Origin of the sequence: Neptunicella marina (assembly GCF_014270035.1) — a bacterium.
Classification (GTDB): Bacteria; Pseudomonadota; Gammaproteobacteria; order Enterobacterales; family Alteromonadaceae; genus Neptunicella; species Neptunicella marina.
This window is the reverse complement of the sequence record NZ_JACNEP010000004.1, coordinates 173,015-230,685: the sequence shown is the minus strand read 5'-3', so window position 1 is coordinate 230,685 and position 57,671 is coordinate 173,015. Positions and strand designations below refer to the sequence as shown.

General features: G+C 45.2%; 43 protein-coding genes (1 of these 43 cut by a window edge). 13 read left to right on the top strand and 30 right to left on the bottom strand.

Going from position 1 to position 57,671, the window contains the following annotated elements; genetic code table 11:
* Nucleotides 1-12: 12 nt before the first annotated feature.
* Nucleotides 13-471, top strand: a complete 459-nt coding sequence (locus H8B19_RS07050; RefSeq protein ID WP_338401507.1) for a GNAT family N-acetyltransferase — start codon at nucleotides 13-15, stop codon at nucleotides 469-471.
* Nucleotides 472-491: 20 nt separating this feature from the next.
* On the top strand, nucleotides 492-746 hold the full coding sequence (locus H8B19_RS07045; RefSeq protein WP_186506094.1) for a hypothetical protein: 255 nt from the start codon (nucleotides 492-494) through the stop codon (nucleotides 744-746).
* Nucleotides 747-771: 25 nt separating this feature from the next.
* Here H8B19_RS07045 and H8B19_RS07040 read toward each other — a convergent pair whose 3' ends face one another.
* A complete protein-coding gene (locus H8B19_RS07040; protein ID WP_186506093.1) occupies nucleotides 772-2,814 on the bottom strand; it encodes a methyl-accepting chemotaxis protein in 2,043 nt (680 codons plus the stop codon).
* Between the two features lie 212 nt (nucleotides 2,815-3,026).
* Here H8B19_RS07040 and H8B19_RS07035 point away from each other — a divergent pair, with 212 nt between their 5' ends.
* Nucleotides 3,027-3,800: a MipA/OmpV family protein gene (locus H8B19_RS07035; RefSeq protein WP_186506092.1), complete on the top strand. Its 774-nt coding sequence runs from the start codon at nucleotides 3,027-3,029 to the stop codon at nucleotides 3,798-3,800.
* A gap of 51 nt (nucleotides 3,801-3,851) precedes the next feature.
* On the opposite strand, the gene H8B19_RS07030 is transcribed toward H8B19_RS07035, so the two are convergent.
* The 7 genes from H8B19_RS07030 to H8B19_RS07000 form a co-directional block, all read right to left on the bottom strand.
* Nucleotides 3,852-4,925 carry a branched-chain amino acid aminotransferase gene (locus tag H8B19_RS07030; protein ID WP_186506091.1) on the bottom strand — a complete coding sequence of 358 codons (1,074 nt, stop codon included), beginning with the start codon at nucleotides 4,923-4,925 and terminating at the stop codon, nucleotides 3,852-3,854.
* 104 nt (nucleotides 4,926-5,029) lie between these two features.
* Nucleotides 5,030-6,166 (bottom strand): DUF819 family protein, encoded by a 1,137-nt coding sequence (locus H8B19_RS07025; protein WP_186506090.1) that lies wholly within the window; start codon nucleotides 6,164-6,166, stop codon nucleotides 5,030-5,032.
* A 23-nt stretch (nucleotides 6,167-6,189) separates the two neighbouring features.
* The gene (locus H8B19_RS07020; RefSeq protein WP_186506089.1) at nucleotides 6,190-7,299 is read right to left on the bottom strand and encodes a mandelate racemase/muconate lactonizing enzyme family protein; all 1,110 of its coding nucleotides are present in this window, start codon (nucleotides 7,297-7,299) and stop codon (nucleotides 6,190-6,192) included.
* A 112-nt stretch (nucleotides 7,300-7,411) separates the two neighbouring features.
* Entirely contained in the window at nucleotides 7,412-9,328 is a 1,917-nt protein-coding gene (locus H8B19_RS07015) for a serine hydrolase domain-containing protein (RefSeq protein ID WP_186506088.1), read from the bottom strand.
* Nucleotides 9,329-9,353: 25 nt separating this feature from the next.
* A complete protein-coding gene (locus tag H8B19_RS07010) occupies nucleotides 9,354-10,526 on the bottom strand; it encodes a dipeptidase (RefSeq protein WP_186506087.1) in 1,173 nt (390 codons plus the stop codon).
* A 241-nt stretch (nucleotides 10,527-10,767) separates the two neighbouring features.
* The gene (locus tag H8B19_RS07005) at nucleotides 10,768-12,687 is read right to left on the bottom strand and encodes a serine hydrolase (protein ID WP_186506086.1); all 1,920 of its coding nucleotides are present in this window, start codon (nucleotides 12,685-12,687) and stop codon (nucleotides 10,768-10,770) included.
* 65 nt (nucleotides 12,688-12,752) lie between these two features.
* A complete protein-coding gene (locus H8B19_RS07000) occupies nucleotides 12,753-14,306 on the bottom strand; it encodes an amidohydrolase family protein (RefSeq protein ID WP_186506162.1) in 1,554 nt (517 codons plus the stop codon).
* Nucleotides 14,307-14,522: 216 nt separating this feature from the next.
* Between H8B19_RS07000 and H8B19_RS06995 the strand changes: the two genes are divergently transcribed.
* Nucleotides 14,523-15,209: a GntR family transcriptional regulator gene (locus H8B19_RS06995; protein ID WP_186506085.1), complete on the top strand. Its 687-nt coding sequence runs from the start codon at nucleotides 14,523-14,525 to the stop codon at nucleotides 15,207-15,209.
* A gap of 71 nt (nucleotides 15,210-15,280) precedes the next feature.
* On the opposite strand, the gene H8B19_RS06990 is transcribed toward H8B19_RS06995, so the two are convergent.
* The 14 genes from H8B19_RS06990 to H8B19_RS06925 all read right to left on the bottom strand — a co-directional run bounded on the left by H8B19_RS06990 (nucleotide 15,281) and on the right by H8B19_RS06925 (nucleotide 35,533).
* Nucleotides 15,281-16,408 carry a YkvI family membrane protein gene (locus H8B19_RS06990; protein ID WP_186506084.1) on the bottom strand — a complete coding sequence of 376 codons (1,128 nt, stop codon included), beginning with the start codon at nucleotides 16,406-16,408 and terminating at the stop codon, nucleotides 15,281-15,283.
* Between the two features lie 83 nt (nucleotides 16,409-16,491).
* The gene (locus tag H8B19_RS06985) at nucleotides 16,492-17,463 is read right to left on the bottom strand and encodes a dipeptide epimerase (RefSeq protein WP_186506083.1); all 972 of its coding nucleotides are present in this window, start codon (nucleotides 17,461-17,463) and stop codon (nucleotides 16,492-16,494) included.
* Between the two features lie 32 nt (nucleotides 17,464-17,495).
* A complete protein-coding gene (locus H8B19_RS06980; RefSeq protein WP_186506082.1) occupies nucleotides 17,496-18,527 on the bottom strand; it encodes an N-acetyltransferase DgcN family protein in 1,032 nt (343 codons plus the stop codon).
* Between the two features lie 97 nt (nucleotides 18,528-18,624).
* A complete protein-coding gene (locus tag H8B19_RS06975) occupies nucleotides 18,625-20,877 on the bottom strand; it encodes a TonB-dependent receptor domain-containing protein (protein ID WP_186506081.1) in 2,253 nt (750 codons plus the stop codon).
* 313 nt (nucleotides 20,878-21,190) lie between these two features.
* Nucleotides 21,191-23,644: a family 20 glycosylhydrolase gene (locus H8B19_RS06970; protein ID WP_186506080.1), complete on the bottom strand. Its 2,454-nt coding sequence runs from the start codon at nucleotides 23,642-23,644 to the stop codon at nucleotides 21,191-21,193.
* Entirely contained in the window at nucleotides 23,644-25,161 is a 1,518-nt protein-coding gene (locus H8B19_RS06965) for a sodium:solute symporter family protein (protein WP_194362658.1), read from the bottom strand. The genes H8B19_RS06970 and H8B19_RS06965 overlap by 1 nt, the downstream gene beginning before the upstream one ends.
* 23 nt (nucleotides 25,162-25,184) lie before the next feature.
* The gene (locus tag H8B19_RS06960) at nucleotides 25,185-25,571 is read right to left on the bottom strand and encodes a RidA family protein (protein ID WP_186506079.1); all 387 of its coding nucleotides are present in this window, start codon (nucleotides 25,569-25,571) and stop codon (nucleotides 25,185-25,187) included.
* Entirely contained in the window at nucleotides 25,568-27,046 is a 1,479-nt protein-coding gene (locus H8B19_RS06955) for an N-acyl-D-amino-acid deacylase family protein (protein ID WP_186506078.1), read from the bottom strand. The genes H8B19_RS06960 and H8B19_RS06955 overlap by 4 nt, the downstream gene beginning before the upstream one ends.
* A 12-nt stretch (nucleotides 27,047-27,058) precedes the next feature.
* A complete protein-coding gene (locus H8B19_RS06950; RefSeq protein WP_186506077.1) occupies nucleotides 27,059-27,910 on the bottom strand; it encodes a MurR/RpiR family transcriptional regulator in 852 nt (283 codons plus the stop codon).
* 9 nt (nucleotides 27,911-27,919) lie between these two features.
* A complete protein-coding gene (locus H8B19_RS06945) occupies nucleotides 27,920-29,173 on the bottom strand; it encodes an amino acid deaminase (RefSeq protein ID WP_186506076.1) in 1,254 nt (417 codons plus the stop codon).
* A gap of 185 nt (nucleotides 29,174-29,358) precedes the next feature.
* Nucleotides 29,359-31,110 (bottom strand): glycoside hydrolase family 13 protein, encoded by a 1,752-nt coding sequence (locus H8B19_RS06940; protein ID WP_186506075.1) that lies wholly within the window; start codon nucleotides 31,108-31,110, stop codon nucleotides 29,359-29,361.
* A gap of 29 nt (nucleotides 31,111-31,139) precedes the next feature.
* A complete protein-coding gene (locus H8B19_RS06935) occupies nucleotides 31,140-33,071 on the bottom strand; it encodes an amylosucrase (RefSeq protein ID WP_422121149.1) in 1,932 nt (643 codons plus the stop codon).
* A gap of 19 nt (nucleotides 33,072-33,090) precedes the next feature.
* Nucleotides 33,091-34,311 carry an MFS transporter gene (locus tag H8B19_RS06930; protein ID WP_186506073.1) on the bottom strand — a complete coding sequence of 407 codons (1,221 nt, stop codon included), beginning with the start codon at nucleotides 34,309-34,311 and terminating at the stop codon, nucleotides 33,091-33,093.
* Between the two features lie 169 nt (nucleotides 34,312-34,480).
* Nucleotides 34,481-35,533 carry a LacI family DNA-binding transcriptional regulator gene (locus H8B19_RS06925; protein ID WP_241737513.1) on the bottom strand — a complete coding sequence of 351 codons (1,053 nt, stop codon included), beginning with the start codon at nucleotides 35,531-35,533 and terminating at the stop codon, nucleotides 34,481-34,483.
* Nucleotides 35,534-35,830: 297 nt separating this feature from the next.
* On the opposite strand from H8B19_RS06925, the gene H8B19_RS06920 reads away from it, so the two are divergent.
* The 3 genes from H8B19_RS06920 (at nucleotide 35,831) to H8B19_RS06910 (ending at nucleotide 41,790) form a co-directional block, all read left to right on the top strand.
* Nucleotides 35,831-38,662, top strand: coding sequence for a TonB-dependent receptor (locus H8B19_RS06920; protein WP_186506072.1), 2,832 nt, complete (start codon nucleotides 35,831-35,833; stop codon nucleotides 38,660-38,662).
* Between the two features lie 138 nt (nucleotides 38,663-38,800).
* Entirely contained in the window at nucleotides 38,801-40,291 is a 1,491-nt protein-coding gene (locus H8B19_RS06915; RefSeq protein ID WP_186506071.1) for a tryptophan halogenase family protein, read from the top strand.
* Nucleotides 40,291-41,790, top strand: a complete 1,500-nt coding sequence (locus H8B19_RS06910; RefSeq protein ID WP_186506070.1) for a tryptophan halogenase family protein — start codon at nucleotides 40,291-40,293, stop codon at nucleotides 41,788-41,790. The genes H8B19_RS06915 and H8B19_RS06910 overlap by 1 nt, the downstream gene beginning before the upstream one ends.
* A gap of 30 nt (nucleotides 41,791-41,820) precedes the next feature.
* Here the strand turns inward: H8B19_RS06910 and H8B19_RS06905 are convergent, their stop codons facing one another.
* Nucleotides 41,821-42,393 (bottom strand): YdeI/OmpD-associated family protein, encoded by a 573-nt coding sequence (locus H8B19_RS06905; RefSeq protein WP_186506069.1) that lies wholly within the window; start codon nucleotides 42,391-42,393, stop codon nucleotides 41,821-41,823.
* A 164-nt stretch (nucleotides 42,394-42,557) separates the two neighbouring features.
* Between H8B19_RS06905 and H8B19_RS06900 the strand changes: the two genes are divergently transcribed.
* Nucleotides 42,558-42,890 carry a DUF3392 domain-containing protein gene (locus tag H8B19_RS06900; RefSeq protein ID WP_186506068.1) on the top strand — a complete coding sequence of 111 codons (333 nt, stop codon included), beginning with the start codon at nucleotides 42,558-42,560 and terminating at the stop codon, nucleotides 42,888-42,890.
* 568 nt (nucleotides 42,891-43,458) lie between these two features.
* Here H8B19_RS06900 and H8B19_RS06895 read toward each other — a convergent pair.
* Nucleotides 43,459-44,424, bottom strand: coding sequence for a family 43 glycosylhydrolase (locus H8B19_RS06895; RefSeq protein ID WP_186506067.1), 966 nt, complete (start codon nucleotides 44,422-44,424; stop codon nucleotides 43,459-43,461).
* Nucleotides 44,425-44,638: 214 nt separating this feature from the next.
* Here H8B19_RS06895 and H8B19_RS06890 point away from each other — a divergent pair, with 214 nt between their 5' ends.
* The 3 genes from H8B19_RS06890 (at nucleotide 44,639) to H8B19_RS06880 (ending at nucleotide 47,340) form a co-directional block, all read left to right on the top strand.
* The gene (locus H8B19_RS06890) at nucleotides 44,639-45,787 is read left to right on the top strand and encodes a GGDEF domain-containing protein (RefSeq protein ID WP_186506066.1); all 1,149 of its coding nucleotides are present in this window, start codon (nucleotides 44,639-44,641) and stop codon (nucleotides 45,785-45,787) included.
* A gap of 53 nt (nucleotides 45,788-45,840) precedes the next feature.
* Nucleotides 45,841-46,047: a hypothetical protein gene (locus tag H8B19_RS06885; protein WP_194362657.1), complete on the top strand. Its 207-nt coding sequence runs from the start codon at nucleotides 45,841-45,843 to the stop codon at nucleotides 46,045-46,047.
* A gap of 825 nt (nucleotides 46,048-46,872) precedes the next feature.
* Nucleotides 46,873-47,340 (top strand): hypothetical protein, encoded by a 468-nt coding sequence (locus tag H8B19_RS06880; RefSeq protein ID WP_186506065.1) that lies wholly within the window; start codon nucleotides 46,873-46,875, stop codon nucleotides 47,338-47,340.
* Nucleotides 47,341-47,365: 25 nt separating this feature from the next.
* Here H8B19_RS06880 and H8B19_RS06875 read toward each other — a convergent pair whose 3' ends face one another.
* Nucleotides 47,366-48,511 carry a DNA alkylation repair protein gene (locus H8B19_RS06875; protein ID WP_186506064.1) on the bottom strand — a complete coding sequence of 382 codons (1,146 nt, stop codon included), beginning with the start codon at nucleotides 48,509-48,511 and terminating at the stop codon, nucleotides 47,366-47,368.
* Nucleotides 48,512-48,673: 162 nt separating this feature from the next.
* Between H8B19_RS06875 and H8B19_RS06870 the strand changes: the two genes are divergently transcribed.
* The gene (locus tag H8B19_RS06870; protein WP_186506063.1) at nucleotides 48,674-49,993 is read left to right on the top strand and encodes a glycoside hydrolase family 2 TIM barrel-domain containing protein; all 1,320 of its coding nucleotides are present in this window, start codon (nucleotides 48,674-48,676) and stop codon (nucleotides 49,991-49,993) included.
* A 74-nt stretch (nucleotides 49,994-50,067) separates the two neighbouring features.
* On the opposite strand, the gene dgt is transcribed toward H8B19_RS06870, so the two are convergent.
* The gene (dgt, locus tag H8B19_RS06865) at nucleotides 50,068-51,522 is read right to left on the bottom strand and encodes a dGTPase (protein WP_186506062.1); all 1,455 of its coding nucleotides are present in this window, start codon (nucleotides 51,520-51,522) and stop codon (nucleotides 50,068-50,070) included.
* Nucleotides 51,523-51,686: 164 nt separating this feature from the next.
* Here dgt and H8B19_RS06860 point away from each other — a divergent pair, with 164 nt between their 5' ends.
* Complete coding sequence (locus tag H8B19_RS06860; RefSeq protein ID WP_186506061.1) at nucleotides 51,687-54,251, top strand: alpha-L-rhamnosidase-related protein; 2,565 nt, start codon at nucleotides 51,687-51,689, stop codon at nucleotides 54,249-54,251.
* A gap of 73 nt (nucleotides 54,252-54,324) precedes the next feature.
* On the opposite strand, the gene yghU is transcribed toward H8B19_RS06860, so the two are convergent.
* The 4 genes from yghU to H8B19_RS06840 all read right to left on the bottom strand — a co-directional run.
* Nucleotides 54,325-55,176 (bottom strand): glutathione-dependent disulfide-bond oxidoreductase, encoded by an 852-nt coding sequence (yghU, locus tag H8B19_RS06855; protein WP_186506060.1) that lies wholly within the window; start codon nucleotides 55,174-55,176, stop codon nucleotides 54,325-54,327.
* 88 nt (nucleotides 55,177-55,264) lie between these two features.
* On the bottom strand, nucleotides 55,265-56,179 hold the full coding sequence (locus H8B19_RS06850; protein ID WP_186506059.1) for a LysR family transcriptional regulator: 915 nt from the start codon (nucleotides 56,177-56,179) through the stop codon (nucleotides 55,265-55,267).
* Between the two features lie 12 nt (nucleotides 56,180-56,191).
* The gene (locus H8B19_RS06845) at nucleotides 56,192-57,208 is read right to left on the bottom strand and encodes a zinc-binding alcohol dehydrogenase family protein (RefSeq protein ID WP_186506058.1); all 1,017 of its coding nucleotides are present in this window, start codon (nucleotides 57,206-57,208) and stop codon (nucleotides 56,192-56,194) included.
* Between the two features lie 207 nt (nucleotides 57,209-57,415).
* On the bottom strand, nucleotides 57,416-57,671 hold the final stretch of the coding sequence (locus tag H8B19_RS06840) for a PepSY-associated TM helix domain-containing protein (protein WP_186506057.1). 1,148 nt of this gene lie beyond the right edge of the window; the window shows 256 of its 1,404 coding nt (coding positions 1,149-1,404); the start codon falls outside the window, past its right edge — the gene reads right to left on this strand; its stop codon occupies nucleotides 57,416-57,418.

Sequence of the window (57,671 nt, the reverse complement as noted above, 5' to 3'; positions counted from 1 at the left end):
TGAGAATGCATTGTGTTAAGCCTCTCTGAAGATAATCTGCAGGACGGTCAGATAATATCACTATTAAACGCACATTTACGCGAGATGCATAAATACTCGCCTGCGGAGAGTGTACATGCGCTGGGTCATCAGAGTTTACGGGATCCTGCAATTACCTTCTGGGCTGCACGTATAAATAACCAACTGGCAGCATGTGGTGCAATCAAACAGCTATCATCAACAGCTGCTGAAATTAAGTCGATGAAAACCCACCCGGACTATCTGCGGCAAGGAATAGCAGAAAAAATATTAATAAAAATAATAGAAGAGGCACAACGTCGTGATTATTGCAGTTTATATCTGGAAACCGGTAGCCACGAGGCATTTATCCCGGCAATAAAGTTATACAAGAAATACGGTTTTACTGACTGTGAACCATTTGCAGATTACAAGCCAGATCCTTATAGTCTTTTTATGTGTAAGACCTTATAACCAGCAAATACAAATAAAGCATGACCGATATCCTGCAATATAAAAATGTAACTATCTCACTTAGAAATGAAGGTACAGGCTACGAAGCAACGTTGTACGATGATTCCGGGCAAGTTTATTTATGGGCAGCAGATATTTCACAGGCAACACAACTCGCTAAACGAGTCATAGACAATAAAACCGAACTCAAACTTGCGTTGTCAGCTGCCTGTTATCAAATAAACATTGCAAGCTGTATGTATGCCGATAGTCAGTCAGACTCACCGATAAATTAACAGCTAAATAACGCATACACCTCAGTTAAACCTTAAAGCTATCAACCTGCTGTTTCATCGATAAATACAAAGAAGCTATTCTGTTAGCCTGCTCTGTCACCTGCGCCGACATTTGTTGCATATTGTCAGACTGTTCTTTAAGTGAAACCAAATTACGATTAATTTCCTGTGCAACCCCGGATTGCTCATTAGTCGCCTGCGCAGTTTGTGCGGACATTTCCCGAACTTTACGGAAAGAGTCGCTCAATTGATGAAAAATGTTAATGACTTCATCAAAATCATTCAGGGTATTATCGGCGTTACTCTGACTGTTTTTGATCACCGTCGAAGATGCTTTTACATTGTCATTTAAGCGCTGGATCATGGCTTCAATTTCATTAGTACTATCCTGAGTGCGGGTTGCAAGCGTTCGCACTTCATCGGCTACCACGGCAAAACCACGCCCCTGTTCACCAGCTCTGGCTGCTTCTATTGCTGCATTAAGTGCCAGTAGATTAGTCTGATCAGCAATATTACGAATAACCTCCAATACCGAAGTAATATCAGAGGAACTGCTCTCCAGCTCTATCGCATGTTGCAGTGCTGACCCTATATCGGATGCCAGATTTTTTATTGCCAGATTGGATGAATCCACCGCCGCTACACCTTTTTGTGCCAGTGCGGTTGAGCTCTCCGCATCCTGCGCAGTGTCCTGCGCCAATGATGCCATTTGCTGATTAGACACATCCATTTCGCTGCCTGAACTGACAATCGAATTAGAGGCCATTGCCAGTTTATTGGTAATTTGTCCCGCTTGCTGAGCCACCTGATTTAATCCATCCGTTACGCCACCCAGTAAAGCAGACTGCTTCTGAATATTGGTGATGATAGTGCGAAGGTGGTCAAGAAAATCATTAAATTCACTGGCCAAATCCCCAAGCTCATCTTTGGATACCGCATTAATACGTTGAGTTAAATCGCCATCACCGGCTGCAATTTCTTTTATGCGCGCAGTGATATTTTCGACATCGTGAGTGATTTTTAACGGCACGTAATAACCGGTAAATAATGCCAGAGCAAATGCAATAACAATCACAACCACTGCGATATTTTCATAGCGGTCAACTTCATTAAGAAGATCCTCTTTGATGCTTCTTGCCTGCGTGCGGGCAGCCTCACCAGCCACATCCAGTACATTACGAATCGCTTCAAATTTTTTCTCTGCAATTGCCAGTTCCGAGGGAATGTCTGACAGCGTTTTAGCCCCGTTTGAATACACCAGTTGTTTACTGCGTTCATACCACTCGCTGTGCATTAGATCAAAATCTGTATAAGGCTCGGTCAATGCAGGTTCTGAAATTAAATAACTACGATAATTATGAAAACGTTGTAATACCTGGGCGGCATTTTCCTCGAAATAGCGACGGTTTTCCTCCAGATTGCCTGTACCGTTGGCAATTTTTTGTTTTGCTAAACGAGCCTGATATATATCACGGTCAGCATTCAATATCTCAGCAATACCTTCAACATATTTCTCCAGATCTGCAGCCCGGGTGGACGCATTTTTTTTATTACGTGAATGTTCCCTTAATTGTTCACCGGCCTGATCCATCATTTCCCGGATCTTCAAAAACTGTGGCTCAACCTCGTTAAAATCACGTAGCAGATTCTGTCCAATATTGTCTGCCTGCAGTAATTTTTCACTGGCATCAAACCATGCCTTATACAAAGGCTCAAAAGAAGAGAAGTTATCGTGTTTTTGCAGCAACTCAGGTTCATCAGCCAAATATGCGAGATATTGTTTAAATCGTTGATCAACCTGTTTGGCATTATCGTAAAAATCCTGCCGGTATTTTTCTTTATCTCCATTCCCGGCAATTATATTTTCCAAAGCAATGCGGGCCTGATAGATATCTCTGTCTGCATTTAACACCACTGCTACCGCTTCAAAATAGGTTTCAGATTGACGCTCCATCGCATCGTCCTGAACCTTGGTAATAACCAGCATAAAAATGAGTAAAGCCAAAAGAACAAGAGCTAAAAGAGCAATGGGCAGGATCATTTTTAAACGAATAGACTGCAGGCGCATCTGAATACTCACTTCATTTGATTATCATTCATTGAGTGTAGTAACCACCTGAATTTTAGCCAAATTTCGGAAACTACCAGCGTCCTTCCTGTCTGAGCTCAGACTTTGTAACAAAATGCAGCCACTTCTGTACATCTTGTTATGACTTTTGGCACATGTGAGCTCTAGACTAGCCCCATAAAATTGTTCCCAACTACTCACAAGGAAGCCTTATGTTTATCAGTAAACCAAAACTTATTCTCTCGTTAGCCTGTTTATTTTGCAGTCAGTTATCCGTTGCCGAAGAATGGCATATGCAGGTTGGCGGTGGTGTTTTAAATGCCACACGTCCCTATACTCAAATGGATGATATCACCTCATTTGTTCCTTATTTTTCAGCACAATACGGTAACTGGAATTTTGGTGCAGGTAATGGTGTTGTTTCTTACAATTTCAATCAAATGCCTTTTGATCTATCAGTAGGCATAGGTTACCGCGATGAAACTTATGATAGCGATGAAATCTATCAGACCGATTTGTCCGATGCCGCAGTGTTTACCGGTTATGAAGACGGTGAGGGTGATGTGGTCGCCAACATTACCCTTGGCTGGAACCATTTTTCATTTACCGCAGAACAAGATATTTCTGACCATTCCGGAGGTCTGACACTGGATGCCAGCTACATGCCAGTATTATATCGCGGTGATAAAGGTGCACAGTTTGCCATTGGCGCTGGAATAAAATGGCAAAACAGCAACTACACAGATTACCTGTACGGTATCCATGGCGATAATATTGCTGCGCAATATGGTCGCAATGAATACTCAGCAGGCTCAGCAACTAACCCTTATTTGGCGGCGCGCTTTATCTATCCGGTGAGCAAGCAATTAAATCTGATTGCGATGGCCAAGCTGGAATCACTGGATGACAGTATTGAAAACAGTCCATTAGTGGATGACAACAAATCCCGCAGTGTTGCGTTATTACTGAGTTATAACTGGTTTTAAGCAATATATAAAAAAGCCACCCAACGGGTGGCTTTTTTACTCAGGGACGGTTTATTTAACCGGCACTTCAATGATCCAGTCAAACGGATCAGCAACAGTGCCGTATTGAATACCGGTTAACTGATCGTATAAATGTTTGGAGACAGGGCCGGTTTGGTTATTGTTAACCACAAAATCTTCACCCATAAAACATAAAGAGCCAACAGGCGAAATAACTGCAGCGGTACCACAACCAAAACACTCAGTGATTTTACCGCTTTTGATATCAGCCACAATCTGATTCACGTCCAGACGCTGTTCACTCACTTCATAACCTAAGGTCGGAGCCAGTTTCAGGATCGAGTCCCGGGTGATACCAGGTAAAATACTGCCGCTTAAAGATGGGGTAACGATGGTTTTGCCTTCATAAACAAAACAAATGTTCATCGCGCCTACTTCTTCAATATAACGACCTTCTATTGCATCCAGCCACAGCACCTGTGAGTAGCCTTTTTTCGCAACTTCTTCAGAAGCATATAAACTGGCTGCGTAGTTACCGCCGGTTTTCGCTTCACCCACACCGCCAACTACTGCGCGGCGATATTTATCGGCGATAAATACCGAGATAGGGTTAAAGCCGCCCTGGAAATACGCACCCGCAGGACCCGTGATAATAAAATGCATATAACTGCTACTGGCACCCAAACCCAGTTTAGGGCTGGTCGCAATCATTGTTGGGCGAATATAAAGTGACGCACCGGGTTTATCAGGTACAAACGCATGGTCCAGTTTAATTAACTCTTTCAATGCTTCAAGATGGAAATTTTCATCAACCTGCGGCATGACCATACGCTCAGCACTGCGATTAAAACGACGGCAGTTTTGCAATGGACGGAATAAATTAATATTGCCGTTAGGATTACGATAAGCCTTCAGACCTTCAAAAATTTCCTGACTGTAATGTAATACAGCAGCAGAAGGATCCAGACTTAATGCATGATAAGGAGTAATTTCTGCCTGATGCCAGCCTTTGCCCACCTGATATTCCTGAGTAAACATATGATCAGAAAATGTTGCGCCAAAACTAAATTCGGCAGGACAGGCCCCCCGTTTGGCAACATCAAGCGGCTTTATCTCGATAGACATCTAATTGACTCCTAAAAAGTGTATGTTGGCGGGCATTTTCCGCCGGATAAAAGTTGTGTGTGCAATACGCAGATATTATGGGAAAACGCAGCATATGTAACTACCTAAGATAAAACTTGCGTAATACTTATGCCAATTAATGTAGCAATAGCGTACCCCAAAACCCCCACTAACATGCCGGGGGTAATTAAATTACGCCAGCCTTGTCCTGCCGCAAGGGCAGCAGCGGCAGCGGGGCCTAAAATACAGGCACTGGATGCAATCATCAGTTCGGCTAAATCAAGCTTAAACAGCGCACCAAATAGTACCAGTAATACCAGATGCACCAGCACCAGTACGATCAAAAACAATACAATCAGCATTGCCGGACCGATTAAATTGCTAACATTTGCTCCAGCGCCAATCGTAGCGAAAAAGCAGTACATAAAAATTGTGCCTAGCTCAAAGTCAAATTGCACTTTGTCTAACAGTTTTTTTGCAAAATTCGCTACTAACAGGGAAAGCAACGTTATACAGACAATAAAACTGCCGGATAGCGGAATCACCGAAGCAATCGCGCTACCCAAAACACAAATAATCACACTTAATGCCAGCCCGTTGACCACGCCCGGCATCGACGCAGTTTGCTGCGACATGGTTTGCAGCTCAGCATTAGAAATGGTGTGTTGTTTGCCAATATAAGCTGAAGGCACTTTTTTACGAATAAAGGCCACGGCAGGTAATGACATTAATAAAATTAAAAATACCGTCGCGCCCATGGCATCGGCAGCAAGAGTCGATAAATAGATACTTGAATCAGCAAGATCGACGGCTTCTGCAGTTGCGACAAAGTTGGAGCTTCCACCGATGTAACTGGAGGTTAATACGCCGACAATTTGCGCTTCCAGCTCGCCCATATCCACCAGATAAGCGCCTAAAAACGCGCCACATACGGTAAATAAAGTCGCTAACCCAAATGCAATCAGCATGCTGCCACTTTCCTGCCAGACCTTGATTAAATCCGCTCTTAACAGCAACAATGGGATCGCAATCGGCACCAGTAATGATTGGATCACATCGTACAAAAGCGCTGTTTGCGGGATCACATTGATATTTCCCAGCACCAGACCAAGCATTAAAATAATCAGCGGTGATGAGACTTTTTTGCCCCAGCTAAATTGTTCACACCAATAACCAAACGCCACCACCACCAACACCACACCGAGTAGCAGCATGCTGTTGTCAGCCTGAATTAACGACATAAAAATTCTCCGGCTCTGTTCTCTTAAGCACTGACAACAATAGTATTTTCAAGGACTGCGGCATCTAATTCAGCACCTAAACCCGGTACGTCCGGCAAATGCAACAAACCACCTATTTGTTTATCGTAAGTGACACCACCAATCACGGGATCAGCGGTAAAATGATAAGCAGAATCCAAATCAATAAAATGGATATTGGGTCGTGCCATGGCTAAATGCGCCGCAGCAGATAACCCCAGTCGGCTTTCACCAAAACAGCCAATCATGCATTTGATTTTGGCCGACTCGGCGATAGCATTAATTTTAAGGCCGACATTAATCCCGCCCGCTTTACCCAGTTTGATATTCAGGTAATCAACCGCATCCAGCTTAACCAGCTTAAGTGCATCATGGTGATTAAACACACTTTCATCGGCGCAAACCGGCATGCTGACTTTGTCGCGTAAACGCGCCAGCCCTTCATAATCCCACGCCGCTAATGGCTGCTCAGAATACTCCAGATTAAGGTTTTTCATCGCCTGTAAATTGGCAACCGCAGTTGGGTAATCCCAGCCCTGATTAGAATCGATTTTAATCGCAATATCGGGGCCAGCTAACATGCGCACCGCGGCAACATGTTCAACATCTTCCAGCCCCTGTCGGCCAACCTTCATTTTAATTGCATCAAAACCGGCATCCAGAATCTGTTGTGCCTGCGCAAGGGTCTGCTCAACCTCTTGTTGCATACCTATGGTTAAATCGGTACGTAATACACGTTTAGCGCCACCTAAATATTGATATAGAGGCACACCGGCGGCTTTGGCTGCGATGTCGTGCAAAGCCATATCAAAGGCTGACTTTACCGAAGGTTCACCCAGCGTGATGCGGTTTAGTTCCGCCATGCGTGTATCAATTTCCAGTGGGTTGGTTTGCAGCAACATGGCCGCCATTTTTTGCGCCACGATATAGTTGCTATCCTGACTATCGGTGGTAATAGGGCCAAATGGGCTGGATTCCCCCCAACCCACTAAACCGCTATCGGTCACTATTTTAATAACCACATTACGTGCTGCATCGATAACACCAATCGGTGTACGGGTCGCATGTGCCAGAGACACATTTAAGTGACTAATTTCTACCTGAGTAATTTTCATTTTTATCTCTCAATTTGACCGAAAGCCATCAGTCATCAAATTGTTAAGAGCGCGGAGTACCAGTTCCGAAGAAGAGCCGCTTCATTGTTAACTGGTACCCGCACAATTCGTTTTAACTGAAGTACTGAAAGCCCAATACATTCCAGTAGCTGTAGAACCACACCAGATACAGCGCCAGTGCACACACCAGACTGTAACGAACACGGGCCCAACTACTTTTAAGTAACTTAAGGCGCCATACATTTGAACAGGCGTACAACATCCACAAGCTGGCAAACACGGCTAAAATAGGGAATATCAGTGAGAATTTAAGCAAGGCAGGAATGCCGTATAACAGTTGCGTCATACCCACACTGGCTCCCAGCAGGAAGGTGATTAAAAACAAAAAGTTGCTCACGGCGACCGCCAGCGAGGCACGCCAGGCATTTTTCTCAGCCCCCGTACAAGCGCGATAGCTGCTGAACTGATAAATAAAACGCACCACCACTAACAAGAATGCCAATAAACACAGGGCCAATAACGGCGCATTAAATCCCAGCGTTTCATAAAAAGGTGCTTTATAGAATTGCATCACACCCAGGCCATCAATCATGTAGCCCGTGATATTGCCATCTTTATCCTGTTGAAAGGCAATACGGTCGTAATCATCCACTTTGCGGAATAAATTAGGCGCTTCTTCCACGTAACGGCTGTCACCAATCATCAGTGTATTATCCGGCATAACAGCAACTTTACTGCCGGCGAACATACCCAGTAGCGCTTCCAGCTGAGTAAAATTATTGCGCCAGGTGTGGTAGGTACCCGCATATTTTTGACCGCGTTCAGCAAAATCAGCAGGCGGGGTAATAGGTTTAACCGGGTGTGGGAAAAACTCATCATAAAAGGCTCGCACAAATTCATAATGCGGCCCGTGATAACCGGGGATGCCGCTAAAAGAGGTAAACAGCATCAGGTTTTCTTTTTTTGACATACCAAAGTGCGATGCAAAGGCGCTGGTGCCACCATCGTGTCCGAAATTATCAAAGCCGTCCGGACCAAAACGACGTAATAAAAAGCCCAGGCCCATGGCACGAGCACGTGGATCATGGCTGAAACCTTCATTCAACATTTTATCTAAGGTTGCTGCCTGCAAAATTCGCTGCCCCTGCCAGGCTCCACCGTTTAGAATCGCACGCGCAAACAACGACATATCAGACGCGGTTGTTGCCAAAGCGCCAGCGGGTCCAAAGTTAGACACAATTTCATACTTCATTGGCACATAGCTGTCCGCCTCGTAGCGATACACCTTAGCCATATTCTTATCTAAATCGGCAGGTAACGGCTCATCAAAGGTAGAGCTTTGCATACCCAGCACATCAAAAATATGTTGCTGAACATATTGATTAAAAGGTACGCCCGATACATTTTGCACCATTAAACCGGCCAGCGCTGTCGCCCAGTTTGAATAAGCAATATGCTCACCCGGCGGATTAACTCTGGCTGGTTGATATTTTTCCAGCGACTCCGCCAGTGGCATAATACGCGCGGGGTCGTCGGTAATCAGATAACCCAGACCACCGTCTTCAAAACCCGCGGTATGCGTCATAATATGGCGCAGGGTGACAGGTTGTCCTGGCCAGCTGTCTTTCACTTTAAACTGCGTCAGATACTGGTTTACATCGGTATCCAAATCCAGTTTGCCTTGCTCCACTTGCTGCATCACTGATACCCAGGTAAACAACTTGGAAATCGAACCGGGTCGGAACAAACTGGTGTAAGGATCAACCGCGATGCGTTTTTGCACATCAATAAAACCATAACCTTTGGCAAAGATGATCTGGTTATCTTTCATGATCATTACCACGCCAGACGGGCTGTGATGTTCTTTCATGCTGGGGATCACCACCCCATCAACAAAGGCTTCAACCACCTGCGGGTTGTTGATATCAGGAACAAATTCGGCGCGGGTCAGGCCACAAAACGCAAACAACAGCCATAGGAAATGGCGATGCCACTGGCTGAAACGACTAAAGACAGAAGATATTTTCATGCTGAAATTCCACTTGTTATTATTGTTATCCGGCCCAGATATCGGCCAGCACTCGTTTAAAATTGCCGCCCAGAATCAGGCGAATATCGTCATCGGAATAACCGGCCCCGACCAGACCCGCAGTTAAATCAAATACTTTTTTAGGATGGTCGAAACCATCGGTATCGATTTTTCCACGGAAGGCGTAACTGGCTTTATAGTTAGCTTTTAAGGCATCGTAGTAAGGCTGAGGAATATCATCGTACCCATCGAGATCCATATCAGATCCAATGCCTACGTGTTCAACCCCTATCATCTTGCTTACGTAATTAATGTGCTCTATCAGGCTTTTGATATTGGTGGGTTCTTTATCTGACACAAACTGACGCACGCCAGTAATGCCCATCACGCTATTAGCTTTACCTACCGCACGAATAGCATCATCAGATTTACAACGTACATGACCACCGGCCAGCGCTCGCACATTAGAATGTGTGATCACCACCGGCTTTTTAGAAATATCAAACGCATCCAGTGTGGTTTTGTCGCCACAATGGGAAACATCAACCACCATGCCTAACTGATTCATGCGTTCCACAATCTGGCAGCCAAAATCACTTAAACCACCATCCACACGATCGGTAGAACCGCTGCCAATCAGGTTTTGACTGTTATAGGTAAGTTGGCTGACACGTTGCCCAAGGTGATAGAACATATCCACATCATCAGGTGAGCGAAAATGATCCGCATTCTGAATACCAATAATCAGTCCTAGACGTTTGCCTTTTTGCAGGCGCTCAAAATCGGCCATGCTGTCGATGCGAATAATATGCTGTGCATACTGGGCGACCAGTGAGTTTAAACCGGCCACAAATGACAATGAGTCTTCGGCACTTAAACCCATTGCAGGGTGGAAGACATCAACACCACTGTTTAATAAGCTTTGCAGATAATCGGGACTGATGCGAAACGCATCCTGTTGTTTGGGATGTTTGTCACTGGCGGCAGCCATCATCTGACCAATAGGATTAACCAGAGACAACATATCGATAACCTGAGTGCTGTTGACCAGTTCGATTACGCGATTGGAATAACGGGTTTCACTATCGGCAAACACCTTAAAACTGCCCAGACTTAACATAGGCGCAGTTATAGCCGCCGCTAATCCTTGTTTAAGCCAGTGTCGGCGCTGAGGATTGTATTTATGTTTTATTGTCATCCTTCACCTTTTGTTACTCCGCATTCAGCAGAGCCAGTTAAACATCTTAATCTGGTTATACTTTAACCACATTAAAACAGCCTTGTACAGCTTTTTATTTATTTAAGGCTGCGTTAATTTAATTATTTAGCAGAATAAAGAAAATAAATAACAGTAAAAAATACTAATAAACCGGATAATATGGCCTGCAGGCACAAAAAAGCCGGATAATTATCCGGCTTTTAATAAACAAGAATTGAGCTTAGTAGTGATAACCAATCAGGTTGTAGTAATAAGCCAGAAGAATAAATAACAGAGTCAAAACAGTAAGTAAGCTATAACTTACCCGTCGTTTAACGCTCCAGAAACCATTTGCCCATGCAAGATAGGTTGAATAAACCAGAGACACCGTTGCAACCAGTCCCACTAACATTAGCGTCAGTGACAACGGTATCAACATAAAGGCGCCGGCAGATTTGGCAAATAACGTGGGATAATTTAACGCAAATGCCAGTGCAAACAGAATAATAAACAAGGTATTAATCACACCGACGACTAGCAACATACGAGGCAACAGTCGCTGCTGTGAGGGCAATCCTGCGTGCTGTTTACGTTGGCGATAAACGCTGACAAACAGGCTAATGTAACCAATCAGCAGCAGAGCAAGCAGCAACTGATGGGTAGATGAACTTTCCAAAAAGCCCAGTTTTTTAGCATGCATAAAGGGCAGCAGGTAGATTTCATCCGCCACACCATTTTCATCCAGCTGAAAAGTGACTTTACTGAAATCCGGCGATGCAAAATCAACGGTCTCAAACAAATTGTCATTTACCTGAGCAAACTTACCACCCAGAGGACTAATCAATAACGTGTTGTTATCTCCTGCCGTCACTTTCAGGGTGCCTCCCAGAATACCCGCAACCTTAGTAACATCGCTGGAAGAGTGGCGCATAAATTGATATTCACCGACATAGTTCGCTACGTCCTGTTTAAAACTTTCTGGTGAAACAGGTGGCACAACATTTTTATCGGTAAAGTACTCATCCAAAACAGATGTGATCACAATGTTGCGGGTGTCACCAGTATCAGCGGTATTAAACGACATGAAAATGCCAAAACCTTTTTCCGGCAACAAATACATATCCGAATGGAAGTAAATTAAATCACCACCATGACCCACCATGCGTAAGCCCTTGTAGCTGGTTTCATAAAAACCATAGGCCATTGCATTGCCACCATAACCTTTTGAATAAAGCTTGCTGTGCATTAAATTGGTGGTGTCTGGCGATAAAATTTGCGCGCCGTTGTAACTGCCGTCATTTAAATGCGCGAGCATAAATTTGGCCATGTCAGCCGCAGTAGATGATGATGAACCCGCTGGCGCTAACTTACTTACCATTTCAAATTTCTGTCCGATATAAGACTGCGATGCTTCGTCCCAGGCATAACCCACTGACATATCGTCAATTAAATTAGCCGGTAGCGGTTCACGGAAACTTGAGCTATTCATACCCAGTGGTTTAAAGATATGATTTTCAACATAGTCATAGAAAGATTCCCCGCTCACATTAGCCACAATTAAACCCGCAATCGCAACCGCATGATTTGAGTAAGAGGAATTTTTACCGGCAGGACGCACGCGGTCTGGCAAACTGTGTTTCAAAAAGTCAGCCATAGGCTCTAACTCTTTTTTATCAAACACAATCATATTGATGAATCTTTCTTCAAAGCCAGCCGTATGGGTAAGTAAATCGCGCACAGTCACCGGTTTTTCATAGGTGGCCGGGATCTGAAATTGGGTCAGATACTTATTCGCATCATCGTCTAAATTGATTTTACCCTGTTCTACCAATTGCATGACCGCAGTATAGGTAAATAATTTAGAGGTTGAGCCCGGACGAAATAAGGTATGTTCACCGCTTACGGGTTTACGTTTTTCAACGTCCGCTAAACCGTAACCTTTGGCCAATAACACTTTTCCGTCTTTAACAATTGATACGGTGCCACCTGCAATATGGCTGCTTTTAAGCTGCGCATTCATCAGACCATCCATAAAGGACTCAAGTCCGGGTAACGGCTCTGACTCAGCGGATTGCTGCTGTGCACTAACAGAAACTGAAACCAGTCCTATCAGGGCACACAGCGTGTGTGTAACATGTCGAAAAGTTAAAAAGCGCTTCATTGAGTGACTCCTTTATTATTATGTTGCTGCTGCGGGCTGACAAACCAAAACAAAGTCATACCGGCTTATTGTTGAGAAGGATGTTTAATCGGGTTACGAATTGGCTGACCCGGTTTTACATTTGTGTCGAGCTCGCCGCTTTTTACGAGCACCACACCATTTACCAGCACAAACTCAAACCCTACCGAAGTTTGTGCCGGGTGAGAAAAAGTAGCTTTATCTGTTACAGTGTCTGGGTTGAACACTATGATATCGGCGTCGGCTCCTACCTGAATGCGCCCCTTGTGGCGCATTTGCGGAATGCTCTTTTCCAGAATATGAGCCGGGCCGTAACTTAATTTGGCGATAGCCTCAGCAAGACTAACCTTGTGACGTTCACGCACATAAACACGCAAAAATCGTGCAAAGGATCCTGCACTACGAGGATGGCTAAACGCATCTTTTGGCAGTGGCCACACAGTCGGATCAACACGTTTACCATCACGCATCCACGGCATGCCATCAGAGGCAATCACACCGTTTTCAAATAACACCGCATCATCCAGATATTGCTGGTCTGTTGGATTGCTGGTATCAAGCAAATGGATCACCACTTCTGTGCCAGGCGAATCTTTCTGTAATTGACTTAATTGCTCTTCACTTAAACGTTTGCCGTTTAGCTCAAAATTATGTGCGGATATGCCCCCCACTTTTTCACGCCAGTGACGTCCGCGAAATAATGCAGAGCCAACACTGGTTGAGCCTGCGCCATAGGGGTAAGCTTCGGTGCTGATATCAATGCCGCTTTGTTGCGCCTTTTTAATCATCGGGCCAATTAATGAAATGTCGCGCAAACTGATCGAATTAAGATGCACTATATGCGCATGCACACCAGTGGAAGCGGCCACTCCAACAATCTCAGCCATGGCCTCAAAAGAGCTGTTTGGTTCCATCATGGATAAATAGCGCGCATGGGTGTAAGTCGGTACACCGGCATCAGCAGCTAGTTTGGACACCTGATAATATTCTTTATAACCGGTTCCGGGGGCATACCCCAGCAGAAAACCAATGCCCAGCCCACCTTCATCCAGGCCTTGTTGTACATCAGCTAATATTTTTGTCAGCTGGTCTTTATCAGCAGGCAGGCTTTGCCAGTTAATTTTATTCATACTGGCTTCAAACCACTCGTCACTGTCTTGTGGTAAATCTTTCACAAACGCAGAAATACGCGCGTTAGCCCAGTTAACCGATGCACCGTAATTTATCGCACGTCCAGTCACTAACGCTTTGTCATAAAAAGCCGAAACAGGCAAAGCGCCGGATTCCAGTTCCAGTGCAGTGGTAATACCGTCTAAGGCTTTTATACGACCCGATAATAATGACTGGCCATGGGCATGCATATCAATAAAACCTGGGCTCACCACCAAACCGGACGCATCAATAACCTGTTTGGCCGGCACGTTTTGCTCAGTAACTGCAACAATTTTGCCGTTAGCGATCACCACATTGCGAATCGCATCTAATTGCGTTTCGGGATCGATCACTCGCCCACCTTCAATCACCACATCGGCCTGCTGTGCAAAACAGGTTAAAGATATACAGCAGCTAATTACTGATGCGATCAGGGCTTGATAATGCATTTTCACGTCACACTTTCCACGCTCGTTAATAACAGTACATCGCTGTTATTTTGTTTAAGTGGTTATACTTTAATCACATTAAATAAACTTTGTACAGCCTTTTTGTTATTTAAGGCTGTATTAAATTTAAATTAATGGTGAATTGAATGCTTGTATGTTGTTCAGCCGTGGGTTAAAACATGCTTAGGAACAGAAATAAAACAATCAGGACAACAAATGGTTAAGCCAGTAATTAAAACCAATGATGTGGGTGATGCCTATGACATCGTTATGGACGCCATCGTTACCCAAAAGTTACGCCCCAGTCAGAAAGTGTCAGAAAACATTCTCAGCGATATGTTTGGTATTAGTCGCACCATATCGCGCAACTTAATCGAACGTTTACTTGCCCAGCAATTTTTAGTATCGCTGTCACCGCGAGTGACTCAGGTTGCCCCGCTGACGCTACTGGAAATCAAACAAAATTTCACGTTGCGTAAAGTGTTGTTACCGGAAATTATTTCACTTTCCGGTGCCAAAGTAGATTTTGAACAAATAGATAAACTCAATGAACAAATTCAGGATACGCTGCCATTTGATGATGACAATGCTGCACTGGAACTACTGAAAATAAACAAACAGTTAAATCTGGCCTTGTGCACACCGGCGGGATACCCGTTAGTGGATGACTGGGCACGCCAGCTGGAAGACACAGCGATGCGCATCTATTGGTTATACATCAAAACCAAAAAATCGTTTCCCTATTCCAGCAAACAACAAAGTCTGATTCTGGATGTAATCAAAAGTGATGAGCCAAAGAAGATCCATGCAGTGATTCAGGACATGATAATACAAACAGAAGAGCGGATTCTAAACGCGATATTTTCTCACGAGCAGTTCTATACTCAGGACTTAGTCGTTTAAACTCATCACAATGCCTCCTGGTGATTGGGCACAATGTGCCTCTGTTTTTAAATTTTAACAGAGGCACAATATTATTCTGCTTCATCACCCCTATAACGAATAATGCGCCACACGCCATAAGTCAGCAGTGGTAACAATACCACCACGATAAATCCGTAGGACAATAAACCGTAACCGCTGGCAATTAAATTAATAATGCCGACTTTGCCCGCCAAAAACACTGCCACCAATAAAATACACACAGCTAATAACAAGCGTCTATTGGGATTAAAAGCTTGCTGCTTTTCAGCCAGCACACTGGCGATACGTTCGTTAATCGAGTGAATGATGCCAGTGCCGGTTTCAATAAAGGTCCCAAATAAAACGATTTGAAAAATCAGCATAAACCACAACGCATTCAGGCTCTGTAACAAAGAAGTTACCGGCACGGGCATCTGTGTAATTTGCGGATATTGCGCCAACATCGCAATAAACACAAAGATGCCAGGTACGATGCCAATCACACCGGCCAGGAAACCGCTACCAATGGCTTGCTTACGTGTTTTTAATGCGGGTAGTACAAACAATACGGCTGCCAGTGCATTGAGGTTATAAGCGGCATAACGCACACCATCTAAAGTCCAGTTACCGGTTACTTCACCAGCGCCTAATTGATGGCCAATATCCTGTCCAAACGCAGATACTATCCAAATCAGAAAAAATGCATAAACGAGGTAAAGCAATACCGACCACATTGCCAGCACCCGCTCAATAGCTTTACTGCCAAAATAAACCAATGCGCTGACGGCTAACATAAGTGTCAACGCACCAACATCATTGGAGACGCCCAGCGCACTGCTGGCCATTTCACCGGCACCAGCACCTAAAACGGCCAGTACTAACAGAGCTATTAAGAGATAAATGACTTCAAACAGTGACCAGAAACGGCCAAGAAGTTGCTGGAAAAAATCACGGTAATTGTAGCTTTTTGTGATTCGGGCAAATTCGAAAGCCACACTCAGGACCAGTCCCCACACCAAACACGCCACCAGCATGCCCAGCAAACCACCCACAGGTCCATGACCCAGGAAAAATTCGGCAATTTCACGTCCTGTACCATAACCACCGCCAACAATAACAGACTGGAATACCAGCCCCGGCAGTAAAATGCGTGAAACGGCAGCAAAGCGGGTATCGCTACCTGCATTGACTTTCAACATAAATAACTATCCTTACTCAACCTTTATCAGAGCGTGTTGATCTTGGCTGTATATTTTTTTAAGTGGCTGTTAAGTCAGATATATTACCCCCACATTCGTTCCGCGGTGTGGCAAATTTCATAATCAAAACAAGCGATTGGAGTTTTTTTTTGTGTTTGAATTAAATTGGGTGCATCCAGATCGACGATATCGGCTAACTGGGCGACCACAGAAGCAGGCTTCATGGCCAAACTGGAGCCCATCATATTACCGACCATGATCTTTAGCCCCACATTGTGCGCAGCATCAGCCAGCGCCAAAGCTTCGGTTAACCCTCCGGTTTTATCCAGTTTGATATTAATCATCTGATAGCGTTTAGCCACTAACGATAAATCATTTCGATCCTGACAAGACTCATCCGCACATAAAACAACTGGGCATGCATAATCCTGCAGGGCAAAATCACTGTCACGCGCTAAGGGTTGCTCGATAACTTCTACCCCCAGCTCTTTCATCATGGGCGCATAGTATTTAAGTTGTGCCATCTGCCAATTCTGATTGGCGTCAACTATGATACTCACTTGTGGATTTAGCTGATGAAAACGTGTAAGCCAGGGCAAAGGATTATCATCATTACGCAACGTTAATCGAATACGTGTGGTATGCGAACAGATTTTTTGCGGCGAGTGATCAAGTGATAAGTGAGCCAGCGTCGGCAACCGTCCCAGAGGTATACCACTGTATTGCCACAATGACATACCCGCACGCTGTGATTCCAGATCCCATAACGCACAATCAATCGCGTTACGGGTACCACCAGCAGGCAACAATTGTTGAAGGTGCGCGCGGTCGGTGCACACATCATTTTCCAGAATCAGTTTAATGGCCCGGGCATGCGCCAGCATGCTTTCAGCGGTTTCTCCGAGATAATATACGCCAGTGGCTTCGCCAAAACCGGTAAGTTCGTTTTCGGTAATGGCAACATTCAGTACATCCACACCAAATAAGGTTCGATTCCCGGTAACCACCGGCTGTTTAAACGGCCAGTGCTGAATTGAAATATCAATTTTACGCATACAAACTCCCTACCGCTGAAATGGCAGCACAATTACACGCTATTTAACTGATTAAGTTGCTGTACCAGTAATTCACACTCTTCAACCAGAGGATCAACACAAGGTAATCCAATTTTGAGGCTGAGCTCATGTAAATAAGTGTCACGCTGGTCAGCGGGTAAACCCGACGTATTAACACTGACACCAATACAAATCACTGCAGGGTTGGTTAATCTGGCACAGCGCAAGTGCAAATCGATACACTCATCAATAGCGGGTAAGACATAATCCGCACAAGAGCTGACTATTTGTCGCGATGCGTCATGACACAACACAATCGCATCAGGTTGCGAACCATGCAGTAAACCAAGGCTGACACCGGCATAGGATGGATTAAACAAAGAGCCCTGCCCTTCAATCACATCCCAGTGCGCGGTGTCATTCCCGGGAGAAATCAACTCAGCGGCACCACTGATAAAATCTGATTTAACCGAATCTATTGGGATACCTTCGCCAGCAATCATCATACCGGTCTGACCGGTAGCACGGAATGTAGCCTGAACTCCAGCCTCATTCAGCGCTTTTGTTAATGCCAGTGCGGTGTATTTTTTGCCCACAGCGCAATCGGTACCGACCATTAGCACCCGTTTACCACTGCGTTTTTTGCCATTACCAACAGGCAGGTTTTCCGGCGCACGACGAACATTGATTAATCGGATACCACTATTGGCCGCCGTTTCCACCAAACCAGGAACATCTCCCAGTGGGGTATGTAAACCACTGACAATATCCAGACCACTGGCCGCCGCCTGATTGATAATTTCAGCCCACTGGCGATTAATCTCACCACCCACAAGGGCGACACCGATCACCAGACTTTTAGCCCCCGCCGCCACCGCTTGCTCAACGGTCATATCCGGCACCCCCAGATCAACGCTGTCTGCATGGGTGCGCAATTGTCCCGCGACTTTTTCCGGACACCATTGCACCAGTCCGGCGCCGGTTTTCGCACTCATTGCGTCAGTTACTTCCCCCAAAAAAATCAGGTAAGGCGCATTAAGCTTTATTGTTGTTATTTGATTCATATCCACATTCTCTGCGAGGCCTCAACAGCCTAAAATGACGGTTAAAAACGGATTATTAAGTGGGCGCTAGTTGGCCGCCCACTGCTGTTTTTGTGAATCAAAATTCATAGGTTAGGCTCAGCCCGACAGTGGTTGGCTGTAGTGGTACACCACTTACATCAACGTTAACACCATCGACCGAAATCGCCCGGACGTTGCTGTATGCTTCTTTATTAAACAGGTTGTTAACATAAGCGGTCAGACGCACTTTCTCCCACATAATACCGGCACTAATATCAGCAACCGCAAATGCATCGGTCCGCACATCAAATAACGGATTAGTGGGATCACCATTTACCAGCGCTCCTACAGTACTGTCGGTAAAACGAAGCCCGGCACTGACCCAGCCTTCAGTGTTATTACTCAGTTCAAATTCGTAACGCCCAATCGCTGATGCACGCCATTTAGGCACGCCAGGAATGGTGGCACCTTTTACGCCAAATAATTCAGGCTCATCTTCGTTTAATGTACTGCGGCTAAAGGCAAGTGACGTATTCAGGGTAAAACCATTGCCAGGATTAAATAGCAAACTCCCTTCGGCACCGTAAGCACTGATACCGTCTTTGGCATTACCATCGGTCCCCTGACCATAGAAATAAACCGCGGTCTGGAAGTTCTCCCAGTCGATGTACCACAAGCTGGTGTCATAGCTAAACAGCCCCCCTGCAAGCTCACCTTTTGCACCCACTTCGTAACTCCACAAATCATCCTGTTCAACCACAGGTTGCGACAGTTGCACGCCGGTATTAGGGTCAACAACAGTTAAGTTAGAACTGGCTGGACGATAGCCACTGGCGACTCTGGCATAAAGTGACATATCTTTATTGGGGCGATAACGGGCGGTCAGCAGGTAGGTTTTGATATTGCCATGTGCCGTTTCCAGCTGCTGATCAGAGGGGACCCCTCCTACCAGCAATCCATCTTGTATAAAACGCAACGCCAGCTCAGTTTCGGCATAGCGCATACCTGCAGTCACATCAAAATCATCGGTCAGATAATAAGTGAAATTACCAAAAGCAGCGGTTTCATCATATTCACTGGGGAATGATGCGATTAAACCAATAATATTCAGTGGCTGACCAATCAAAGACTGCTGGTTATTAGTGGATTCCTCCGCACGATATAAACCAACGATCCACTCATATTTATCATTATTTTTAGAGGTTAAACGCATCTCAGAGACATTTTTGTCCGACCAGATATCATAGGTAACAGGCGCACTGGTGGTACTGCCAATGGGATTACCACTGATCATATCCAAAAAGGCTGCATACACACTGGTGTAATCAATGCTCGACACATTGTTGTATTTTACTTTACTGGTGGTGGCATCAAGCGTGGCAAAATCCATTTCATAGGTCATGCTGGCGGAAAACAGTTCGGTTTCTAACTCATCGCTACCAAAACTGGTGGTGGTGGTCAGTTTGTCGAACATGGGTTCTTTTTCCATGTTCGCCAGCGCAACTCTGGCATCAAGACCGAAAGAGGTTTTCTGCTTCAGACCTTTAATACGAAAACTTAAATTGGCAGTTGCTTCGTATAACAAGTCGGCAGAATAACCATAATTTTCACCTTCATTAGCATCTTCCATAACCACTTCACCGGTCACAGGATCTACCTGATCAACATAGCCGGCATCATCGGCTTTAAACCCCGAAATCGTCAGACCAAGGCTGTCTTCAATTAATGGCAAACTAACAAAACCGCGATATTGTTTGGAAACACCACCGTCCTTTATACTTGAGAAATCCGCCGTTACACTGCCACGTGTTTCATACAGTGCAGGCTCTTTACTGATATAACGCACGGCACCACTAATCGCAGTGGCACCAAACAGAGTGCCTTGTGGCCCCTTGATCAATTCAATACGCTCAACATCACCTAACAATCCATCAAAAAACAGCGCCCCACCATCAGCAAAACCGCTGTTACTGGTCATAGGTACATCATCAACATAAATGGCTGTCACGGCAGTAGAGCCCTGCTGACTTACCCCTCGCGCAGTGATAGCACCACGCCCACGCTGACCACCATCCCGGCTAATATTAAAACCAGCTGTATAGTCGATAATATCCGCGACTGAATTAATCCCGCTTTCCAAAAACTCTCCAGGTTGCACTGCTGTAACCGATGCGGGCACATCCTGAATGGTCTGCACACGACGCGAAGATGTAACAGTAATTTTTTCCAAATCCTGATCAGCAGTGGTTTCCTGATCCGCATCCTGAGCAAATGCAGTAAGTGGAATAGTGGCTGCTGACATGGCAGACAACATGGCAATCAGCCAGGCTTTTTGTTTGAAATCGGACACAGTGCTTCCCCTTCTCTTGTTGTTTTATTGTTTTTTTGCAGCGACTTAGCATCAGTTGAGTACGGCATAGTCTTAATTGATTTGCTGGATTTATGACAAATCTGGTTACACTTTAACCACAACAAAATATCTTTGTACAGCCTTTTTTGATATTAATTCAGCCTTAATTTAAACAAACTGAAAATATAGCACTCAAAAAAGCGATTGAATTTGTAACGAAATCAGGAGGAAGTCGCAGATGAAAAACGTAAAATTCAGATAAAAAACCCGCCAGTTGGCGGGTTAAATATAAGGTTAAATAATAGTTTTGTTGTTACATACACACTCGCAGCAAAATATCAGCGTTAGCCGCCAGTGCAACAACCATTTCTTGTTCAACCTGAGCGAGTCGATGGAATCGCTGACGATAGTCCTTTAATTGCTCAATGGATAGCTCAGAACACTGACTCACCAATTCCTGCATTAGATCTAAGCTGGCTTTGCTTTTGTTAAATACAGCGGAATAATCACTCAAAGTACCACTGCGACTAAACTCCGTTTTCAATATATCGCCAGCTTGTTGCCATTGACTTAATTTAATCGCAAGTTCATTTAACACAGCCTTATCAGGTGTTTTAAATTCTTTAAGCGGTGTAAGCAATTGTTGTATGGCGAGACTTTCTACGGGCAAATAATCAGCCATCCGATTCAGAGGTGCCATCTGGTGATATAAGTCTTGTCTGAACTTTAAGTGATGACGGGTGTAATAATGTGCCGGTTCAAGCAACTGACTAAATACTTCAAACGCGGCCTGTTTATCTTGCGGTAACTTTGCCGCTGGCCATGATTTTTGCTGCTGACGATGAGAAAGCCCGACTACTTCAGCGGCATACCCATTTATCGTATTTAAACGCTCATACAAATGAGTCAGCATAATATTGCGTCGTGAGGCTTTCGACCACAGACGCTCAGCAACCACAAATAATCTCGGCCATAGACGTAAGTCAATATTCCCGGCGGTGACCATTTCGCTCCACAGCGCCGCTTCACCACCTAATATGTTTTGCTTCTGAGGATCGGTTAGCTCAGCCAAAGGTGCATAAGCTTGCGTAACCCGATTGCCTTTCCGGGATTCAATCAGTTGCGATTCAAGCGAATAGCTGGCGTTGCCTATCATCACCCACTGTTCACAGTCAGAGTTAAGTCCCATATGAAATCGCAGCGGCCCCATCCAGCTATCGACCTCAAAACTCACTATATCCTGTGCACGCCAGACGTTAGCAATAATACGCGCCGTCTGATTATTTAAACTGAGATAACCGCTAACCTGATTATCCGCATCATACAACAGGGTTAAATCCCCTTTTACTGAACTGCCTTTTAAGCGAGGTATGGTTAGCGCATAACGCTGCCAGTGTTTAGTGCCAGCAAGATCCACATGAGAGGAAATGCCTGTTTCAGATTCCGCCTCATACACCACTTTTTGAGGGTCGTTGCGATAATGAAAATCACTGTACTGCGGCTGATCAATATAAAACCCGGTGGATAAAATCCCCTGATAACCCTGACTGGCAAACTGACGAATAGAATCTAACCCACGCCAGGACTGAATCAAAATATCTCTGGGCAATTGTTCATCATAAATTTCATCCCAGCCCATCATATGTTTGTGATGTTTCGCCAGAATTTTCTGCAAACGCAGATTAAAATAGGCGTGTAATTGCGTTTCATTCTGCAAATTATTTTTAGCCATAAAGGCCTGAATTTTTTCGCTGTCTTTCCACTGCGGTGGATAAATTTCATCACCGCCTATGTGCAAATAACTATCGGGGAATAACTCGGCCAGTTCGCCAACTAATTTATCGGCAAAGGTGTAAACCGCTTCATTAGAAGGATCGAGTAGTGGCTCAAACACCCCCCAATGACGTTCCATCTGGTATTCACCCGGTTTAGCGATTAACTCTGGATAGGCCACCGCAATCGCCGATGCATGACCGGGTAAATCCAGTTCAGGCACCACTCGAATACCTAAGCTGGCAGCGTATTGCACCAGCTCTTTTATTTGCGCACGGGTGTAATATTGCCCATCGGAGGCCAGCTGTTGCAGTTTCGGATAATGCACCGATTCAAAGCGCCATCCCTGATCATCGGTTAAATGCCAGTGAAAAACATTCAGTTTGGCTGCTGCCATGCCACGTAACTGGCGTTTTATAACATCCAGTGGCATAAAGTGGCGCACGCTATCGATTAATAATCCGCGCCACACAAATCGTGGATAATCACTAATTTGATAAAATGCCAGCTGCTGTTGTTGATAAGTAAGCTGAGCTAACGTTTGAATCGCCGCCAATGCGCCCCAGATTTGCGACGCTGTAATTGTCACGCCATTTTCACCAACGCTTAATTGATAAGAATACTGACTGTCTATGGACGGATATCTGGTGTTAGTTTCTTCAACTTTAATTGTCAGTCTGTTGGCTTGCTGATTGGGCTCAATTGATAGCTCGTTATTTGCCAGCGCCTGAATAACCCAGTCTTTATGTTCGCTGGCTTTGCCTTCAAGTTTAAGTTGCCAATGCCCGGTTAAATGTAACTCGCCTTTTTCCCGCTCAATGTTCATTGGCCACGGCATTAACATGGTATTGGGTTCAACCGGGGGATGATCTGATACAGGTGACGCCGCGTAAGATATTGGCCCACCTGCAAGTAACATCACTAAACTAAATGTCCACAACCAACTGGCGCCAAGTTTGCTGTTTTTTGCCTTAACCGAATTTGCTAAAAACATTATTTAGCCCCTGCGTTATTGATGGTTAAATTTGCATCTGTTGGGATTTCTTCTTCCTGATTCTGACCATCTGATTTTTCCATCAGCTCACGTTCACGGGTTAGTATTTCAAGTGCCTGCTCGGCACTCACGCTACTGGCCGGGCTAAATAAACTCACCACAATGCCTGCGAGCATTGCACACAGCAGTGATGGAATAACCGGATTCCCCCAATAAGCGCTCCAGTCGGGTGTAAAACTAACCACTAAGGCGCACAAACTGCCGCCTAACAAACAGGCTAACGCGCCTTGCCAGTTTAATCGCGGCCAGAATCGCCCCAATAAAGCACAGGCACACAGACCACTCATCAACAGCGCAATCATATGGGTGATATAACTAATGATGTTATTTGAACCAAGCGCAAACAGCAGCGCCAGGCCAATGGTAAAAACTAACCCGAAACGAGAAAGTAAAACCACCTTATCAGCTGGCGGCATTTTACCGCGAACCATCAAATACAAGTCGCGCATCACTACGCTCACCGCTGCGATAGCGTCAGAACTGGCACTGGAAAGGGTGGCAGATAAACCGGCCATAATAATGATAATGCCCAGTCCAAGTGGCAAAACATTCAACGCTAAATGCGGAAACGCAAACGAGGCATTATCCAGTGAGTCGTTTAAACCAAAAGCACTCATGCCAATAATGGCTGGGATCGCCGAAAATCCCAGATATAACAAACCGGAGCACACAAACGAGCGGCGAATATCCGCTACTTTATTGCCTGAATAAATACGTTGCCTGAAAGACGGCGTGGCTAAAATGCCAACCAGAATCGCCATGGATAATGACACAGCCGGCAGTACGCCAATTTTATCCAGAGCTAACCAACTGACATTTTCTGCGGGTTGTGCCGCTAACATAGCATCCCAGCCACCGACGGCCTCAACACTAAACACTGCCATCAGGATAAAACCAAAAAACAAAATCAGAGCCTGAATCGAATCGGTCCAGACCACCGCGGTATAACCGCCCACAATCACATAGACCGCAAAGCTCAGCGCAATGAGCAATTTAGCCAGATGAATTTCCATGCCGGTTAACCAGGCTAAATACATACCTCCGCCAATTATATGCGCGCCTAACCAGCCAATGCTGGCCACATAAATAATCACTGCGATAACATTTTTGACCAGCGGATTTGCCCCAACGTAATAAGCGATTTCTTCACTCATGGTCATGAATCGCAGGTTGCGCAAAGGTGCAAACCACCATGCCAGCAGTAAAATACCGATGGCACCACCAATACCGTACAAAGTGCCGCCCCAGCCATTTTGATAGGCGAAACCCACCGCGCCCATCGACGATCCTGTACCCACCATAGTGGCTACCGTGGTACCGAGTGTCAGCACAAATGGCAGACTGCGTCCGCCAAGCAGGAATTGCTCCCCGCTGCGATTGCGTCTGGATACATACCAACCCAGCGCAATCATAGCGGCCAGATAAACAAAAAAAGCGACGATAAACAGATACTGCATGATTTGCTCCCTGCGTTATTGAGTTACGGTGCCTTGTAGCAGGTCACGTCCACTTCTACTTTGCAGTCAACCACCAGGTCTGCCACCGCACAAATTCGCGCAGGCGGGTGCTCACCAAAAAATGTTTTGAACACTTTGTTAAACGACTGGAAATAACGCGCATCGGTTAAAATAACTTTAACGTGCACCACATGCTCCATGTCGTAACCAGCATCACGCATAATATCCACACATTTTTGAATGGCTAAGGTTGATTGCTCAATAATGCTGCCTTCCACCACCTCGCCATCCAACATTGGCGTTTGACCAGAAACGTATAACCAGCCACCCGCTTCTACTGCGCTGGAAAAAGGTAAATGTTGTCCACCAGTGCCAACGCCACCCGCGCTGCCAAAACGTGTAATACTCATAGTGTTTCCTTATTGCCTGAAGTTAAAAAGAGTCTTGTTAAAAATTGTCCTGCGCGAGGCTGCAACGCAAATTGCTGTGCCAGCGCATGCCGGTAAGTTAAATTGCCATTCACCCACACCATATTGATGCCGTCAGCCGCCTGAATTGGAGATAAAAAGGTGGCTTTATCCTCAATGCAATTAGGGTCAAACAACACCAAATCAGCCTGATAACCCGCCTTAATCTGGCCACGATTGGCAAAGCCAAATTCAGTGGCAGGAAGCGCAGTCATTTTATAAATGGCTTGTTGCAGACTTAGGATTTTTTCATCACGCACATAATGGCCCAGCACCCGCGCGAAACTGCCCCATAAACGCGGATGTGGATTGGGATCGCAAGGCAAACCGTCGGAGCCAATCATACTGCCTGCATAACTAACAAAGCGTTTAACATCTTGCTCATGCATGCCATGATAAATCGCCCCGGCTGGCTGCAGTTTTTTAGCGGCATCCAGCAAACTTAACTGCCAGATTTCAGCAATTGTTTGCAGGGTTTTGCCAGCCATCTCAGGGTGCGGTTCACACCAGCTGATCAGAATGTCGAAATCGTCAGTCACCTGTTTTAAATCTAAGGTGCTGGAGCTGGCGCTATAGGGATAACAATCACAACCTATGTGCTGATGCTGTTTGGCATTTTCGATATGATTAAGTACTTGTTCACTGCGCCCCCAGTTTGCTTTTCCGGCGCATTTTAAATGGGATATAATCACCGGCACTTGCCATTTACGTCCCAGTGCAAAAGCTTCGTCCAGCGCCTCAAGAATGTGCTCAAACTCAGTGCGCAAATGGGTGGTATACACCGCGTCAGCTGCAACCAATTCCTGCGCTAATTGTTCCACTTCATCACTGCTTGCATTAATTGCACTGGCGTAAGCAAGCCCACTGCTTAAACCAATCGCGCCTTGTTCGAGAGCTGTTTTAAGCAAGCGTCGCATCTGAGTGATTTCGTCATCAGTAGCCGTTCGCTCCAAACAATCCATAACCTGTGCACGCAATGCTGTGTGCCCAACTAACGTCGCAACATTAACCGCAGGCACAATGCGTTCAAGCGCCTGACGATAGTCATTGATGTTTTTAAAGGCGAATTCATCCAACGTACCGAGCAAATTCATGGGATCGGGCAGTTTGTTTAAACCGCTAACCGGTGAGGCACTAATGCCACAATTTCCGACTATAACCGAGGTCACGCCCTGGCTGACTTTGCTAAGCATGGCGGGATGACGCAATACTTCGATATCATCATGGGTATGCACATCAATAAACCCCGGGCTTAACGCCAGTCCGTTTGCATCTAATTGATGTAACGCACCGATATTTAATTGCTCGCCTATCGCGCTGATACAGCCATTTTCAATCGCAATATCCGCAATATAAGGTTCGCCTCCATTGCCATCGTATATAGTTGCGTTTCTAATCAGCCAGTCTGCCTGCGGCATAAGTCGTCCTTGTTAATCGCCTAAAGGTAAGCGGTCAGGGCCTTTACGATGTTGATCAAGATGATGTTTAATGCGGCGCAGTTTTTCGCGGGAATTATCCTGATTACGTACTGCCAACTCACTTACCAGAATATCGATAGCAGCCAGCATTACGTAGCGCGAGACACTTGGCATAAAGATATATTCATCTTCACGCCCTTCGATGGGTAAATAGATATCACACAGATTTGCCAGCGTACCCACAGGGCAAATGCCAATCACGGTGGCGCCATATTCTTTGGCAATTTCAACAGCGGCTTCTACATCCGGGCTGTAACCACTTAGTGATAAACACAGCACCACATCCTGTTCATCTACCGTTGCGGCGGTCATGCGCATTAATAGCGGGTCGCTGTAAGCGTGAGTGTTGATACTCAAACGAAACATACGATGATGGCATTCCTGCGCCATGATGGTACTGCCACCACCTACCCCAAACACCAGCGTTTGTTTAGCAGCTAAAATGGCGTTACAGGCATCATCAATATTTTTATCACTAATTAAACCGGCATTAATTTCCAGCAGTTCATGAATCGCCTGATAAACAGCAGGGCTGGCTTTTTTCTCTACCGGTTGTTCGTTTAAAAAACGTTGCCCCACTGCCAGTGATTGCGCCAGCAACATTTTCATTTCACGCACATTTTTGCACTTTAATGCACGGGATAAACGCGTGATACTGGCATGGCTTACACCACTTTTTTCCGCCAGTTCATGGATCGGCGCCTGCGCGGCATAAGCAATATCATTTAAAATAAAGCGCGCAATTTTTTGCTCTGCCTGACTCAGTACCGGCAGGCTATGCTGCATTCGGGTCACAATATCCATCAGTCACTCCTAGAAGAAAGTTTCCACTAATCCACTCACGACGTAATCTTCATCGCGCACCGCGATATGACGCCATTTATCAAATGTGAGACAAGGATGAGAGGTCGAAAACACCACCATATCGCCGACTTTAAGATCAGCTGCGGATGGCAGTTGCAACATGGCATGCTGATCCATAATTTTTTTAAGTGACCAGTCACCTGAGACAATTTTGGGCGCATCGTCGCCGGGACGATAATGTAACTGCGCAGTGGGCAAACCTGCATCAAACGCCACATCACGTTTGCCCATGCCCACAATGGCAAGACCGGGTTCAGGGATGGATTGCACATAAGTCCATAGCTCCAGCGAGCTGGTTAATTCGCTGTCCAGTTCACAGGCTAAAACACTGCGCTTGACTAGATCCTGCTGCGCCTGCTGATAAATACCGGTGTCGTGAATTAAATAACAGCCCGGCCGTAACACTACTTTAATTGCAGTAGGCAAACTTTGCGGTACAAGGTGTTCGGCAACAATGTCATACCAGGCCGAACCGGCTCCAGTGAGTAAAACCTCATCTGACGCAAAATAGCCTTTTTCAAACCAGCGTACCGTCATCTCGCGCACCTGTTGAACAAAATCGGCGATTGCTTGTGGGGTGTTGTCGGCCTTAATCACACCTTCATAAAATCCAATGCCACACAGTTTTAATGCCGGCAGGGTGGCAATCAGAGCCTGCAGCTGTTCGGCTTGCGCGACATCCCGCACACCACAACGACCACCGGGCACACCTATTTCAATCAGTACATTTAACTGACTCGACTGCGGCTCAAAAAATTGATTTAGTTGTATGGCGAGCTCTGGCGAATCAACAAAACAGTAATACTCCAGGCCACGTTTAATCGAATCGGCAATAAGCTGACAGTTACGTTTTCCCACCAACTGGTTAGCCATCAAAATACGATTAATACCCGCGTGAAACGCCGCACTTACCTGAGGTGCGGTAGCCAGACTCATGGCCCAACTGCCCGACTCTATTTGCGCTTTAAACAGTGCTGGCGCCATAGTTGTTTTGCCATGCGGCGCTAACCTAACACCCGCTTTTTGGGCAAACTGATTCATCCAGCTCAAATTGGTGGTAAGCGCGTTTTGCTTAATGACGGCGACGGGCAGACTGATGTCTTCCTGCAATAATTTCCAGCCAGAGCCCGATAACTTTACCGCATCCCCCATGCCTTTATGGTTGCAGGCATTTTTAATCTCAGCGTTTAATTTGATACTCATCTCTTCCACTATCCATTTCATTTGTTATTTAATAACAAAATAAAAAGCATTTATGGTACTTAATAACAAACACGCTAAATAGAAATGACAACGCTGTCAATTGATTTAAATGGAATTTCGGAAGAGCAAATAAAAAAACGCAGCCTGTTGGCTGCGTTTTTCACGTTTATCCAATCGAACAAAAGTTACTGTTTAAGTTTCAAAATAACCGCTTGGTAAGGTGATAATTTCAACTCACTGCCTGCGACAGGATTATCGGGCAGGTTATTCAGAACCAGTTTTTCAACTGCATGCCCTTGCAGCGGGGTAACTAATGACTTGTCAGAAAAATTAAGGGCAATCAACCACAACTGGTCATCTAATTCGCGACTATAAACATATAGCTGCTCATCTTGTGGCAACCAATCGTCGTAAGCACCGTAGACTAATACAGGATTTTCGCTGCGCAACTGGGTTAACTGACGGAAATAATTAAGCACGCTGTCTTTTTCGTCCTGCTGTTTTGCCGCATTAATCAGTGGGTAGTTGGGATTGGCACTTAACCATGGCTTTCCATCAGTAAAACCAGCGTGTTTACTGTTGTCCCATTGCATCGGAGTGCGCGCATTGTCACGCGACAGCAGATTCAGTTCCAGCATAAACCGTTGCATATCTTTGCCATGTACAGTTGCCGCTTTGTAACCGTTAATGGCAGCAATATCTTTGTAATCACTAATGTCAGGCATATCGATATTGGTCATGCCCAGCTCGTCACCATAATAACAAAAGATGGTGCCACGCATGGTCAGCAGGAAGGTGTTAAGCAGTTTGGAAGAGGCAACACGATAAGCGGGATCGTCATTGCCAAACTTACTGACCATTCTCGCCACATCATGATTAGCTAAAAAGATGGATAACCAGCCTTTTTCAGCAAAGCTCTTGTCCCAGCGATCATACACATTTTTAAAATCACTCAGTTTGTAGCCATCTAAGCTATTACCGATATTCATGCCTTCAAAATGGTAAGCGATATCCAGTTCCTTGCGTTCCGCATCCACTAAACTATGCGCATCTTCAAAAGTACTGCCTGCGCCCTCTGCGACGGCTGCAATATTAAAAGGCGTTAACACTTCGTCATTTAACTCACGCAGGTAATCATGCACCCTGGGCCCCATGCCGTGATACTTAATTACACCGTCTGTGGTTTTGTCGTAATCCCTGGGAAATTCTGGGAATGTTGGGTCTTTATATACAAACTGGAAGGCATCTAAACGGAAACCATCGACACCTTTTTTAGCCCAGAATTTCATCATGTCATAAAGCTCATGACGCAATTTAGGATTACCCCAGTTTAAATCCGGCTGCTTAACCGAAAAATAGTGCAGATAATAAGAATCGGTTTGTTTGTCGTACTTCCAGGCGTCATTGTTTTCATCAAAAAAGGAATATCTGTGTGGTGGTTTGCCTTTTTCGGCTGGCCACCAGTGATAATAATCACGATACGGATTATCACGGGAACTGCGTGATTGTTTAAACCATTCATGCTCATCACTACTGTGGTTAATCACAATATCCATAAACAATTTGATACCACGTTGATGCATGCCAGCAAGCATTTCATCAAAATCAGCCATGCTGCCATATTCTTTGCCAATTTGACGATAGTCACTAATATCGTAACCATTATCATCATTGGGAGACTGGTAGATAGGGTTCAGCCAAATGGCATTCACACCAAGACTTTTGATGTAATCAAGCTGCTGGATGATACCGCGTAAATCTCCGACACCATCACCATTTGTATCCTTAAAACTACGAGGATAAATTTGGTAAATAACCGCTTCTTTCCACCAGGCCGGCTGCAAATTTTCAGGCAGAGAGGGAGTCTCGGCCGCCGACACTGAACTTACTGCTATAAATGTCTGCATAAGCACCAGATATTTTTTGAAATTAAACATTTACGTCCACTCCAATACACTACGTGTTGTCATCCATTACTTTCCTTTAACCATAGCAACTGATAAGGCATCAATTGCCACTCACCTGAAGCACTGAATGATTGTCCACTAATAAGATCCAGTCTGGGTAATTGATCGACTGGCAGGATTTTGCTGCCACTAATCTGATGTTTAGCATCACTAAAATTCGCCACAAAATAATGTTTATGCCCATGCTCAGTTTGTCGCACATAAGCAAATAAATGAGGGTGTTCAAGACGAATAATTTGAGTGGTTCCACGTCCCATTACCGGATATTGGCCACGCCACTGAATGAGCTGTCTAAGATGTTGGTTAACCACATAAGCCGCGCTATTTTTGAGCCTTACTTGCTCCAGTGCCTGCGGAGTGATTTTTGGACGATTCACCCAGCGTGCGTCATGTGTTTTATGTGGGTCGTGCAAAAAACTGTAGTCATTAAGTATGGCCAGTTCATCTCCCTGATAAATAAGGGGAATGCCGCCAATAGTCATAATAATTCCGTGTATCAGATTGATACGCGCCAGTGCCATGGCTTCCAGCAAGGGTTCCTGCATTTCCAGCGCTTGTTCCAACCCACACAATGAAGCCAGTGAACCACAAACCCGGCAGTCACCGTTTTCCGGATTAAACTGAAACCCCATACCTTTGGCATATGAGCCCTCAAAATGCCCGGTAAAGAACTGATTCAAAAATAAGCGGTGGTCATAGCCATTAATACCAAGTTCTGCCGCATTGCCATCATCAAATGTCCAGCCAATATCATCATGACAACGCACGTAATTTACCCAACAACAGTCCGTATTTATTTCAAACCGGGTCGCCAGGCTATGCTCCAGTAAACGGGTTTTACGCGTTGCCAGACTATTCCATATCAGCGCCATTAACAGAGGGTTGTAAGAAAGCTGACATTCCTCCGGGTGGATATATTTAGCCACTTCATCGGGGTGCACAATGGCTTCCGACTTGAACACCACACCGGGAGCAACAATTTGCAGGCAGCAATTAAACGCCTGAATGAGCATATGCGCTTTAGGGTGATTCTCGCAGCAATGGCCAAGTTCTTTCCATACAAAGGCCAGTGCATCAAGGCGTAAAATATCGCAGCCCAAATTGGCCAGATATAACATTTCGCCAACCATGGCGCGGAATACTGCCGGATTCTGGTAATTCAAATCCCACTGAAAATTATTAAACGTGGTCCATACCCACTTATCCATGTCATCCAGATAGCTGAAACACCCTCGTCTAACACTAGGAAAAATTTCACGCAAATGCTGATCGTATTGGTCTGGTAAGCGGCGATCATCAAACAGAAAATAAAAATCCTGATGCTCCTGGTCACCCGCCTTTGCCTGTTGCGCCCAGTCACATTCATCTGAGGTGTGATTAAATACAAAGTCCAGTGCCAGGCTAATACCTGCATCAGCCATTTTATTTGCCAGCTGTTTTAACTGTTTTGTGGTGCCAAGCTTAGGATCAACTGTACGATAGTCGCTTACTGCATAGCCGCCATCACTGTCTCCCTCCGGACTTTTGTATAAGGGCATAAGATGCAAATAACGAATGCCTAGCTGTTTGAAGTAATCGATTTTATCGGTTAAATCAGCTAAATCATCTGCGACTAAATCCACATAACAGGCCATGCCTACCATCGTTTCATCACGGTACCAATCCGGTTCCGCTAAACGGCTTTTGTCACGGTGTTTAAGCTTAGAACTGCGCTGCGCAAAACCATGTGCCAGCTCCATAAGCAAAGAGCGCAAATGGTAATACAAGTCATACCGGTGCTGATAAACCGGCACCAGCAGATCAAACAAGCGCGGAAAGTGGGTAAGCAAACGCTTTTCAAAATGTTTTTGTTCACGCTGGCTTAAAAAGCTGAAATCACATTCAGCAAGCAGTTTTTCAAGACAACGCAAACTCTCTGATTTGGCTGACAATGTGGCCATCAGTCAATCCTCAATAATCGGTTTGGTTATGTTGCATCAGCAACTGCTGAGCGGGACGTTTAAAATAGTTAAAGGCCAGACCGGCAAACAATAACGCTGCAAATACACTGGCCAGATAAAAACCATATTTGGCATGGCCACCCATCATGTCGCTAAACAATCCCATGGCGAGAGGACCAAAGGACGCGGCGGCAGCGGTGAAGAACAGAATTACGCCAGCAATTGCACCATGTTCGTGGCGGGCAAAACAGCTAATGCCTTTTGAATTTAAAGTAGGGTAAATCATCGCCATAAACAGGCCGGATAAAGGTAACAGGATCACAGCAACATCCAGTGATAACATCATACTCAGTAAATAACAGACACATATCGCGCCGGAAAACAGCATCATTGCCATTTCCCAGCTCACTTTTCTTAACACCCACACTGCCATAAAACGCCCAATAGCACGTAAGACAAAAAACAAACTTAGTGACCAGGTCGCCAACCACACAAAGGAGCCCTCATAATTGGCTAACAAGGATGGCATCCACACGTAAATAGCAGCTTCAGCAGCTACATAAAGTGCAATTAATAATGAGAACCCCAATGCTGCTGGTTGCTTTAAAATCTGCATAGTGTGAGCAAAGCTCACCGTCTGATCTGCTTTAGGTTGGTAATGTGGATATTTAACCCTGGAAGCAATCAAACATAACACCACGCAGATAATGCCAGCGACTATGTAGAGGTATTTCCAGGATACGCCCTGGGTTAACAGGTAGGTAACGATAAACGGACCAATTATTGCGCCTACACCAAAAAAACCCTCAACCAGGTTCATGGTACGTGTATGGTCGGCGGTGGAATGGGATATATCCCCTACCAGAGCAAGAGCGGCAGTTTTGAATACACCAATGGCCAGTCCCGACACCACCAGTAAACACAAAAAGAATCCAAAACTATGACCAGTGGCAAAAAGTGCGCAAGCAATCGCAAAACAAATGAGTCCGCCCATAATGACAGGTTTCCGACCATATTTATCAGCCAGAAATCCCAGACCTATTCCGCTAATGGCGATAGCCGCCATGGGCCCGTAATGAAAGGCGCCAGCAGCTGTCATGCTTAAATCAAATTCACGAATAATCTGTGGAATGATCACGCCTACCGCATCCGTGGTCATCGCGAACATCATAAACATCAGATAGGTTAACCAGCGTATTAATTGCGGACTGGCGGTCGATGAAGAACCCATACTGCTCCAAAACACTTAAAATGGCTGAGTCACTCAACGAACCACCCAGCTTACTTAAACGATTAAGGCTTATATTAGTGTAAATAGAATGTTAATCCAGTAATTTGCATAAAAATTACTAAATAATTTTATTTATGCTTTTAAATCATCAAGTTAAGTGAATAGAAAATTAACTGCTCTGACGCACAGTCAACTGGGTAGGTAATAAAGTTTTGGTTTTAGCCTGGGGACCACCACTTAAAACTTTTTTGGCAGCCATGCGACCTTTTTCGATACTGTGTTGAGAAACGGTGGTTAATGACGGACTAATACGACTGGCCTCAGGAATATCATCAAAACCAACCACTTTTAACTGATCGGGAACACGAATTTTACGATCATGCGCCACATTCAACACCGCCGTAGCAACCACATCCGACATGCAAATAACACAATCGGGTAACGGATACATAGACAAGACTTCGCTGGCTGCCTGTAGTGCTAACTGGTGATTATTTTGTGGAATATGCCAGATTTGCTGCAAAGGCAAATCAACGCCAGCATCTTTGGCAGCATCCAGATAACCATTTAAACGACGGCGTGAAATCGACTCGCGCTCTTCAAATAATTCATCTTCCACAATGCGGCCTATGCGCTTGGAGTCAATTAAACGAATCCCCAATACCACAGGGCGAGTACAGCCCGAATTAAACAGGTAATGCGCAATATTGAACGCAGCCTGATAGTTATCGATGTTTACCGACGGGTAATCTTTGTAATCAAAATCTACGGTGACAACAGGTTTGCCGGTTTCCAGTACACGCATAAACAACTGGTTTTCGTCCTGACTACCATAAACAATAAAACCATCGGCTAAGGATTCAATCCCGCCTTTACGGTCTTCACTTTCGGCACCAGATAACAATAAGAGTTGCTTGCGATTTTGTTCGAGTACTTCAGCGATGCCGGTCAAAAACTGGCTCGCTACCGGATCGGTAAAATAATAAGCCAAAGGGTCGCTTAACATCACCCCAATGGCATCAGACTGACCACGACGCAACGTTCTCGCGGTTGCATTAGGCCCGTGATAACCGAGTTTTTTGCACTCAGTCAGAATTTTACGACGTAACGCCTGAGACAGTTGATCGGGGCGATTGAACGCATTAGAGATCGTTGCCGTCGACACATTTAATGCCGCCGCTACGCTCTTTAATGTCATCGACTTTTTAACATTTTTACTCAAACGTTTATCCCCCGTTACTTGAGGCTGAGTCTATCCACAAAGGGGTTTAAAGGGAAGAGCTGATAAAAATTAGACAATACAAATCACGTTAAAACATTTTTTTTACTTTTTTCACAAAAAAATTTCATAACGAAAAAATCAATTAAAACAAAAACATAAAGTGAATCCAATGTGAAAACAAACTTAAACGTTTAAGAATTTTTCATTTTAGCGCTTGTTTTTCGCTCAACGCTTAACTATTGTAAATGACATGTAACAAGGTTACAGACACTCAAGTACTATCTGGGAGTACCACACATGATGAACAAAACAGCATTCAAACCCGCATTGATCTCACTGGCAGTAGCCTCTGCCTGCTATTCTGGTCTGGCGATTTCTCAGGAACAAAATAATAATAATGATGAAGTTGAGGTTATCTCTGTCAAAGGGATGCGCGGTTCTCTTATTCGTTCTCAAGCGATTAAGATGGACAACACATCCATCGTTGAGGCAATTTCGGCAGAGGACATTGGTAAATTACCTGATTCCTCGATTGCTGAATCATTAGCACGTTTACCTGGTCTTGCCGGTGAACGTAGAAATGGCCGTACATCCGGCATTTCAGTGCGCGGCTTTAAAGAAGATTATGTTGGTACAACCTTAAACGGTCGTGAATTACTCGGTATTGGTGACAACCGCGGTGTTGAATATGACCTCTACCCTTCAGAAATGATGACTGGTGCGGTGATTTACAAAACACCGGATGCCACGTTAGCGGCAATGGGTATTGGTGGTACTGTGGATTTGCAAACGGCACGTCCTTTAAATTCAGCGCCCACCTTAACCTTAAACGCTTCAGCAGAAACCAACTCACTGGACTCACCAAACCCGGATTACAGCAGTAACGGTCATCGTTATGCTTTAAGTTTCTCGGATAAGTTTGCAGATGACACAGTTGGTCTGGCAGTGACCATTGCCACCACCGAGTCACCATTAAGTGAACGCCAGTTCTCCGCATGGGGTTATTCACAAAGTGGCCCTAATGGCGAATATCAGCCAGATGGTCACGGTACATTTGCCCGTTCAAGTGTGCTGGAACGTGACACAATTTCAGCTGTCTTCCAGTATGCCCCCAGTGACAAGTTCAATATGGTTGTGGATGCTTTACACATTGACTTTACCGACGGTGGAATTCAGCGTGGTTTTATTGAGGCATTACCAGCAGGCACGCAGGATTCGATTGATGGCAATATTGTCACCTCGGGCACCACATCAGGCTGGCACTCAACCATTCGTCACGATCCGGTAATTAAAGAAGGTACATTAAAATCCTTTGGTTTAAACCTTGAATACCATGTCAATGACAGTCTGGAACTTAATTTCGACATGGCAATGAGTGAAACCGACAAAAGTGATTTGCGCGGCGAAAGTTACTCTGGTGTCGGCCGCTCGGGTTTGTTGTCGCAGGGTGATAAAACCATACGTAGTTGGGAACTGACCGACAAAGGTTTGATGTTTACCGACAACAATATCGATTTCTCCGATTACGGCATTATCAAACTGGCAGGTACTCAGTCATGGGGTGGCAGTATGGCTCCTCTGACTGAAATCAATGAACTGGCAGCCAGTCTTGATCCCGCACTGGCGCAAAAAGATGCCGACGGTAACAGCTTGTTTAGTTACGTAAACGCTCAGGATGGTTTTAACAACAAAGCCATTTTTGGTGAAGAACTGGATACCTACCGTCTGGACGGCAAATATACCTTTGCAGACGGATGGATTTCTTCCATCACAGCGGGCTTAATGTATAAAACCCGTTCTAAATTCAAAGAAAACTATGGTGAATTCGCGACTGCGCCTCAATTCCCGCTGGACGGTCCCATTCCGGAAAGTGCGCGCCGTGGTGTAGCTGACTTAACCTGGGCTGGATTGGGTTATATTGTGGCCTACGATGCGCAGGAACTGTATGACACAGGTTACTACAAAACCTATTCAGCCTTTGATCTGGAAACTGACCGTATCGCAGATACCTACACAATTGACGAGAAGATCACCACTGCGTTTGTTAAAGCAGATATCGAATCTGAAGTGGGTGGAATTCCGGTTATAGGTAATATGGGTCTGCAGGTAATCCGAACCGATCAGAGCTCCACTGGTTTTGACGGTGTTACTGGTCCGGATAAATTTGTAATTCGCACGGCAGTGGAAGGGGGTGATACCTACACCAAAGTCCTGCCCAGTGTGAACTTGACCTTTGATTTGGAAGACGGCCACTATGCACGTGTCGCCGCATCAAAAACCATTAGCCGGGCTCGTTTCGACTACTTAAAACCGGGCCGCTCAATCAAATACAAGTTTAACGTGGTTGAAGCCATTGAAACCCAGGACCCAGCCAAAGGTCCGTGGGAAGCCACATCAGGCAATCCAACTCTGCGTCCACTTGAGTCCAACAATCTGGATGTGGCGTACGATTGGTATTACGAAGATGACGGGTTTATCTCCGCAGCTATCTACTACAAGGATTTAGTCAACTGGCATCGTGCAGGACAGGAACTCATCGACTTTACCCCTTATTACATTGAAGACCTGCATTTCGCACGGGATTCAGAGGGTGTAATTTACAAACCACAATTATTCCAGGGCTATTCCAAGTATAAGGAAGATGGCCTGACAGGAAGTGTGAAAGGTATTGAGTTACAAGCAAGTATTCCTCTGCGTGTTCTGCATAAATCACTGGACGGTTTCGGTGTCGTTATGAGCGGTTCATATAACGACGGCAAGCTGGAAGATGATGGCAAAGTGCCTGGCATGTCGAAAAATGTGTATTCATTTACCGGCTACTACGAAAATGAAGGCTTTGAATTCCGTATCGCAGCCACCAAACGTAGTGAATTTGAATCTGAAGAACGTGGCGGTTCTAACACCTTGTCAGTGGTTAACCGTCAACCAGTTACCCTGGTTGACGCACAGGTAAGTTATGACTTTGCAGAAAGCTCCATTGACTATCTGAAAGGACTTAAAGTGTCACTTCAGGGTATCAACCTGACTGAAGAAAATGACATCAATACACTGGCAGATCAGCCGGAACTGGTGACCAAGTCACAAATCTTTGGTTCCAGCTACATTCTGAACGTGAATTACTCCTTTTAACTAACAGGGACGATTTACCTTTCTCCCATTTGCATGTGGCCTCTGTTGCGAAAGCGTCAGAGGCTTTTTTCTGTCTCACTTTGCATTTATAGATCAATGCGTTACCTTCTTAAATAGTCAGTAAAGAACGGATTTGCGATGCAAGCAGCAATCAAAAAAGTGGTGATAGTCGGTGGCGGAACCGCTGGCTGGATGAGCGCCGCCCTCATTAAAAAAGTATTAGCCCAAAGCGTCGATATTGAGTTAGTCGAATCAGATGACATCGGTATTGTGGGAGTGGGTGAAGCTACCATTCCCCCTATTCAATACGTCAATCAGGTACTGGGCATTAACGAGGCTGAGTTTTTACGTGAGACTAAATCGACCTTAAAACTGGCGATACATTTTGAAAACTGGACGCAAAACGGCAGCAGCTATTACCACACTTTTGGCAATGCGGGCGCCAATGATCCCTTCTGTGCCTTTCATCATTTAGTCACCCGCGCCAACACACTTGGTCACAATGTTTCCCTGTGGGATTACGATTTAAATTATCTGTGCTGTGAGCAGCAGCGCTGCGCCAAAATAAACACGCCCGACCCTGTGTGGGATTTACCTTACGCCTATCATTTTGATGCCGGTTTATATGGCCAGTATCTGCGTAAGCTCAGTGAAAAAATGGGGGTAAAACGCACCGAAGGTAAAATTACCCGGGTCGAACAGCACCCGCAAAGCGGCAATATCAGCGCCTTGATCTTACAAAATGGCCAAAAGATTGAAGGTGATTTATTTATCGATTGCTCTGGTTTTCGCGCCTTATTGCTGCAACAAACACTAAATACTGGTTATGAAGACTGGAGCCACTGGTTACCCTGCAACCGCGCGGTTGCGGTGGCTTCTGAGCGTTTTGAGCAAACACTGCCTTATACGCGTTCTATCGCTCATGATGCGGGTTGGCAATGGCGTATTCCGTTGCAACATCGTAACGGTAACGGACTGGTTTACAGTTCGGACTTTTATTCAGAGTCACAAGCCAGCGATATTTTAATGGCTAACCTGCAAACAAAAGCACTGGCCGAGCCCAGAACATTAAGCTTTACCACAGGTCGCGCCAAACAACAGTGGAATAAAAACGTGGTGGCGGTTGGCCTTGCCAGCGGTTTTTTAGAGCCTTTGGAATCCACCAGTATTTATTTAATTCAAAGCGCCATTGTAAGGCTGTTAAAACTGTTTCCACACAATGGCATCTCGCCCGCGTTGATGCGGGAATATAATCAGCAATCACAGCTTGAATATGAAACCATTCGTGATTTTATTATTCTGCATTACACCGCCAATCAGCGTGAAGGTGAGTTTTGGCGTTACTTACGTGATATGCCGCTGCCTGAGCGTTTAGCTCACAAAATTGAACTGTTTAAGCAAAGTGGTCAACTGACCGAAGATGAGCTGGATATTTTCAAAACCTCATCCTGGGTGCAGGTGTTAATTGGTCAGGATATTATGCCGCAGGATTATCATCCACTGGCGAATAACCTAACGGCTGAGCAGTTGAAAATGTACCTGCAGCAAATCCAGACTAAAAAGCATGAACCACTCAGTCGTATTCCGCTGCACGATGATTACCTCAAACATATCGGAGCCTTAGGCTAATGCAGCAAAAACGCCGGATTATAATTGTCGGTGGTGGCACGGCGGGCTGGATGAGTGCGTTACTGCTGCATGACAAACTGGGGCAGCAATTTGACGTCAGCCTGATTGAATCCCCGGATATCGGTATTATCGGCGTGGGCGAAGGCTCAACCCCTAGCCTGAAACGCTTTTTCCAAAAGCTCAGTATCAGCGAACAGGAATGGATGCCACAGTGCAATGCGACTTATAAGGTCAGCATTCAGTTTAACCACTGGGCACCGGCCAGCGGTATTCAAAGCTATAGCCACCCCTTTATTTCCCAGCCCGATAGTTATAGCGAGCGGCCATTTCATACTAACTGTTTAACCCGCCGTTTGGGTCTGGATGTGACCACCACCCCTGATTTATTTTTATTAAACGGTTGGCTGGCAAAACAGGGTAAAGCACCGATTACGCCAGCTAATTTTCCGTTTCGCATGGAATACGGTTATCACTTTGACTCCGGCAAACTGGGGCAATTTTTAGCACAAAAAGCAGTAACGCTTGGCATTAAACACATTCAGGCCAAAGTGCTGGATGTCACCCGCACAGCGAACGGCGATATCGCTACGCTTAAAACCGATAATGCAGGCGAACTCAGCGCCGACTGGTTTGTGGATTGCAGCGGTTTTGGTAGTTTATTGATGCAGCAGCATTTGCAAATTGGCTTTAAATCCTTTGCCAGTAACCTGTTTAACGACTCAGCGGTGGTAGTGGCAACGCCACCCATGTCACCTTTGCCCGTGCAAACCGAATCCACCGCACTATCCAACGGTTGGGCATGGCAAATTCCGCTTACCAACCGCACCGGCAACGGTTATGTGTATTCCAGTCGTTATCAGGATAGCCAGCACGCCGAGCAGGAATTACTTCAGCATGTGGGATTAAACAGCGGCAATGTCGAGGTAAGGCATTTAAAAATGAAAGTCGGCCAGATTGAACAACACTGGGCGCATAACTGCATTGCCATTGGGCTGGCACAAGGTTTTATTGAACCGCTGGAAGCCACTGCGCTGCATTTAGTGCAAACCACAATCGAACATTTCATTGAGCTGTTAATTAAAGGCGATTACAGCGCCCAATTCCGTGATGACTACAACCGCACTATCGATGACAGCTTTGAGCGCGTGCGCGATTACATCGTCGCGCACTACAAATTAAACCAACGCGACGACACTCAATACTGGCGTGATAACCGCAATAATATGCAGTTCTCCGATACGCTGGGGCAAATTCTCGATTGCTGGTTTCGTCAGCAGGATCTCACCCAAAAGCTACAAAATATGCAGCTAAACTCGCACTTTGGCTCAACATCATGGCATTGTTTACTGGCCGGTTTAGGCACGTTTCCGCCGCTCGCCAAAGACCAACCCGGCAGCGGTGATTTGTATCAGGAACATGATTTTGAGAGATTCTTTAATGGCTGTGCAATGAATTTTGTTGAACATCAACAGGCGTTGAACAACTTAAATAATCAATAGCGGTTTGTTAATTAAATCTTGTTTCACTAACTAGGGCTTTTGCTGATTTACCAGAATCTGCATATATTTGGCAAAACGTCGTTCTCTGGTTTCTGCTTTTTTGGCACTATTTAACGCATGAGCAATGGAATAGAGATTCGACTTAGTAAGTGTTTCAAAAAACTGTTTGGCTTTTGCATTGCTTTCAAGCGCTAATAAAAAATCATCCGGCACTTTCATCTCACTTACTGCATAGGCGTTATCCCAACGCCCATCTTGTTTAGCTGCCTCAACGTGCGCCAAACCAAACTCTGTCATTCGTTGCTCATCAATCAAACGTTCAACATGCTCACGGTTACGTTTAGACCACACGCTGCGTGCTTTTCTGGGTGTGATCCGCTGGCAATAGGCCTGTTCATCAATTGATTTTTTAATGCCGTCGATCCATCCCCAGCACAGAGACTCAATCACCACATCATCCCAGCTGACACTCTCAACCCCTGAGTTAATTTTAAAAATTTTAACCCACAGCTCAGTTTCGCTGGCATGATTAAGCTCAAACCACTGCCTGAGATCACCCGAGGTTGCAAACGCCATCATTTTAGAAAGATTGATTTCAGGCATAAACGAATACTCCTAACGCAAACAAAAACAGTTCCAACAAATTGCCCTTTAACAGGCTATGCTAACAGACTTCAATATTTTGTGATTATATAGCTCGCATGCAAAGCAGTTGGTACACTGCCCCCCTCTTTGCAATCCTGTATTTGCTTGAAAGGCATGTGGTTATGGATCTGATTAATTCTGTTTTACTGCAACTTACCAGTTGGATGGCACCCTATAGCGGTGAAATTGCACTTTCGATACTGGCTACCATATTGGTAGTGTGGGGCGACGTGATAAACAAGCACATTAAACGCATATTAAGCCCTTATCACTTTATTTTACGCACCAGTGCCTTTGTGTTGATTTGTGCCTTCGGTTACGGCTTGTTAACCGTATTCCTCACACCTTTTGTTAAACAGTTACTGTTGATGATCCCCGGCACCTATCGCGGTATCAGTGTGGTGGCGGTGTTTTTATTTTTGGGTTATCAGGCAGAGCATAGGCGCTATATTTGATTTTGTTGATCGCAAAACCTGAATCGCTTGTCATTAATTGGTCGTTTGGGCGTCGCGTTGGCGACAGGAAAACTATTAGCAATTCCATAAACATCTTTTATTTCACGTCCCTTCGGGGACGATTTAGACCGTTTATCGAAGATACCGAGTAATGCTTCGCACTAACCATTTGTCATAAAAGTTAACTCTGAGCGTCGCGCCGGCGACAACAGCTCAGGGAATTGTGCTGCCGCAATTCCCTAAGAACCCAACGGCATCCCACACTGTGCCTGTTCAATTTTAAATTCAGGCAAACTGCCATTGTCGCAAATCCACATCCCTTCTGTCGCGACTGACTCGGCATCCCTGCCTCGTCTGGCTGTTCGCTAATCTGAATTTTTAAATTGGCCACAATGAATGGGTAGATTAAGTCAGGCTTTGGCCTGACCAGGAAAACCGACACTATCAACCATCTCTGCGACAGCAGCCAAACGCAGTTTGGCTTATTGCGACTCCAACTTGCCTTGTGTAGGTGTTACTTGTTCGAACGGGAAAACAGGACGTTTTCCCGCTGAATGGGCGTTAACAACTATTTTGCCTTAAAGTCACCAATACCATTGTCGGTGCGTTTTACTGGCTGGATACTGCCATCCTGATTGAAATAAATATATTCAGCCGCCACTTTACGCTGGCGTTTCTCACACTGGCTTTTAGCAGACTGATACCAGCGATGATAAAACAGGATCCACTGGCCTTTAAACTCAACAATCGAGTGATGATTATTACTGTTATGTTCCTGCTGCATAAAAATGCCTTTATAGGTCCAGGGGCCAGTCGGTGACTGACTGGTGTAATAAGACAGCTCCTTATTATTTTCCGGCATGGTGAAATAATATAATCCGTTACGTTTAAAAACCCACGGTCCTTCCATTTTAGGCTCATAACCGCCCATATCCATTTTGATAAAATCGCCATCAATACTTCGCATATCATCAGCCATTTTGACTACATGGTAATCCATGCCTTGTGCATGAAAGTACAAATAAGCCTGACCTTCATCATCAATAAATAAACCTGGGTCATTGGCATAGGGCGTGCGCCAAAGCGGTTTACCAATAACATCTTTAAACGGCCCGGTAGGTGAATCACTTTCAGCCACACCAATGCCCATCCATTTGGTACTGTTTTGTGGATTCACTCTGTCTTTTACGCCATTTCCGGCAGGATAAATCAGATAATATTTACCGTTTTTATACGCGGCATCCGGCGCCCAGGCGTAATTATCAGCCCAGTTCAAGTCTTTAACCGATAACACCGCGCCATGATCCTGCCAGTCAGTCAGGTTATCCGATGAAAACACATGCCAGTTTTTCATGTAAAAATCGACCTGACATTCTTCATCATGCGAGGTGTAAAGGTACATTTTGCCATCCTTCCACACATGCGCGGAGGGATCAGCGGTTTTAATATCACTGCCAAAATCCAACGGATTTTGCGCAAAAACAACCGATGACACAGTCACTAAACCTAACCAACACCACTTAAAAATATTCATCACACATCCTGATAAAAAACTATATTGCGGATAGTAAATGGCTTAAATTGAAATGCTATTAGCTGCGGGGTTTAATTAAAAAATTATTCAATTAACAATCAAATAGAGGATTTTTTACGCTAACATCACAATGTGTCTGCCCCTTTTAACCAACAGCCAGCACAGATGCTCCATTCACAAAAACGATAAAAATCATACTGTGAGCAAAAATAAAATGAATACAGAGTCCAGCGCCAACAGCAGATATAACCAACAACGGATTTATGCAGAATGCGTAAGAATGGTTTACCGCAACAGAGCCTACAACCTGATGGGCGTGGTTCTGGTTTCATTTGTCATCATTATTGTTGGATGGACAGAAAATAGCCGTGTGAATCCGGTTATTCTGGCATCTCTGCTGTGGATATATGTTGCACAGGCTTATCTCACCAGCCGTAAATTTAACACGTCCTCCATTGCGAATAACAAAACGCCATTTTGGGGGAAACTTTTATATATTCAGTTAGTTAGCTTAGCCATACTGTACAACTTTATCTTTATGACACTGGCATTTAACGGTGTTGAAGATGCGTTATTATTACTGTTAATCGTGACACTTGGTTTTACCGGCGGCACGATCGGCTCCTACCACCAAATGAAGTGGGCGCCACATATGTACACCTTTGGCGCCATCTTGCCGCAGACAGTGTATTACATTAGTTTGCAAACCGTTTACGGTACCTTAATCACCATTTTGCTTTTGTGCATTCTGGGTTTTCTGGCCATGGTCAGCATCCAGCAACATAAAAGCTGGATCCGCACGCTCACATTAAGTTTTGAACTGGAAGAAGCGAACAAACGAGCCAAACATCTGGCCCGTATTGATTTATTAACCAACCTGTACAATCGCAGAGCCTTTTACGAGTTGGCCCCTAAAAGTCTGGCAACCTGCCGCCGTTATAATCATCAGGCCTGTGTGGTCATGGTAGATATTGATCACTTTAAAAACATCAATGACAATTTTGGTCATAATGTTGGCGATACCGTGCTGCAAAAAATAGCATCGGTTTTACAAATAAAATTAAGAGAGTCCGATATTGTTGCGCGAATAGGTGGTGAAGAATTTGCGCTGTTCCTGACCCAAACCGATATCGACAGCGCATTTATTATTATTGAACGCCTCAGACAACAAATTGAGCAACTGGATTTTTCTCATTTTGGTATCAAAAACGCTATAACATCCTGTTTTGGCATTGCCAGTATCAGTGAAACCGCGGAATCGATTGATGACCTGCTAATTAAAGCCGATAGTGCACTTTATGAAGCTAAACACCTGGGCAGAAACCGCACTGTCCTGTACCAGGAAGCTGAACCGGCCTCCTGATGGCAAACAAAACATCCCACATGTTCACTCAGCATCACCAGAGGTAATAAACATTGATTGATAGCTGGACGTTAATATTAGGCGTTATTTTTAGCTCAATTGGCCTGGGCTATTTTATCTACGGTAAAAGACAACAGGATTTAGTGGTGCGCCTTTGTGGACTGGCGCTGATGCTTTACCCCTACTTTTTTGATAACCACTGGGTGGTGTTGATCGTTGGTGTGGGGTTAATGGTTATTCCACGGTATTTTAAAATTTAAATTGGCCACGGTGCTGGCAATATAAGTCAGCCGCGGGCTGACCTGGAAAACCAGAGCTTTCAGTTATCACCGCGACAGCAGCCAAACAGAGTTTGGCTAATTGCGACTCCAACTTGCCTTGTGTAGGTGAAACTTGTTCGAACGGGAAAACTGGACGTTTTCCCGAGGTGCGTGCTTTGCATGGATAGCTGCCTCGCACCGGTTCGAATAAACAAGTGATACCGAAACAAGATCAGCAAGTTGGCGGAGTAGAGCACTTTTCCCCTGTTTTGGTGCCTCAAAACAGGGTCGCGCCCATAGGACTGGGCGTGAAAAAATCAGGGATGATTTAGAAAGTTTAATAAAGATGTACAAGGGCAAATACACACTAAACCTACAATTGGTAAAGCTTTTATTAATCTGGTACTAATAAGCCAAAGGATAAAAACGAGGTTGGTTGTGGCAGAAAAACAACCCAATCTCTCACTATTAAGTTGTTGTACATATATTCAAATGCAGGAGCTAGTCATATGTCAGACTTCACGAAACGTGGCGCAGATCTTCGAGCATTGGCAAAATCGTTAGTCTTCGAGTTTATGAAGTCAGATCCTAACTGTGGTGTAAATTCAGATGGTTTGAAACAGTCGGTGATATTCAGAAAATGTGGACTCGACTGGGGAGACTACCCGGTCGCAACTTCATCGAACCAACAGTATTGGTTAGTAGCTATTCTTCAAGAATTGGCTTCAGATGGATTCATAGAGCGAGTTTCTGAGTCTGGTCCATGGCGAGTCTTAGGTTGAATCCGTACAACAAGCGACCGTTGAGACCACTGAAAAGCGTGGCGTGGCGGATAAAAAGCAGGCGCCCCAAGGCTGGGCGTTAGGTGAAAATATGAACGCACCACTTTACGACTTAGTTCATGGTCTAGCACTAGATATCGCCAATGCATCGGCAAATGAAAATGATACCGCTGGCTCACAAGCATACGAAGCATTAAAAGAGTTGTGTCAAAGCCATGAAGGTGAAGAGCTTGACCACCCTCTGCAATGGGAAGCATTAGGTGATTTTTCAGAAAATCATGAAGAGGCTCTGCAAGCCTACCGAAAAGGTTTAACCTGCTCATCAAACCTTGAACTCTCAGAGTATTCCGCGTCAATCAAGTTTGCTATGGCGGAAATTTACTTTGAACAAAATAACAGAAATAAAGCAATACAGCTGGCCTCCGAAGCAGATTTGGAAGCAGCTAGCACCAATGCTTATGAGCTAAAGTTGGCAATAAAAGAGTTTATCAATGAACTTAGTCGCAGCTAACAGATAAAATCAGCGGTAAACCACATCAACCAACCACCAACTCAAACTCTGCTTCAGCCACCACTCCCCCATTCACCAATACCTCCACTTTATGCATACCTGCATAATATTTCCTGGTGGTAATCGGTTTAATCGGATGCGATTTAGTCAGGGTTAGCGTTTCGCCTGCGGCCAGTTGCAGGTTACGCCACTTAAATACTTTGGCGCTTTGTTTGCCGTTAGCCTTTACAAAATGAATGGAAAAATCCACTACCAGTTTTTGTGATGTGTTGGCGCTGGAAGTAAGCGATAAAGCCAGTTCCATTGATTCACCCAATTCGATAAGGGGTTTATTTAAACTTAGTTCAGCCGCTTTTAACTGCACCTTATCGCTATAACCTAACAGCGCAAATACACCGGGATGTGCCGCTTTAACTAAGGTGCGAGTGGCATGGCCGATAATCCACTTTGTATGTTTACTGGCGTTTGGCAGCCATTGTTTGCAATGCTCTATCACCCAGTCCGGATGGTCTTTGGCGATATCGTTAATATGATTAGCCACCGAGCGGCGCACATATAAACTCTCGTCATTTTTAAGTGCGTTTAACAGGGCGATATTGGGTGCTGGGTCTTGCACTAAGGATTTAAGTTGTATGCCCCAGGGTAAACGGGGACGTGTGCCTTCTGATACCAAACGGCGCACATGTTCATTGGGATGATTCAGCCACTCATGTAAATGCCGGTAACTCACTTCGGGATGTTGAATAATAAAAGGGCGAATGGCAAATTCTGCCGAAAAACACTCGGTTAAGCCTTTTAAAATCGGCAGGCTTAGTTCGGGATGTTCCAGCCCGTGTTCACCAATAAAATCAATCACCGGCCAGGCAGTAAAACCATTTAAGCTACGCTGTGATTGCTGCGCTTCCACCAACTTGTTGTATAGCGCTGCTGTTTGGTTGAAATCCTCTGGCAGGTTTTGTTTAAGCGCCTGAATAATATGTTTAACCCGCGCTTTTAATTCGAGTTTATCCAGCCCGTTGTTTGCGTGTTGTTCAAAAGACTCACGATTAAACTGTGGCCAGACTTGCGTAAATGCAGTGGCGACAGTCTCCACACTGTGCTGATTAATATTGTTTTTCATGTTGTGTTTTACATCGATATTTTGGCTATCAGTCTGCGCTAATTTAAACATGATTATCAGTGCCGATCGTCCAGCTTTTATGCCCAAAGCTCTTTTATTGTCATTTCGTCAAATTAACTAAATCCATAGATAAGTCGTTGCCGTCAAAGCGTAAAATACGCTAAGGTGCAAAAAATGTAAGCGCTAACATAAAAGCTATTCAAGGGAATCCTTATGCAACGCAATCCGTTATCACTGCTGATTTTTTGCGGCAGTCTATTACTCAGTGGCTGTGGCCAGACAAGTAGCAACAATTCCATCGACCATGCAAAGGCTCACGCGGTTAAAAGTGAACTGCAATTTGAGCAGGGTAAATACCAGTTATTGCGTGATGGTCAGCCTTATTTTGTTAAAGGTGGCGGTGGCAGCGGTGATATGCAATTGCTCAAAGATTCTGGTGGTAACTCGGTGCGCACCTGGAGTACCGAAAACGCCCAGCAAGTTTTAGATAACGCGCAAAAACACGGTTTAACTGTGATGATGGGATTGCGCATGGGCAAGGAACGTCACGGTTTTGATTACGATGACAAACAAGCCGTCGCCGAGCAAAAAGAACGCATTAAACAGGAAGTGCTTAAATACAAGGATCATCCGGCATTACTCATTTGGGCGATTGGTAACGAACTGGATTTGTTCTACAAAAATACCAATGTGTGGTACGCGGTGGAAGATATCGCCAAAATGATTAAACAGCTTGATCCTAATCACGTGGTCACCACAGTCACCGCTGGCGTGGACAAAGCCAAAGTGCAGTTGATTATGCAACGTGTGCCCAGCATTGATTATCTGAGTGTGAATACTTATGGCGGGCTGGAAGCCTTACCACAGCAATTATTCGATTACGGTTATAACGGTGCTTATCTGGTAAGTGAGTGGGGACCAACCGGCCACTGGGAAGTGCCCAAAACCGACTGGGGTGTGCCGATTGAACAAACAAGCACAGAAAAAGCGGCCTCCTATCGTTTCCGTTATCAGGGCGGTATTGCTGGCGCGCCGGATCGTGCCTTAGGTTCGTACGCGTTTTTATGGGGACAGAAACAGGAAACCACCCCAACCTGGTATGGTGTTTTCACCGAAAATGGCCATCCCAACGAAGTGGTCGACAGCCTGCAATATTTATGGACCGGACAATGGCCTGAGCATCGTGCGCCCTCCATCGCCGATTACACCATTAACAACAAACATGCGCTGGATAGCATTCATGTGAAAGCCGGTTCGATAAACAAAGCGCTGGTGGCAATTAATAAAAACAGTGCCGATAAATACCAGATTAACTGGGAAATACTGCCAGAAAGCACCGACATTAAATCCGGTGGCGACAGAGAAAGTCGCCCACAGCCTGTGACCGGATTATTTGAAAAACAAGGGCTGGATGGCTCACTGGATTTTCGTGCGCCAGGCCAAAGTGGTGGTTACCGTTTATTTGTCTCTGTGTTAACGGAAGATAATAAAGTGACCAATGCCAATATTCCGTTTTATGTGGATGCGGAATAGGCTTATTTAACCGCGTTTATCAGCCAACAAAAAAGCCGCGATTGCGGCTTTTTTTATTATTCAAACTCACTAAATCAATCAATTACCATCAGCGCGCGGTATTCATCAAAGGCAAACTGATCTGTCATGCCACTAATGTAATCCTGCAATAAACGGCAACGATAATAAAACTCCATCTGGTTGCTGGTACCTTCATGCACCACCGCCAAATAAGCGCGCACATGTTTACTGGATAACTTTTTGTATAAACGCTTGGCCAGTAACGGAGCCGATTTTTGTTGTCCGATTACCGCAGCAAATTGCTCGCGCGTCAGGCATAACAACGGTTTATAACATTCCAGCAAACCGGATAAAATGCGGTAGCCCTGCAATTCACGGCTTTCGACTTCTTTGTCACAAAAGGCATATTTAATCGCCACGTTTTTAAGTGATTCCGATAAGGCATGTTCTGCACTGTTATCTTCCAGCAAGGCCTGATTAAAACTGCCGTGGTACACCGCATCAACGTTATCAATAAAACGTTTGGCCGCGTGTTTTACCAGTGGATGGGTCACACCCACCCTAAGCGAAATAAAATACTGGCTGCTTTTGGCAATATCGGCACGTGAGGCACTGGCTAAGGCTTTTTGGGTAATGGCGTCAATATCGATATTTAACTGAGCTGGCTCCACGCCAAACTCTTTAATAAGCAGATTAAATTCTTCAATCAATACCCGCGAGAGTTTATCGATATCCAGAATGCCCTTTTCCACCGCATCTTCTAGATCGGCAATGCAGTAAGAAATATCATCAGCCGCTTCCATGATGTAAGACACCGGATGACGATGCCCATGCTGCAGGCCAAGTTGTTTATTCAGCTCATCGACATAGTTTTTTTCACTTAGGTAAAAACCGACTTTCTTTTTCAGATAATCAAACGGCTGGCCTTTGGCGGGTTTGGCTTCACCACCACAACGGGTGTATTTAAGAATGCCCGCCACCTGGGTATAGGTCAGGTTAAGTTGCTGCAGGCTTTGTACTAGACGAATGCCCTGCGCGTTGCCTTCAAAATGGCAAATATCGCTTTTAATTTCATCCGATAACGGCAGTGTTTCATTCTGATAAACTGGCAAACAACTTTGAAGGTTTTGCTCAAACCAGTCGTTAATCGCCTGTTCGCCAAAATGGCCAAAAGGTGGGTTACCGATGTCGTGCATCAGGCAGGCCATTTCCACCACGGTTTCCATATGCCGATCGAGGCCAGTTAAACCCAGCTCAGTTTGTTGCAGCTCTGTCAAACTGCGGAAGATGGTTTGCACCAAAAACCGCCCCACCTGCTGTACTTCCAGCGAGTGAGTTAAGCGGCTGCGCACCGCGGCATTACGTTCCAGCGGGAAAACCTGGGTTTTCTGCTGTAAACGGCGCACGGCTGCCGAGTTGATAATGCGTCCACGATCACTTTCGTATTCCATCAACAAGCCACTAAGGCTTATTTGCTTCTTTTTAGTAAAAACCCGTGCATGGGAAAATTTTGTTGAAAAATCAATCATCTAAATATCAAAGTTGCCTGAGATTCAGTCATAAAGCCCACTACAACAAAAAGCGTGCAACTTGTCACTGCTTTTAACGCTCGCTGATAATTTAATGATACAGTTTTACAAACTATCGCATTGTTAGTCGCAGCCAATACGCAGCCTGTCATTTAAGGACTAAAATGAAAAACCACTTCACTTTTTCGCGCTCTGTTTTATGTTTATCTCTTGTAATGGCAGGACTTACCGGTTGTCAGAGCAAACCCGATATACCAAATTCTATGACAGCGCCTAAAGCAGCATCTCAGTCTGAAGATTCAGGCACCACGCCAGTACAAACCGCAAAAGTAACAGTAGAATCACAAACGCAGGCCAACGGTTTGCGCCAGTACCAGTTCACCACCAGCGCAACATTGCGTGACGATTTAGCGCCTAATCGCGCCATTGTTGAGCAGCCAGGTGCCGCCTATGTGCGCAGTGGCAATGAATTGTTTGATGGTTTATTTGCTCTTGCGCAAATCGAAATGCAACTGGATGCGGTGGATGAAATTCAGGATGGTGCCTATAACCACGGCGAGGCAATTGCCTGCGAATGTTTTGAAACCGGCGAAAAATGGCATTACGTCTGGACCCGCGATTTATCTTACGCGGCTAATTTAGGGTTGGCGTTATTAGAGCCGCAGCGTGTGGTCAATTCACTGTTATTTAAAACCAGTGGTTTTCGTCAACAAATAAACATTAGCGATGTGGTGGCAGGTGATAAATCTGGCTGGCAGATAATTCAGGACACCGGCAGCGGCGGTAGCTGGCCAATCAGTACCGACCGGGTAACCTGGGCCTTTGGCGCAGAAGCCGCGCTGAATAATTTACACGGCGACGATTACCAAACCTTTGCGCAAACCGCGCTGATCATTCTAAGTAATACCATAGAAAATGACCGCAAAATCGCCTTTGATGTCAAAAGCGGTTTATACATGGGTGAGCAATCCTTTTTAGACTGGCGTGAACAAACCTATGCCAGCTGGTTGCCACAACAATTAACCAGCATGGCAACCTCTAAAGCGCTTTCCACCAACGTGGCGCATTACAAGGCAATTACGCTGGCGGCACGTTTAGCCAGCGAGCAAGGTGAACCACAACAAGCTGCAAAATATCAGCAGTGGGCGGCGAATTTAAAACAAGCGATTAATCAGCAATTATGGCTACCGGAACAAGGTTTATATTCCAGCCTCACCGCCGGGCAATTTGATAACAACGTGCTGCAAAAATACGACTGGCTGGGGCAGTCGTTGGCAGTAATTACCGGTGTGGCATCCGCTGCACAAACCAAAGCCATTATGGCCAATTATCCGCATGGGCCACAGGGCGCGCCGGTTATTTTCCCGCAGCAGCCCGGCATTGCGGTTTACCACAACCGCGCAATCTGGCCCTTTGTTACTGCTTATGGTTTAAAAGCCGCGCGTAGCGCCAACAATCAGGCGGTAGCCGTTGAGGCTTACCAGACACTTATTCAAAGTGCTGCAGCCAATTTAAGTAATATGGAAAACCTCGAATGGTTAAGCGGCAAGGCATGGTATCAGGATCCAAACAACGCCGATTTATCTGGCCCGGTGATTAACTCTCGCCGCCAGTTATGGTCTGTAGGCGCTTATTTAAGCATGGTGATTAATGACTTATTTGGCATCAATGCCGTAGAGAATGGCCTGCAGATTGCGCCTTATATTCCGGCTAAATTGTATCAACAGTATTTTGCCGCTCAGTCGAGCCTGCAACTTAAGCAGTTGAACTGGCAGGGGCATGAGTTAAATATCACCCTGAATATCAATGATAAAACCGCGCAATCCGGAGTATTTGCGGTTGATTCGATTGAACTGAATAAACAAACACTTAATGGTTTACAAATCAGCATCGAACAGCTTAAAGATAAAAACCAGTTAGTGATTAATTTAGGCAATGCACAGGCAGCGGATACTGACATAACACGTGTAAGTGCAGAGCCAGATGCCACGCCCAATAATTTGTTTGTGCCCTTTGAACCGCAGTTAGCGCTAAGTGATGATAAACAAACCATCACCATAGTGGATACACGCAATCAGCCGGGCAGCGTTAGTTATCAGTTAATGCGCAATGGCAAACCTTTGGCCGAATTGCCTGCTGCAACAGGCTATCGTGATACCGATTTAACCCCAGTGCAGCGCTGTTATTCGGCCATGGCGGTGTTTAACGACAGTGGTTTGCAATCACATCACAGCAAAGTGCACTGCACTAATGATGGCAGTTTTATCCGCATGGATTCGGCCAAGGTGCAAATTAACCAGCCGGTAAGCGCGTCCGATAACGGGCCATATATTAAAAACTGGGGCGCAGCCGATGATGTGCTAAATTACCAGCAGCTTAAGATTAACCAAAGCGGTGACTATGCCTTGCAGTTTAAATATGCCAATCACCACCATGCGATCAATACCGGCATTACCGCTGGGGTAAAGTGGTTGCAGCTATTTGATAACCAGCAGCAGTTGGTGGCAGAAGGCGTGGTGGTGATGCCACATATTTCGCAGGATATTGGCTGGTCTACCCCGCTTAAGGTAAAACTAAAGGCCGGTGACTATCAGGCCAAATTACTCGATTATTACAATATGAGTTACCTGCAAAATAACCAAACCTACAGCGAAGCCGGTGGTTTAACTGGCCCACTTAATACAGTCGATTTATACGGTTTGCGCATAATGCCGCTCGCCGCCGAATAATCGCCGGATACAGAATCAGGGTACAAAAAAGGTGGTCATCGACCACCTTTTTAAATGCTTGTTTTAGCTTTAACTACAGCACTTTACCGTCAAAATCGGCAGCGCTGTGACGCTCGGGCACTTTCTCGTTATCTTCGCCCCAGGTTTTATTGACTAATACACCGCGTTTTACCGCCGGACGCTCGGCAATCTGTTTTGCCCAGCGCATCACGTTGGTATAACTCTCAGCTTGCAGGAACTCCGCCGCTTCATACACAGTATTTAATACCACCTGACCATACCAGGGCCAGATTGCCATATCGGCAATAGTATATTCGTCACCGGCCACATAGGTATTATTCGCCAGTTGTTTATCCAGTACATCCAGCTGGCGTTTTACTTCCATGGTGTAACGGTCGATTGGGTACTGGTATTTCTCTGGGGCATATTTATAAAAATGGCCAAAACCACCACCTAAGAAAGGCGCACTGCCCATTTGCCAGAATAACCAGTTTAAAGTCTCGGTGCGTTGTGGCTGCGTTTTAGGTAAAAAGGCATCAAACTTTTCGGCCAGATAAACCAGAATTGAACCCGATTCAAAAATACGTGTAACAGGCGTGGTTGAGGTATCAATTAACGCCGGGATTTTAGAGTTGGGGTTAATTTCCACAAAGCCACTACTGAACTGATCACTGTCACCAATGCTGATGGGGAAAGCATCATACTCTGCCTGACTAATGCCAGCCTGCAGCAACTCTTCCAGCATCACGGTTACTTTTACGCCATTGGGCGTCGCTAATGAATGCAGTTGCAGTGCATGTTCGCCTTTGGGCAAATCACGCTCGAATCGGGCGCCGGCAGTCGGGCGATTGATACTGGCAAATTGTCCGCCATTGTCGTTATCAGGTTCCCACACTTTAGGTGGAGTATAGGTTGGGTCACTCACGTTAAAATTCCTTAAAAATTGCGCGCTAGTTAAAAAAGCTATTCAGTTAATTAGATGAGGAGTAAGACCGGCAATTTAAAGATGTTGCTTATGCCAATTCGCTCTGTAAAAGAGCAAATCGTTGTTTACACACCTGCGTAAGATGATTTTTTAACGCCAGCGTGGCGGGTGTGAACATGCGGCGATCTGCACTTATCAAACAAAGTGGTACCGCTTCGCCCTGCCAGTCACGGCATAAACGAACCAAACGACCAGCAACAATATCTTCAGCCACATCCAGCAGCGATTTATAAGCAATGCCTTTACCTGCCACAGCCCAGCGCCTGACCACATCGGCATCATCAGCCACACGGTTACCCTGCACCTCTACCTTAATTTGTTGTTTGTTGCGTTCAAATTGCCAACGGCTATGTGGCTGATTATCCAGCATAAAACGCAGGCAATTATGTTCCGTTAATGCCTGTGGCGAATCCGGTTTGCCAAATTGGCGAATGTAATCCGGTGAGGCCACCAATACACGATGATTTTCAGCACACACCGGCAGCGCCACCAGTTGTGAATCTTTTAGCTGGCCATAACGCAACGCAAAATCCACCGGATGACGATAGAAATCCGCAACTCTGTCACTAACCTGTAGATGCAAACGAATACTGGGGTGATGTTGCATAAAATCATCCAGCGCCCCCATTAAAAAATTGCGGCCTAAATCAGAGGGTAACGACAAGGTAAACTTGCCGGATATTTGCTCGGAAGAGAGTAAATCGATGCCCTCTTCCAGCGTAGATACCGCACGAATACAATGATCGAGAAAGATTTCTCCGGCCTGCGTTAAACGGCTGCTGCGGGTTGAGCGCACCATTAATGGCACACCTACCTGTGCTTCCAGCCGTTTAATCGCAGCACTGGTGGCAGCGGGTGTCAGCTCCATTAAATCGGCGACCTTAGATAGATTTCCGCACTTGGCCGCTTCAATAAATATTTTTAAATCCTGTAACGCCCGCATTCAGCTCTCCGACTATAACTTAGCAAAACCCTGCAACACAATTTTGCCTTTAGCTTGTTGTGATTCAATTAACTGATGCGCTTTAGTGATGTTGGCAGCATTAATTTCACCAAAATTTTCACCCAGGGTGGTTTTAATAATGCCTTCGTCAATTAATGCGGCAACCTCAGATAAAATATGGTGCTGGGCTAACATATCCGCGGTCTGGAATAATGAACGGGTGAACATCAGCTCCCAGTGTAGCGATAAGCTTTTACGCTTTAATTTGGTGGCATCCAATACTGCCGGATCGTCGATTAAACCAAACTTGCCTTGTGGCGCTAACGACTCGATGATTTCATCAAAATGATCATCCGTATTGGTCAGGCTTACCACATGGGTAACCGAATCAAATCCAATTGCCTTTAATTGCTGGCTTAGTGGTTTACTGTGATCAATCACATGGTGCACGCCCAATTCTTTTAACCAGTTGCGGGTTTCTTCACGCGACGCGGTACCAATGACAGTTAAGCCGGTTAACTTGCGTGCCAGTTGCACTAAAATTGAGCCCACACCACCGGCAGCACCTATCACTAACAAACTTTCGCCGCTGAAATCTTTGCCGGTTTTTACCTGCAAACGATCGAATAACATTTCCCACGCAGTTAATGATGTTAGCGGCAAAGCGGCGGCTTGCGCATCGGATAAACTGTTTGGCGCCAGACTAACAATTCGCTCATCCACTAACTGGAACTGCGCGTTGCTGCCCTGACGAGTAATATCACCGGCATACCAAACGCGGTCACCCGGCTTGAAAAGAGTGACTTTTTCACCCACAGCTTTAACGGTGCCGACTGCATCCCAACCCAAAACTTTGTAACCCTGCTCTACACTGGCGGATTTGCGGATTTTGGTATCGACCGGATTAACCGATACTGCGCTCACTTCAACCAAAAGATCATGAGCACTTGCCTGAGGTACAGGTAACTCTATGTCGTTTAGCGCACCTTCACCTAATTGATGTGCCTGCTGATAACCGACTGCTTGCATAATAAATTCCTTGCTAGAAAACTGTATCCCTTAGTTTAAATTAAACAAAAAATTTAAAAACCGCATAAAAAAACAATCTTTATCAAAATAAATTTGAAAATAAACAAAGTAAAAAACAATTTAATAAGTTAAAGATGACAAAAAACGCGCTAAATGCGCGTTTTATAAGTAGGTTGAATTCAACTCTAATGCAGCCTGGTAGTTTTATTACTGCGGTCGTTTTATCCGGTACAGGCAATATGCAATAAATGCCACGATCGGCAGATTTAACTGCAATGACGCAAGGTTAAATAGACCATGCTGATGGGTTATGGCATACACAAGCAACAAAACAGCAAGTGATACAGCCGTGGCAATTTGCCAGTGTTTTAAGCTTATTACACTGACTTTCCAGCCAAGCAGGATGGCAACAGCAATCACGCCCCATAAAATAACCACAGGCGCAGTATGTGCTAACAAACTA

Bases quoted from the DNA above. Each gene is read 5' to 3' on its own strand.
- H8B19_RS07045 (WP_186506094.1), top strand. From the start codon at position 492: ATGACCGATATCCTGCAATATAAAAATGTAACTATCTCACTTAGAAAT.
- H8B19_RS07040 (WP_186506093.1), bottom strand. From the start codon at position 2,814: ATGCGCCTGCAGTCTATTCGTTTAAAAATGATCCTGCCCATTGCTCTT.
- H8B19_RS07035 (WP_186506092.1), top strand. From the start codon at position 3,027: ATGTTTATCAGTAAACCAAAACTTATTCTCTCGTTAGCCTGTTTATTT.
- H8B19_RS07030 (WP_186506091.1), bottom strand. From the start codon at position 4,925: ATGTCTATCGAGATAAAGCCGCTTGATGTTGCCAAACGGGGGGCCTGT.
- H8B19_RS07025 (WP_186506090.1), bottom strand. From the start codon at position 6,166: ATGTCGTTAATTCAGGCTGACAACAGCATGCTGCTACTCGGTGTGGTG.
- H8B19_RS07020 (WP_186506089.1), bottom strand. From the start codon at position 7,299: ATGAAAATTACTCAGGTAGAAATTAGTCACTTAAATGTGTCTCTGGCA.
- H8B19_RS07015 (WP_186506088.1), bottom strand. From the start codon at position 9,328: ATGAAAATATCTTCTGTCTTTAGTCGTTTCAGCCAGTGGCATCGCCAT.
- H8B19_RS07010 (WP_186506087.1), bottom strand. From the start codon at position 10,526: ATGACAATAAAACATAAATACAATCCTCAGCGCCGACACTGGCTTAAA.
- H8B19_RS07005 (WP_186506086.1), bottom strand. From the start codon at position 12,687: ATGAAGCGCTTTTTAACTTTTCGACATGTTACACACACGCTGTGTGCC.
- H8B19_RS07000 (WP_186506162.1), bottom strand. From the start codon at position 14,306: ATGCATTATCAAGCCCTGATCGCATCAGTAATTAGCTGCTGTATATCT.
- H8B19_RS06995 (WP_186506085.1), top strand. From the start codon at position 14,523: ATGGTTAAGCCAGTAATTAAAACCAATGATGTGGGTGATGCCTATGAC.
- H8B19_RS06990 (WP_186506084.1), bottom strand. From the start codon at position 16,408: ATGTTGAAAGTCAATGCAGGTAGCGATACCCGCTTTGCTGCCGTTTCA.
- H8B19_RS06985 (WP_186506083.1), bottom strand. From the start codon at position 17,463: ATGCGTAAAATTGATATTTCAATTCAGCACTGGCCGTTTAAACAGCCG.
- H8B19_RS06980 (WP_186506082.1), bottom strand. From the start codon at position 18,527: ATGAATCAAATAACAACAATAAAGCTTAATGCGCCTTACCTGATTTTT.
- H8B19_RS06970 (WP_186506080.1), bottom strand. From the start codon at position 23,644: ATGTTTTTAGCAAATTCGGTTAAGGCAAAAAACAGCAAACTTGGCGCC.
- H8B19_RS06965 (WP_194362658.1), bottom strand. From the start codon at position 25,161: ATGCAGTATCTGTTTATCGTCGCTTTTTTTGTTTATCTGGCCGCTATG.
- H8B19_RS06960 (WP_186506079.1), bottom strand. From the start codon at position 25,571: ATGAGTATTACACGTTTTGGCAGCGCGGGTGGCGTTGGCACTGGTGGA.
- H8B19_RS06955 (WP_186506078.1), bottom strand. From the start codon at position 27,046: ATGCCGCAGGCAGACTGGCTGATTAGAAACGCAACTATATACGATGGC.
- H8B19_RS06950 (WP_186506077.1), bottom strand. From the start codon at position 27,910: ATGGATATTGTGACCCGAATGCAGCATAGCCTGCCGGTACTGAGTCAG.
- H8B19_RS06945 (WP_186506076.1), bottom strand. From the start codon at position 29,173: ATGAGTATCAAATTAAACGCTGAGATTAAAAATGCCTGCAACCATAAA.
- H8B19_RS06940 (WP_186506075.1), bottom strand. From the start codon at position 31,110: ATGTTTAATTTCAAAAAATATCTGGTGCTTATGCAGACATTTATAGCA.
- H8B19_RS06930 (WP_186506073.1), bottom strand. From the start codon at position 34,311: ATGGGTTCTTCATCGACCGCCAGTCCGCAATTAATACGCTGGTTAACC.
- H8B19_RS06920 (WP_186506072.1), top strand. From the start codon at position 35,831: ATGATGAACAAAACAGCATTCAAACCCGCATTGATCTCACTGGCAGTA.
- H8B19_RS06915 (WP_186506071.1), top strand. From the start codon at position 38,801: ATGCAAGCAGCAATCAAAAAAGTGGTGATAGTCGGTGGCGGAACCGCT.
- H8B19_RS06910 (WP_186506070.1), top strand. From the start codon at position 40,291: ATGCAGCAAAAACGCCGGATTATAATTGTCGGTGGTGGCACGGCGGGC.
- H8B19_RS06905 (WP_186506069.1), bottom strand. From the start codon at position 42,393: ATGCCTGAAATCAATCTTTCTAAAATGATGGCGTTTGCAACCTCGGGT.
- H8B19_RS06900 (WP_186506068.1), top strand. From the start codon at position 42,558: ATGGATCTGATTAATTCTGTTTTACTGCAACTTACCAGTTGGATGGCA.
- H8B19_RS06895 (WP_186506067.1), bottom strand. From the start codon at position 44,424: ATGAATATTTTTAAGTGGTGTTGGTTAGGTTTAGTGACTGTGTCATCG.
- H8B19_RS06890 (WP_186506066.1), top strand. From the start codon at position 44,639: ATGAATACAGAGTCCAGCGCCAACAGCAGATATAACCAACAACGGATT.
- H8B19_RS06875 (WP_186506064.1), bottom strand. From the start codon at position 48,511: ATGTTTAAATTAGCGCAGACTGATAGCCAAAATATCGATGTAAAACAC.
- H8B19_RS06870 (WP_186506063.1), top strand. From the start codon at position 48,674: ATGCAACGCAATCCGTTATCACTGCTGATTTTTTGCGGCAGTCTATTA.
- dgt (WP_186506062.1), bottom strand. From the start codon at position 51,522: ATGATTGATTTTTCAACAAAATTTTCCCATGCACGGGTTTTTACTAAA.
- H8B19_RS06860 (WP_186506061.1), top strand. From the start codon at position 51,687: ATGAAAAACCACTTCACTTTTTCGCGCTCTGTTTTATGTTTATCTCTT.
- H8B19_RS06850 (WP_186506059.1), bottom strand. From the start codon at position 56,179: ATGCGGGCGTTACAGGATTTAAAAATATTTATTGAAGCGGCCAAGTGC.
- H8B19_RS06845 (WP_186506058.1), bottom strand. From the start codon at position 57,208: ATGCAAGCAGTCGGTTATCAGCAGGCACATCAATTAGGTGAAGGTGCG.